Source organism: Candidatus Omnitrophota bacterium, from assembly GCA_028715415.1.
Classification (GTDB): domain Bacteria; phylum Omnitrophota; class Gorgyraeia; order Gygaellales; family Profunditerraquicolaceae; genus JAQURX01.
The window spans coordinates 1-57,671 of sequence record JAQURX010000007.1; the positions used below are offsets into that span (position 1 = coordinate 1).

At 38.2% G+C, this 57,671-nt stretch carries 59 protein-coding genes, 1 tRNA gene and 1 riboswitch (1 of these 61 running past the window's edge); of the genes, 58 read left to right on the forward strand and 2 right to left on the reverse strand.

Annotated elements, in window-relative coordinates; genetic code table 11:
* From rho to PHO70_04145, 31 genes are all read left to right on the forward strand, one after another.
* Window positions 1-285: transcription termination factor Rho (gene rho / locus PHO70_03995; GenBank protein MDD5432132.1), on the forward strand; the 285-nt coding region annotated here is incomplete at its 5' end.
* A 21-nt stretch (window positions 286-306) separates the two neighbouring features.
* Window positions 307-507: a 50S ribosomal protein L31 gene (gene rpmE, locus PHO70_04000; GenBank protein MDD5432133.1), complete on the forward strand. Its 201-nt coding sequence runs from the start codon at window positions 307-309 to the stop codon at window positions 505-507.
* A gap of 78 nt (window positions 508-585) precedes the next feature.
* Complete coding sequence (gene prfA / locus PHO70_04005) at window positions 586-1,644, forward strand: peptide chain release factor 1 (GenBank protein ID MDD5432134.1); 1,059 nt, start codon at window positions 586-588, stop codon at window positions 1,642-1,644.
* A complete protein-coding gene (gene prmC, locus PHO70_04010) occupies window positions 1,637-2,431 on the forward strand; it encodes a peptide chain release factor N(5)-glutamine methyltransferase (GenBank protein MDD5432135.1) in 795 nt (264 codons plus the stop codon). The genes prfA and prmC overlap by 8 nt, the downstream gene beginning before the upstream one ends.
* Window positions 2,432-2,470: 39 nt before the next feature.
* Complete coding sequence (gene murA, locus PHO70_04015) at window positions 2,471-3,733, forward strand: UDP-N-acetylglucosamine 1-carboxyvinyltransferase (GenBank protein ID MDD5432136.1); 1,263 nt, start codon at window positions 2,471-2,473, stop codon at window positions 3,731-3,733.
* 1 nt (window position 3,734) lies between these two features.
* The gene (locus tag PHO70_04020; GenBank protein ID MDD5432137.1) at window positions 3,735-4,298 is read left to right on the forward strand and encodes an aminodeoxychorismate/anthranilate synthase component II; all 564 of its coding nucleotides are present in this window, start codon (window positions 3,735-3,737) and stop codon (window positions 4,296-4,298) included.
* A complete protein-coding gene (gene trpD / locus PHO70_04025; protein MDD5432138.1) occupies window positions 4,295-5,308 on the forward strand; it encodes an anthranilate phosphoribosyltransferase in 1,014 nt (337 codons plus the stop codon). The genes PHO70_04020 and trpD overlap by 4 nt, the downstream gene beginning before the upstream one ends.
* A gap of 9 nt (window positions 5,309-5,317) precedes the next feature.
* Complete coding sequence (trpC, locus tag PHO70_04030; GenBank protein ID MDD5432139.1) at window positions 5,318-6,106, forward strand: indole-3-glycerol phosphate synthase TrpC; 789 nt, start codon at window positions 5,318-5,320, stop codon at window positions 6,104-6,106.
* Window positions 6,107-6,132: 26 nt separating this feature from the next.
* The gene (locus PHO70_04035; protein MDD5432140.1) at window positions 6,133-6,384 is read left to right on the forward strand and encodes a GIY-YIG nuclease family protein; all 252 of its coding nucleotides are present in this window, start codon (window positions 6,133-6,135) and stop codon (window positions 6,382-6,384) included.
* A gap of 9 nt (window positions 6,385-6,393) precedes the next feature.
* Window positions 6,394-7,011: a phosphoribosylanthranilate isomerase gene (locus tag PHO70_04040; protein ID MDD5432141.1), complete on the forward strand. Its 618-nt coding sequence runs from the start codon at window positions 6,394-6,396 to the stop codon at window positions 7,009-7,011.
* A gap of 17 nt (window positions 7,012-7,028) precedes the next feature.
* Window positions 7,029-7,361, forward strand: a complete 333-nt coding sequence (locus PHO70_04045; protein ID MDD5432142.1) for a zinc ribbon domain-containing protein — start codon at window positions 7,029-7,031, stop codon at window positions 7,359-7,361.
* Window positions 7,361-8,545 (forward strand): tryptophan synthase subunit beta, encoded by a 1,185-nt coding sequence (gene trpB / locus PHO70_04050; GenBank protein ID MDD5432143.1) that lies wholly within the window; start codon window positions 7,361-7,363, stop codon window positions 8,543-8,545. The genes PHO70_04045 and trpB overlap by 1 nt, the downstream gene beginning before the upstream one ends.
* Window positions 8,542-9,327, forward strand: a complete 786-nt coding sequence (trpA, locus tag PHO70_04055) for a tryptophan synthase subunit alpha (GenBank protein MDD5432144.1) — start codon at window positions 8,542-8,544, stop codon at window positions 9,325-9,327. Before trpB ends, trpA begins: the two co-directional genes overlap by 4 nt.
* Window positions 9,328-9,333: 6 nt before the next feature.
* Window positions 9,334-10,599, forward strand: a complete 1,266-nt coding sequence (locus tag PHO70_04060; GenBank protein MDD5432145.1) for a pitrilysin family protein — start codon at window positions 9,334-9,336, stop codon at window positions 10,597-10,599.
* A gap of 9 nt (window positions 10,600-10,608) precedes the next feature.
* Window positions 10,609-11,622, forward strand: a complete 1,014-nt coding sequence (locus PHO70_04065) for a hemolysin family protein (protein MDD5432146.1) — start codon at window positions 10,609-10,611, stop codon at window positions 11,620-11,622.
* Window positions 11,623-11,708: 86 nt separating this feature from the next.
* Complete coding sequence (locus PHO70_04070) at window positions 11,709-11,861, forward strand: DUF5679 domain-containing protein (protein MDD5432147.1); 153 nt, start codon at window positions 11,709-11,711, stop codon at window positions 11,859-11,861.
* A 40-nt stretch (window positions 11,862-11,901) separates the two neighbouring features.
* Complete coding sequence (gene rsfS / locus PHO70_04075; GenBank protein ID MDD5432148.1) at window positions 11,902-12,234, forward strand: ribosome silencing factor; 333 nt, start codon at window positions 11,902-11,904, stop codon at window positions 12,232-12,234.
* 112 nt (window positions 12,235-12,346) lie between these two features.
* Window positions 12,347-13,987, forward strand: coding sequence for an arginine--tRNA ligase (gene argS, locus PHO70_04080; protein ID MDD5432149.1), 1,641 nt, complete (start codon window positions 12,347-12,349; stop codon window positions 13,985-13,987).
* A complete protein-coding gene (gene recJ, locus PHO70_04085) occupies window positions 13,988-15,676 on the forward strand; it encodes a single-stranded-DNA-specific exonuclease RecJ (GenBank protein MDD5432150.1) in 1,689 nt (562 codons plus the stop codon).
* Between the two features lie 314 nt (window positions 15,677-15,990).
* Window positions 15,991-19,116: a UvrD-helicase domain-containing protein gene (locus PHO70_04090; GenBank protein ID MDD5432151.1), complete on the forward strand. Its 3,126-nt coding sequence runs from the start codon at window positions 15,991-15,993 to the stop codon at window positions 19,114-19,116.
* A complete protein-coding gene (locus PHO70_04095) occupies window positions 19,116-21,959 on the forward strand; it encodes a PD-(D/E)XK nuclease family protein (protein ID MDD5432152.1) in 2,844 nt (947 codons plus the stop codon). The genes PHO70_04090 and PHO70_04095 overlap by 1 nt, the downstream gene beginning before the upstream one ends.
* Before the next feature lie 601 nt (window positions 21,960-22,560).
* Window positions 22,561-23,553 (forward strand): hypothetical protein, encoded by a 993-nt coding sequence (locus tag PHO70_04100; GenBank protein ID MDD5432153.1) that lies wholly within the window; start codon window positions 22,561-22,563, stop codon window positions 23,551-23,553.
* A 132-nt stretch (window positions 23,554-23,685) separates the two neighbouring features.
* Window positions 23,686-23,847, forward strand: a complete 162-nt coding sequence (locus tag PHO70_04105) for a hypothetical protein (protein MDD5432154.1) — start codon at window positions 23,686-23,688, stop codon at window positions 23,845-23,847.
* A gap of 39 nt (window positions 23,848-23,886) precedes the next feature.
* On the forward strand, window positions 23,887-24,468 hold the full coding sequence (locus tag PHO70_04110; protein ID MDD5432155.1) for a hypothetical protein: 582 nt from the start codon (window positions 23,887-23,889) through the stop codon (window positions 24,466-24,468).
* 77 nt (window positions 24,469-24,545) lie between these two features.
* On the forward strand, window positions 24,546-24,815 hold the full coding sequence (gene rpsO / locus PHO70_04115; GenBank protein MDD5432156.1) for a 30S ribosomal protein S15: 270 nt from the start codon (window positions 24,546-24,548) through the stop codon (window positions 24,813-24,815).
* Between the two features lie 23 nt (window positions 24,816-24,838).
* A complete protein-coding gene (gene pnp / locus PHO70_04120) occupies window positions 24,839-26,932 on the forward strand; it encodes a polyribonucleotide nucleotidyltransferase (GenBank protein MDD5432157.1) in 2,094 nt (697 codons plus the stop codon).
* 39 nt (window positions 26,933-26,971) lie between these two features.
* Window positions 26,972-29,173, forward strand: a complete 2,202-nt coding sequence (locus PHO70_04125) for a DNA translocase FtsK (protein MDD5432158.1) — start codon at window positions 26,972-26,974, stop codon at window positions 29,171-29,173.
* 4 nt (window positions 29,174-29,177) lie between these two features.
* Window positions 29,178-30,095 carry a DUF4115 domain-containing protein gene (locus PHO70_04130; GenBank protein MDD5432159.1) on the forward strand — a complete coding sequence of 306 codons (918 nt, stop codon included), beginning with the start codon at window positions 29,178-29,180 and terminating at the stop codon, window positions 30,093-30,095.
* Window positions 30,092-31,339 carry a MiaB/RimO family radical SAM methylthiotransferase gene (locus tag PHO70_04135; protein MDD5432160.1) on the forward strand — a complete coding sequence of 416 codons (1,248 nt, stop codon included), beginning with the start codon at window positions 30,092-30,094 and terminating at the stop codon, window positions 31,337-31,339. The genes PHO70_04130 and PHO70_04135 overlap by 4 nt, the downstream gene beginning before the upstream one ends.
* The gene (gene pgsA / locus PHO70_04140; GenBank protein ID MDD5432161.1) at window positions 31,336-31,914 is read left to right on the forward strand and encodes a CDP-diacylglycerol--glycerol-3-phosphate 3-phosphatidyltransferase; all 579 of its coding nucleotides are present in this window, start codon (window positions 31,336-31,338) and stop codon (window positions 31,912-31,914) included. Before PHO70_04135 ends, pgsA begins: the two co-directional genes overlap by 4 nt.
* 10 nt (window positions 31,915-31,924) lie before the next feature.
* Window positions 31,925-32,395 (forward strand): phosphatidylglycerophosphatase A, encoded by a 471-nt coding sequence (locus PHO70_04145; GenBank protein MDD5432162.1) that lies wholly within the window; start codon window positions 31,925-31,927, stop codon window positions 32,393-32,395.
* On the opposite strand, the gene thpR is transcribed toward PHO70_04145, so the two are convergent.
* Together thpR and PHO70_04155 are read right to left on the reverse strand one after the other, a co-directional pair.
* Window positions 32,356-32,922, reverse strand: coding sequence for an RNA 2',3'-cyclic phosphodiesterase (gene thpR, locus PHO70_04150; GenBank protein ID MDD5432163.1), 567 nt, complete (start codon window positions 32,920-32,922; stop codon window positions 32,356-32,358). The genes PHO70_04145 and thpR overlap by 40 nt on opposite strands.
* Window positions 32,901-33,380: a CinA family protein gene (locus tag PHO70_04155; protein MDD5432164.1), complete on the reverse strand. Its 480-nt coding sequence runs from the start codon at window positions 33,378-33,380 to the stop codon at window positions 32,901-32,903. Before PHO70_04155 ends, thpR begins: the two co-directional genes overlap by 22 nt.
* Before the next feature lie 81 nt (window positions 33,381-33,461).
* Window positions 33,462-33,579: riboswitch (FMN riboswitch) on the forward strand.
* A gap of 52 nt (window positions 33,580-33,631) precedes the next feature.
* Here PHO70_04155 and PHO70_04160 point away from each other — a divergent pair.
* From PHO70_04160 to ftsW, 27 genes are all read left to right on the forward strand, one after another.
* On the forward strand, window positions 33,632-34,840 hold the full coding sequence (locus PHO70_04160; GenBank protein MDD5432165.1) for a bifunctional 3,4-dihydroxy-2-butanone-4-phosphate synthase/GTP cyclohydrolase II: 1,209 nt from the start codon (window positions 33,632-33,634) through the stop codon (window positions 34,838-34,840).
* Between the two features lie 26 nt (window positions 34,841-34,866).
* Window positions 34,867-35,334, forward strand: a complete 468-nt coding sequence (gene ribE / locus PHO70_04165) for a 6,7-dimethyl-8-ribityllumazine synthase (protein ID MDD5432166.1) — start codon at window positions 34,867-34,869, stop codon at window positions 35,332-35,334.
* Window position 35,335: 1 nt separating this feature from the next.
* Window positions 35,336-35,752 (forward strand): transcription antitermination factor NusB, encoded by a 417-nt coding sequence (nusB, locus tag PHO70_04170; protein MDD5432167.1) that lies wholly within the window; start codon window positions 35,336-35,338, stop codon window positions 35,750-35,752.
* Window positions 35,749-36,573: a PHP domain-containing protein gene (locus PHO70_04175; protein MDD5432168.1), complete on the forward strand. Its 825-nt coding sequence runs from the start codon at window positions 35,749-35,751 to the stop codon at window positions 36,571-36,573. Before nusB ends, PHO70_04175 begins: the two co-directional genes overlap by 4 nt.
* Complete coding sequence (ribD, locus tag PHO70_04180; protein MDD5432169.1) at window positions 36,570-37,661, forward strand: bifunctional diaminohydroxyphosphoribosylaminopyrimidine deaminase/5-amino-6-(5-phosphoribosylamino)uracil reductase RibD; 1,092 nt, start codon at window positions 36,570-36,572, stop codon at window positions 37,659-37,661. The genes PHO70_04175 and ribD overlap by 4 nt, the downstream gene beginning before the upstream one ends.
* Before the next feature lies 1 nt (window position 37,662).
* The gene (locus PHO70_04185; GenBank protein MDD5432170.1) at window positions 37,663-38,229 is read left to right on the forward strand and encodes a riboflavin synthase; all 567 of its coding nucleotides are present in this window, start codon (window positions 37,663-37,665) and stop codon (window positions 38,227-38,229) included.
* Window positions 38,230-38,338: 109 nt separating this feature from the next.
* Window positions 38,339-38,412: transfer RNA gene (locus PHO70_04190), tRNA-Pro, on the forward strand.
* A 17-nt stretch (window positions 38,413-38,429) separates the two neighbouring features.
* A complete protein-coding gene (locus tag PHO70_04195; GenBank protein MDD5432171.1) occupies window positions 38,430-38,702 on the forward strand; it encodes an acylphosphatase in 273 nt (90 codons plus the stop codon).
* A 16-nt stretch (window positions 38,703-38,718) separates the two neighbouring features.
* The gene (locus PHO70_04200; protein ID MDD5432172.1) at window positions 38,719-39,447 is read left to right on the forward strand and encodes a metallophosphoesterase family protein; all 729 of its coding nucleotides are present in this window, start codon (window positions 38,719-38,721) and stop codon (window positions 39,445-39,447) included.
* A gap of 7 nt (window positions 39,448-39,454) precedes the next feature.
* A complete protein-coding gene (ligA, locus tag PHO70_04205) occupies window positions 39,455-41,449 on the forward strand; it encodes an NAD-dependent DNA ligase LigA (GenBank protein MDD5432173.1) in 1,995 nt (664 codons plus the stop codon).
* A gap of 4 nt (window positions 41,450-41,453) precedes the next feature.
* The gene (locus tag PHO70_04210; GenBank protein MDD5432174.1) at window positions 41,454-41,969 is read left to right on the forward strand and encodes a hypothetical protein; all 516 of its coding nucleotides are present in this window, start codon (window positions 41,454-41,456) and stop codon (window positions 41,967-41,969) included.
* A 4-nt stretch (window positions 41,970-41,973) separates the two neighbouring features.
* Window positions 41,974-42,600, forward strand: coding sequence for an MBL fold metallo-hydrolase (locus tag PHO70_04215; protein MDD5432175.1), 627 nt, complete (start codon window positions 41,974-41,976; stop codon window positions 42,598-42,600).
* Window positions 42,597-43,484 (forward strand): site-specific tyrosine recombinase XerD, encoded by an 888-nt coding sequence (xerD, locus tag PHO70_04220; GenBank protein ID MDD5432176.1) that lies wholly within the window; start codon window positions 42,597-42,599, stop codon window positions 43,482-43,484. The genes PHO70_04215 and xerD overlap by 4 nt, the downstream gene beginning before the upstream one ends.
* A gap of 53 nt (window positions 43,485-43,537) precedes the next feature.
* Window positions 43,538-44,806 carry a CCA tRNA nucleotidyltransferase gene (locus PHO70_04225; GenBank protein MDD5432177.1) on the forward strand — a complete coding sequence of 423 codons (1,269 nt, stop codon included), beginning with the start codon at window positions 43,538-43,540 and terminating at the stop codon, window positions 44,804-44,806.
* Window positions 44,807-44,826: 20 nt separating this feature from the next.
* Entirely contained in the window at window positions 44,827-45,216 is a 390-nt protein-coding gene (gene rbfA, locus PHO70_04230; protein ID MDD5432178.1) for a 30S ribosome-binding factor RbfA, read from the forward strand.
* Window positions 45,173-46,150: a bifunctional oligoribonuclease/PAP phosphatase NrnA gene (locus PHO70_04235; protein MDD5432179.1), complete on the forward strand. Its 978-nt coding sequence runs from the start codon at window positions 45,173-45,175 to the stop codon at window positions 46,148-46,150. Before rbfA ends, PHO70_04235 begins: the two co-directional genes overlap by 44 nt.
* A 33-nt stretch (window positions 46,151-46,183) precedes the next feature.
* Window positions 46,184-46,378: a DUF2934 domain-containing protein gene (locus PHO70_04240; GenBank protein MDD5432180.1), complete on the forward strand. Its 195-nt coding sequence runs from the start codon at window positions 46,184-46,186 to the stop codon at window positions 46,376-46,378.
* Between the two features lie 459 nt (window positions 46,379-46,837).
* Window positions 46,838-47,776, forward strand: coding sequence for a riboflavin biosynthesis protein RibF (gene ribF, locus PHO70_04245; GenBank protein ID MDD5432181.1), 939 nt, complete (start codon window positions 46,838-46,840; stop codon window positions 47,774-47,776).
* 137 nt (window positions 47,777-47,913) lie between these two features.
* On the forward strand, window positions 47,914-48,360 hold the full coding sequence (mraZ, locus tag PHO70_04250) for a division/cell wall cluster transcriptional repressor MraZ (protein ID MDD5432182.1): 447 nt from the start codon (window positions 47,914-47,916) through the stop codon (window positions 48,358-48,360).
* A gap of 12 nt (window positions 48,361-48,372) precedes the next feature.
* Window positions 48,373-49,275, forward strand: coding sequence for a 16S rRNA (cytosine(1402)-N(4))-methyltransferase RsmH (gene rsmH, locus PHO70_04255; GenBank protein MDD5432183.1), 903 nt, complete (start codon window positions 48,373-48,375; stop codon window positions 49,273-49,275).
* A gap of 1 nt (window position 49,276) precedes the next feature.
* Window positions 49,277-49,642: a hypothetical protein gene (locus PHO70_04260; GenBank protein MDD5432184.1), complete on the forward strand. Its 366-nt coding sequence runs from the start codon at window positions 49,277-49,279 to the stop codon at window positions 49,640-49,642.
* A gap of 23 nt (window positions 49,643-49,665) precedes the next feature.
* Window positions 49,666-51,390, forward strand: coding sequence for a penicillin-binding transpeptidase domain-containing protein (locus tag PHO70_04265; GenBank protein MDD5432185.1), 1,725 nt, complete (start codon window positions 49,666-49,668; stop codon window positions 51,388-51,390).
* Window positions 51,368-52,822 carry a UDP-N-acetylmuramoyl-L-alanyl-D-glutamate--2,6-diaminopimelate ligase gene (locus tag PHO70_04270; protein ID MDD5432186.1) on the forward strand — a complete coding sequence of 485 codons (1,455 nt, stop codon included), beginning with the start codon at window positions 51,368-51,370 and terminating at the stop codon, window positions 52,820-52,822. The genes PHO70_04265 and PHO70_04270 overlap by 23 nt, the downstream gene beginning before the upstream one ends.
* A gap of 3 nt (window positions 52,823-52,825) precedes the next feature.
* The gene (locus PHO70_04275; protein ID MDD5432187.1) at window positions 52,826-54,193 is read left to right on the forward strand and encodes a UDP-N-acetylmuramoyl-tripeptide--D-alanyl-D-alanine ligase; all 1,368 of its coding nucleotides are present in this window, start codon (window positions 52,826-52,828) and stop codon (window positions 54,191-54,193) included.
* A gap of 24 nt (window positions 54,194-54,217) precedes the next feature.
* Window positions 54,218-55,306 (forward strand): phospho-N-acetylmuramoyl-pentapeptide-transferase, encoded by a 1,089-nt coding sequence (gene mraY / locus PHO70_04280; GenBank protein ID MDD5432188.1) that lies wholly within the window; start codon window positions 54,218-54,220, stop codon window positions 55,304-55,306.
* Window positions 55,307-55,313: 7 nt separating this feature from the next.
* A complete protein-coding gene (gene murD / locus PHO70_04285) occupies window positions 55,314-56,579 on the forward strand; it encodes a UDP-N-acetylmuramoyl-L-alanine--D-glutamate ligase (GenBank protein ID MDD5432189.1) in 1,266 nt (421 codons plus the stop codon).
* Between the two features lies 1 nt (window position 56,580).
* A protein-coding gene (gene ftsW, locus PHO70_04290; GenBank protein MDD5432190.1) for a putative lipid II flippase FtsW crosses the window boundary here: on the forward strand, window positions 56,581-57,671 show its 5' portion. Its footprint extends 4 nt past the window's final position; 1,091 of the gene's 1,095 nt are visible here — the first part of the coding sequence; the start codon lies at window positions 56,581-56,583; its stop codon lies off the right edge, out of view.

The following is a 57,671-nucleotide window of genomic DNA, read 5'->3' on the forward strand; positions in this document are numbered from 1 at the left end:
AGCCGTATGGATGAAGTAATCTTTGAAGAGTTCAAGGGGACTGGTAATATGGAATTGCAACTTGATAGAAACCTCTTCCAGAGAAGGATTTATCCTGCAATTGAAATTAAGCGTTCCAATACCAGGCACGAGGAATTGCTTCTTAAGCCAGATCAGCTGCAGAAGGTTTGGATATTAAGAAAAGTTTTAAATGAGTTAAGTAACGTTGAAGCAATGGAATTGCTTATCGAGAAGTTAGGTAAGACAAAAAACAATGATGATTTTTTAAACAGTATGAACCAATAACGAAAGGAAAGGGAAGTAAAAATGAAAGAGAAAATTCATCCGAATTACAAAGAAAGCACGATTATTTGTGCTTGCGGGGAGACAATCCATACGCGTTCAACCAAGCCAAGTATCCGTGTAGAGATCTGCTCAAAATGTCATCCGTTTTTTACCGGAAAACAGAAGTTTGTGGATTCTGCCGGCCGCGTTGACAAGTTTATGAAGAAATACGCAAAGAAGTAATCTTTGTTTATTGGCTGCAGGCTTAAATGAGGTTACTGTTAAGCTTGCAGCCACTGTATTCATTTAAAGGGTATTACTATGTTTGAACAATTAAAAAAATTTGAATCCCGTTATGAAGAATTAGAGAAGATTTTGGCTGATTACGAGGTTATTTCTGATAAAGAACAGTATAATAGATATGCTAAAGAGCTCTCAGACCTTAAAGAACCGGTATTTTTATACCGTGAACATCTCAAGTTGTCTAAAGAAGCCTTGGATTTAGAAAATGTCCTTAAAGAAAAACATGATAAAGAGTTTGTTGAATTGGCAGAAAAAGAACTGCAGGACATTAAGGCGAAAAAAAATGATTTAGAGGCAAAGCTGACAGCGCTTCTTAAGGGAGAAGATAAGGATGTTAACAGGGATTTTATGATGGAGATTAGGCAGGGAACCGGAGGCGATGAGGCGGGTTTATTCGCAGCTGACCTTTACAGAATGTATACGCTTTACGCTGCAAGCAAGGGTTGGTTAGTTGAATCTATGGCGCTTAGCCCTACAGAAGCCGGCGGCTTCAAAGAAGTTGTTTTTAGTGTTAAAGGAAAAGGTGCATATAAAAGATTAAAATTTGAAAGCGGGGTGCATCGTGTCCAGCGCGTCCCTGAAACAGAGTCCCAAGGCAGGATTCATACTTCTACTGCAACAGTTGCGGTTTTAGTTGAGCCCGAAGAAGTAGATTTAGTTATTGAACCCAAAGATCTAAGAATAGATACTTATAGGTCAAGCGGCCCCGGCGGGCAGCATATGCAAAAGACAGATTCGGCAGTGCGTATTACGCATATTCCATCCGGCGTTGTAGTCGCCTGTCAGGATGAGAGATCACAGCTAAAGAATAAAAATAAGGCAATGAGAATCTTACGTGCAAAACTGCTTGATAAAAAAGCAGAAGACGAGGTTAAAAGATTAACGCAAGCGCGTAAAACACAAATAGGGACCGGGGATAGAAGTGAAAAGATTCGCACATATAATTTTCCTGACCGCAGGGTTACGGATCACCGGATAAATTTTACCTCGCATCAACTAGAGTCAATACTTGAAGGCGATTTGGATGAATTGTCGGATGCTTTAATAAAGGCTGAAGAAGAGAAAAAGAATGAATGAGGCTGAATTATTATTTAGCGAAGTGCTTAATTGTAATCGTACGAATTTATATTTAAACCATAGCCAACTTCTTACCAAGAAGCAGTCTGAGTCAATCGCGCAAGCCTTAAAAAGAAGAATTATTGGTGAGCCGATTCAATATATCCTGGGCTGGAGCGAATTTATGGGGTTTAGATTTAAAGTAAATAAAGATTGTCTAATCCCAAGGCCTGAGACAGAGATTTTAGTTGAAGCCGCTTTAAAATATTTAAACTCTTGCCGTAAACAAGAAACTCAAAACATACTTGATTTGTGCTCCGGATCAGGATGTATCGGGATATCGTTGGCAAAATTACTTCCGGATTGTTTTGTCACCGTTTCTGACATTTCTGAAAAAGCTTTAAAGATTGCGCAGCAGAATGCTTGTTTAAACGGCGTTTCTGATAAAATAAGATTTATTAAAAGCGATCTTTTGAAAGATAAGAAGTTAAGAGACAGGGAATATGATTGCATAGTAAGTAACCCTCCTTATTGCAGCCCCGAAGAAATCAAATCTTTTTCTAAAGAGCTTTATTTTGAACCGCGCATTGCATTAGATGGTGGCAAAGACGGGCTTGAATTTTACCAAAGAATTATTCCGGCTGGGGAAATGATTTTAAAGAAAGACGGTTTGTTGATTATGGAATGCGGTTTTAATCAGGGCTTAAGTTTGCAGAGAATTTTTGGAAATAGCGGTTTTTTTGAAGTAATAGAGGCACTCAAAGATTATAATAGCTTAGACAGGGTGTTAGTTTTAAGAAGAAAATAGGATAGCATAAGTTTAGGAAACAAATCTTAGGAGTTTATTATGGATAAATTAGTTATTGAAGGTGGAGTGCAATTGCATGGGGAAGTAAGTGTTTCGGGTGCTAAGAATGCAGTCTTGCCGATACTGGCAGCTACGCTTTTAACCGACGACGCTTGCATTATTAAGGGAGTGCCGAATTTACGCGATACAAACACAATGTTAAAGATCTTACGTTCCCTTGGTAAGTCAGCGGAATTTGAAAAGGGAGTTGTGACAGTCAGCTCGCTTAAAGCTGCAAATTATATTGCGGATTACAAACTTGTTTCTACAATGCGCGCGTCATTTTGTGTGTTGGGGCCGCTTTTAGGGAAGCTTAAAAAAGCTAAAGTTTCTTTGCCCGGAGGATGTGTTATCGGATTAAGGCCAGTTGATTTGCATATTAAAGGCCTTAAAGCATTGGGAGCTGATATTTCAATTGAATCCGGTTACGTGATTGCAACGGCTAAGAGATTGCATGGAAGCCATATGTATTTAGGAGGGATGTATGGCTCATCTGTTTTGGCAACTGATAATATTTTAATGGCTGCAGTGCTTGCACAAGGCAAAACTGTGATTGAATCAGCCGCGTGTGAGCCGGAAGTAGTTGATTTGGCGGAATTCTTGATTAAGATGGGCGCCAAAATTAAAGGGCATGGAACACCGATTATAGAAGTTGAAGGAGTAAAGCATTTGCATGGGGCGATCCATACAATAATCCCCGATAGGATAGAAGCAGGGACTTTGATGTTAGCCGCTTTAATCACTAAGGGAGATGTTACAATTAAAAATGTTTTATATCAGCATTTGGGTGCGCTTATCGATAAGCTTGAAGAAAGTGGAGCAAGTATAAGTAAATTAGATAGAGCGCTTCGAGTCCGCCATAAGAAATGTCTTAATTCGGTAAATATTACAACACTTCCATACCCCGGTTTTGCAACAGACATGCAAGCGCAGATTATGGCGTTAATGAGTGTAACTCCGGGGATAAGCGTAATAACCGAGAAGATTTATCCTGACAGGTTTATGCATGTTGCAGAGCTTAACCGTATGGGGGCACAAATTCAAAGAGAAGGCCCTCATGCAATCACGGAAGGTATAAAGGTTTTATCCGGAGCTCCTGTTATGGCTTCTGACTTACGCGCTTCCGCAGGCCTTGTCTTAGCCGGGCTTGCAGCAAAAGGAAAGACTACCGTTTCAAGAATCTACCATCTTGAGCGTGGGTATGAGAATATTGAAGAAAAATTATGTTCTCTTGGTGCAAAGGTTTGGAGAGAGAGGGAATAAAATGATATTAATGATTGATAATTACGATTCGTTTACTTACAACCTTGTCCAATATTTAGGAGTGTTGGGTGAAGAGATTAAGGTATTCCGGAATGACGCTATTACCATTGAAGAAATCAAGAAGCTTAAGCCTAAGAAAATAGTTATCTCTCCTGGTCCGGGCCGTCCGGAAGATGCGGGTATTTCATGTAGTGTTATAAAAGAATTTGCAGGAAAGATCCCTATTCTGGGAGTTTGCCTGGGGCATCAGGCTATCGGATATTGTTTTGGAGGTAAAATTATCCCTTCGGGAAAACTTATGCATGGGAAAACTTCGCGTATATACCATAATAATAAAGGGATCTTTAAAGGAATCCCAAATCCTTTTGAGGCTACCCGGTATCATTCTCTGCTTGTTGAAAGAAAAAGCCTGCCGGCATGCCTTGAGATAGCCGCATGGACAAAAGAAAAAGAGATTATGGGGTTAAAGCATAAAGCTTATCCTTTGTGGGGTGTTCAGTTTCATCCTGAATCCATATTAACTAAATCAGGAATGAAGATACTTAAAAACTTCATAAATCTATGATTAGAGAAGCCATAAAGATTATTGCAGAGAATAATGATTTAGATTCCCTGCAGATGGCTTGCGTTATGGAAGAAATAATGTCCGGGAAAGCAGAGACTCCCGAGATTGTTTCTTTCCTTAAGGCGTTAAGCCAAAAAGGAGAGACAGTTAAGGAATTAATCGCGGCAGTTAAGGTGATGCGTAAACACGCGATTAAAATTAATTCCAGCAGAGAAGTTTTATTAGATACCTGTGGGACTGGCGGAGACGCCAGGGGGACTTTTAATGTTTCTACGATAGTTGCTTTTGTTGCAAGTGGCAGCGGAATTGCAGTTGCAAAACACGGTAATAGAAGCGTCTCTAGCCGTTGCGGTTCAGCTGATATACTGGAAGCTCTTTCAATAGATATTAATATGCCTTACAAGAAAATAGAGAAATGCCTTGATGATATCGGCATAGCTTTTTTATTCGCGCAAAACCTGCATCCTGCGATGAAATATGCAATGCCAGCCCGTAGAGAAATCGGCAAAAGAACAATCTTTAACCTAATCGGGCCGCTAAGCAATCCTGCGCAGGCAACGCATCAATTAATCGGAGTTTTTGATAAGAAATGGGTTGGGATTTTTGCCGAAGTTTTGCTTAATTTAGGCTCAACTCATGCATTAGTCGTGCATGGAAAAGATGGTTTAGATGAAATTACAACTTCGGATAATACCGACGTAGCGGAAAGTAACCTTAAAAGCATCAAAACATATGAAATAAATCCGCAGGATTTTGGTTTTAATAAATCAACTTTAGATGATTTAGCAGGAGGTGGAGTTGCGGATAATGTAAAGATATTGCTAGAAATCTTAAAAGGGGTTCATAATCCTAAACGCGATATCGTAGTCTTAAATAGTGCAGCGGCAATATATGTTGCAGGATCGGCCTCTTCAATTAAAGAGGGCATAAAAAAAGCGGAAGATTCCATTGATTCCGGGAAAGCATTAAAGAAATTGGAACTATTACAGGAGTTTTCAAAGAAAGGCTGAAAAACAAAGATGAAAAAAATAGATGCATTAAAAGAAATTATTTTAAAGAAAAAAGAAAAAATTAATTTAGCAAAACAAGTGCTCCCGGAGGAAGAGCTGAAACTAAAAATTCAGAATCTTGAGCCGTGTCGGCCTTTTATTAACGCGATTACGAAACCGAGGATGATTTCTTTGATTGCTGAGATAAAGAAAGCTTCACCTTCCAAAGGGGTTATCAGGCAGGATTTCAATCTTAGTGAGATTGCAATTGCATATAAAGAAGCAGATGTCCAGGCGGTCTCCGTGCTAACAGAAGAGGATTATTTCCAAGGAAATTTGAATTATATAAATGAAGTTAAAGCTTTGATAGAAGTCCCAATATTAAGAAAAGATTTTATTCTAGAGCCGTATCAGGTTTATGAATCACGATACTTTGGAGCTGACGCGATTCTTCTTATCACAGACTTACTTACAAAAGATGAATTATCTAATTTAATGGAATTGTCTTCGAGTTTAGGGTTGGATTATCTGGTTGAGGTACATACTGAGAAAGAGCTTAAAAAAGTCTTAAGTTTAAAGCCAAAGCTTATTGGTATAAACAACCGTGATTTGCATACTCTTGAGGTTGATTTTAAAACTACCGAGAAATTATATACATTAGTTCCTAAGGGCCAGCCGGTAGTAGTTGAGAGCGGCATTAAAAATTACCAAGATGTTTTATTCTTAAAAATATTGGGGGTAAATGCTGTTCTTATCGGTGAGGCATTTATGTCAGCTCCCGACATAAAAATGAAAGTTGAAGAGGTTATGGGGTGGTAAACCCCCACACCAACTCTGCGGAAGGTATGTTTTATGTTCTAAAGAGCAAGAAAGATTTGTGTTGCTATATTGGATCAACAAATAACCTAGATAAAAGATTGAGGGAGCACAATTCTGGCGTGGTGTTTTCTACTAAACATAGAATACCGTTTGAGATAATTTATTTTGAAGCATATAAATCGGAATTTGATGCAAGGAAGCGAGAACACAATTTAAAATTAAGATCTCGAGCCTTCGTTCAGCTAAGAAAAAGAATTACCAGAAGCATTTTAACTTGAGGAGTTGGTGTGGGGGTAAAAGTTAAGATTTGCGGGATAACTAATCTTAAAGACGCGCTTTTTGCTGTTAAAGCAGGAAGTAATGCCTTAGGATTTATTTTTTACAAAAAGAGCCCGAGGTATTTATCTCCTGTTAAAGCCAAAGCCATTATTAGGCAATTGCCTTCGTCTGTGAAGAAAGTTGGTGTTTTTGTCAATGCGAAAGAGGCAACTATCCGAAAAATCGCAAAGGAATGCAATCTTGATTTATTGCAATTTCATGGTGAAGAAAGCAGTGCTTTTTGTGATAAATTTAAGGGCTATAGAATTATCAAAGTTTTCCGAATCAAGGATAAACTTGACTTAAAAGAAATCCAAGGATATAAAACATTTGCTTATCTTTTTGATACATTTTCTCCTTTAGGGCAGGGAGGAACCGGTAAGAGGTTTAATTGGGATTTGATAAAACATTTTAAAGATTTAAAGCGGCCCATATTCTTATCAGGGGGGCTTACTAAACAAAATATAAAGAAAGCAATTAGAACCGTTCATCCGGATTGGGTGGATGTTTCCAGTTCCGTAGAATTAGAACCCGGGAAGAAAGATAGTATCAAAATAAGAGAATTTATTTCTGTAGTTAAGAAATGATGCTATAATTATTACAAATGAAAAAATGCCCTTATTGCGCAGAAGAAATACAAGATGATGCTATAAAATGCAGGTTCTGCGGAGAGAATTTAAAAAAGCGCAAGTTTTGGGTGAATTGTTTGTTGGGTTGCCTTATTACGATTGTAGTTTCAATTTTGCTGGTTACTTTTTTTGTTTATTTGAGTTTTATGCTGTTAAAGTTTATCGCTTATAATTTCTTTTTCCCAGGGAATTCAGCGTTGCCTCATTATTGGATGCAAAATTTTAATGATGTGTTTTTGGCCCTCTGGGAGAGATTAATGAATTTTTTAAATATGAACCATCAAAACTATCAAGGGATTACATTTTAATGGGTACTTTACCAAATAAGTCAGGGTATTTCGGAGAGTTTGGAGGAAGATTCGTCCCCGAAACGCTCATCTATGCGTTGGAAGAGTTAACCCGGGAATATGCTAAAGTAAGGACTGATAAGAAATTTCATCAGGAGCTTGATTATTACCTTAAAGAGTATGCAGGACGCCCCACTCCGCTTTATCTTGCCGCAAATTTAAGCAAACACTTAGGCATTAAAAAAGTATATTTAAAAAGAGAAGACCTTTTGCATACAGGGGCCCATAAAATTAACAATACTTTAGGCCAGGTTTTGCTTGGGCTCAGGATGAAGAAGCCGCGTATTATTGCAGAAACTGGAGCTGGCCAGCATGGTGTGGCAACTGCAACAGTCGCTGCTTTGTTTGGTTTAAAATGCGATATCTATATGGGTAGCGAAGATATAGAGCGCCAAAAGCCCAATGTATTCCGGATGAAGCTTTTGGGAGCAAGAGTAATTCCGGTTACTAGTGGTTCAAAAACTTTAAAAGATGCTATGACAGAGGCTTTAAGGGATTGGGTAACCAATGTGCGGGAGACGCACTATATTATCGGTACTGTTGCCGGGCCCCATCCGTATCCTATGATAGTTAGGGATTTCCAGTCTGTTATCGGTAAAGAAGCAAGAAAACAGATTAAAGAAAAGGAAGGCAAGCTTGCAGATTATTTAGTTGCTTGTGTAGGCGGCGGAAGTAATGCTATGGGCTTATTCTATCCTTTTTTTAATGACAAAAAGGTTAAGTTTATAGGTGTAGAGGCAGGCGGCAGAGGAATTGCTTCCGGTAAACATGCTGCAACCTTGGTAAAGGGCGATGTGGGAGTTTTGCATGGGCAGAAATCCGGTTTATTAGAAGATCGATTCGGACAAATTTTGTCAACACATTCAATTTCTGCAGGGCTTGATTATCCGGGAGTTGGGCCGGAACACGCGTATTATAAAAAGATTAAAAGAGCAGTTTACGTTTCAGTTAACGATAAAGAAGCTTTGCAGGGATTTGAACTATTAGCTAAATTAGAAGGCATAATCCCGGCATTGGAATCTTCGCATGCAGTTGCTTATTTGATAAAGAATAAAGTTAAGTTCAAGAATTCAATTGTAATAGTCTGCCTTTCCGGCAGGGGAGATAAAGATCTGGGGATAGTAACACAAGAGATAAAAGTATGAATAGGATTGAAGCAAAATTTGTAAATTTAAAGAAGAACAAGAAAAAAGCGTTCATCGCTTTTATTACCGCAGGGTATCCTAGCCTTGATGTAACCTATAAATTAATTCTGGAATTCTCTCGTATCGGTGTAGATGCAATTGAACTCGGAGTTCCTTTCTCCGATCCGATTGCCGACGGGCCAATTATCCAGGAGGCATCGGGTTTCGCTTTAAAAAGAAATGTTCATTTAGCCGAAATCTTTAATCTTGTCAAAAAAGCCCGCCTTAAAACCCAAGTCCCTATTTGCCTGATGACTTATTACAACCCGGTGTTTTGTTTTAATGAAGCTAAATTCGTAGAAAGATGTGTTTCTTCCGGAGTAGACGGAGTTATTATACCTGATTTACCTCCTGAGGAAGGAAAGGCTTTGATAAAATTAGCAAATAATGCAAACTTGGATATTATTTGTTTTGTTTCCCCGACTACAAGCAGTTCTCGTATGAAATTAGTTTCCCGTATTTCAAGAGGCTTTATCTATTATGTTTCGTTGACGGGAGTAACGGGCGCGCGTAAATCTTTGCCAGATGATTTAGTGGATAATCTTAAGGCGATAAAACGAATTACGAAAAAGCCGGTTTGTGTAGGATTTGGCGTTTCAACAGCTGCCCAAGTAAAAGAAGTATCAAAATATGCAGATGGCGTTATCGTGGGTAGTGCGATTGTCAGGGGGATAAAGGAAAGAATAGGAAAATCTGACCTCGTCAAAAAAGTAAGTGCCCTTGTCGTAAGTCTGAAAGGATAATTAAAAGTGTATAAAAAGCATGTTTTAAGTAATGGTTTAAGAATAATTTCAAACCATATGCCCGATAAACAGTCGGTTGCTCTTGGCATATGGATAAATGTCGGCGGAAGGTATGAAATGCAGAAGAATAAAGGGATGTCGCATTTCTTGGAACATCTTCTTTTTAAAGGCTCTAAGAAATACTCCTGCCGTGCGATTAAAGAGTCAATTGAGGGGATTGGCGGTTCATTAAATGGTTTTACTTCCGAAGAAATGACTTGTTACCTTGTCAAAATCCCGGCTAAGTATCAGAATTTGGCATTTGAAGTTTTATCGGACATGGTTTTAAACCCAGTATTGCCAAAATTAGAAATTGAGAAGGAAAAAACCGTAATTTTGGAAGAAATAAAATTGTATAGGGACCTTCCTCAAAGCTATGTGCATGAATTGCTTGATGAGCTTCTCTGGCCGGATCAACCGTTAGGTAAGCCGGTTATTGGGACAGCTGAATCCGTCGGAGCTGTTGATAAAGAAGAGTTATCTTTATTCAAGAATAATTTTTATACTCCTGTTAATATGGTAGTAAGCGCTGTTGGTTGTTTAGACCAGGCGAGATTGGTAAAATTGGCTACAAAGGCCTTTTCTTCTAAAGAAGAAAGCGACAAGAATGTTTTTACTTCTGCAATTGAAGCCCAAAGCAAGCCTCAGCTAAAAGTATTTCATAAAGAGACAGAGCAGACCCATCTGGCATTAGGATTCCATAGTTTTAAACGCGGGCATGCCTTAAGGCACGCACAGGGGCTTTTGCATGTAATATTAGGGGCAAATATGTCCAGCCGGCTTTTTAACGAGGTAAGGGAGAAGAGAGGGCTTGCTTATGAAATCGGCACGCAGGTTAAGCGCTTCATGGATACGGGAGCATTTATTGTACACGCTGGTATTGATAACAGAAAAGTTGACGAAGCCCTTAAATTAATCTTAAAGGAATTGTCCAAGATACGAAGGAATCCGGTTACCAAAGATGAATTTAACCGGGCGAAAGAATTTTACCTTGGCCAGCTTTTACTTGGGTTGGAGGATACTTTAGAGCATATGCTTTGGATTGGAGAAACGACAGTTACTTTGGATAAAGTCTATTCTTTAGAAGAGATAATTAAGGAAGTTAAGGAAGTTAAGATTGAAGATTTACAAGAAGTGGCAAATTGTATTTTTGAAAGGAATAAGCTAAATCTTGCTTTAATCGGCCCATTAAAAGATAAAGAGCAGCATATATACAAGCAATTGGAGTTATAGGTTAATAATATGGATAAAGTACTTTCTTTGCCTTTTGTTGGCATCCTTTTTGTAATCTTAACGTTACTTTCTTTTTTGTTTTCAGCTTCAGAGACTTCAATTATCAGCTTAAGCAGGATACGCCTGCGCCATATGGTTAGCCGTGGATTAAAGCGAGCCCAGAGTATCCAGCGGCTTATCTCTAATATGGATAAGTTTATCTCTGCAATCTTGGTTTTAAATAATTTTGTGAATATCGCCATGTCGGCGATTATAACGGCAATATGCTTAACATTGTTTAGCTATAAATGGGCTGTGGTTATTGCGACTTTTGCAACGTCTTTTTTCATTGTTATTGCACTTGAGATCACTCCGAAAATTATTGCAATTAAACATACGGAACGGGTAGCTTTGTTTATTGCTCCGATAATGGAGGTTTTGATCAAGATCTTTAATCCGATAATCTTATTCTTTAATGGCGCTAGCAGCTTTTTAATCAAGCTTATAGGGATAAAACCGGTTAAGAAGTCTCCTCTGGTTACAGAGGAAGAGCTTCGTTTGATGATTGAAATAGGAAAAGAAGAGGGTTTCCTGAGTGAACAGAAAGGCAAAATGCTGCATAGAATCCTTGAGTTTGGTAATATAACAGTAGGCGATGTTATGGTACCGAAGGAAAAAATGATTGCAGTTGACATGGATCTTAAGCAGGAAGATATATTAAATATATTCGTTGAAGAAGGGCATGCCCGGCTTCCGGTGTATAAAGATAAGATTGAGAATGTTGTCGGCGTTATTTATGCCAGGGACCTTTTGTATATATTAAAAGAGAAGGGGTTGTTTGTTTTGCAGGATTTGGTTCATGATGCCTATAAGGTTAGCGCTACTTGCAAAGTTAATGAGCTTTTGCATAGATTTCAGACAGATAAGATTCAGATGGCGGTAGTTGTGGATAAAGACAAAAAAACAGTTGGTTTAGTCACTCTAGAGGATTTGATTGAAGAAATTGTCGGGGAAATTGAAGAAAAGCATCATAGGAAACATTAGGTAAAACAAGAATCAATTGACAGTTAAAATAACCTGTGATAGTATAAATGAAACTTGAATCGTAATTATTCTAAAAGGAGGAACAAATGGCAGAAACAGGATATTGCGTAAAGTGCAAAGCAAAAAAAGTCATGAAAGATGAACAAAAAGTCACAATGAAGAATGATCGTATGGCCATGAAGGGTAAATGCCCTGAATGTGGCACTGGAATGTATAAGATTTTAGGCAAGAAGAAATAAGGGAGGAATCATCATAGTTTCAAAAAACCTGGCGCAACGAATAGCGGCAGTTGCTAAGTCCAAGAAAGCTCAAAAAGTAGTTATCCTGCAGATGTCCGAAGAGGCTGGCTTCTGTGATTATTTTGTTATCGCAAGCGCCACATCTTTAAGGCAGGTAAATGCGGTTGCCCGGGCAATAGAAGATGATTTAGCCAAAGACGGGATAAAATCTCTTTCGAAGGTCTTGCCTAGCGACGAATCTGGTTGGGTTGTTTTAGATTTTGTTTCCATAGTAGTGCATATTTTCTACAAGCCACTAAGAGAATTTTATTCACTAGAACGTTTATGGGCAGACGCTAAGAAAATCAGAGTTGCCCGTAGCAAGAAAATTTAGTCAATGGTCACTGTCTGTATACAGGCAGTGACCATTCCTTTCAAAAGCGGCTTCCTTTCTTTAGATTGACCTGTGCTTATGCACAAAATCAAATTTCTTAAAGGATTTGTTAATGTTAAAAGAAAATATCAATGATTTGTTGGTCGGGGTAATTAAAAACTCATTAAAGAACCTTGGCATGGATTCTTTTTCTAAGGAAGACCCATACCTTGATTTTTCTACCGATATCCGTTTCGGGGACCTTTCTACGAATATCGCCATGCGCTTAAGTAAGCCTCTCCAGAAGCCCCCCAGAGAAGTAGCTTCTTTGATAATAGATGGCATTAAACAAGAGCTCCAAAAATCTAAATTTGGCGATTATGTTAAGGAGATTAAAGTAGAAGGTGCCGGATTTATTAATTTTTATATAGCAGATAAATATTTTTATGAAAGATTAAGCGAACTTTTGGTTAAAGGCCCGGATTTCTTGAAATTAGATAAAGGCAAAGGCGCAAAAGCGTTGATTGAATTTGTAAGCGCCAATCCGACGGGTTCTCTTTCAGTTGCGCACGCAAGGCAGGCTGCGGTAGGGGATTGCCTGGCAAATATTTTGCAGTTTCTTGGGTTTAACGTCCAGAGAGAATATTACCTTAATGATGAAGGTAACCAGATAAATATATTGGGTAGGTCAGTTGAATTAAGGATGAAAGAGCTTTCAGGAGAGAAGATTGAATTTCCTGAAGACCATTATCAGGGCGACTATATCTATGATATTGCAAAGAAAGCTCAAGAGGAAAAAATTACAGCAGAGAATCTCGGCGATTATGCCGGAAATTATATCTTGGATATCATTAGAAAGGAACTTGATGATTTTGGGGTTAAATTTGACTGCTGGTATTCTCAGAAAGAATTAAGGAAGCAGGGTAAAATTGAAGAAGCACTTAATTTTTTAAAGAAGAAAGGTTATCTTTATGATCAGGATGGCGCTTTATGGTTTAAGTCAACTGAATTTGGAGATGATAAAGACAGGGTAATCATAAAAAGCGACGGATCATATACGTATTTGGCCCCCGATATCGCTTATCATCAGGAAAAGTATAAGCGTGGTTTTGAATGGCTTATTAATCTTTGGGGCCCAGATCACCATGGCTATATTAATAGGATAAAGGCTTCGGTCCAGGCTTTTGGAAAAGATGCATCAAGCCTTTCAATAGTTATTGTTCAACTGGCAACTATATTTAGGGGAGGGAAACCCGTGCAGATGTCCACAAGGCGGGGGCAATACATAACTCTGCGCGAGGTGCTTGATGAAGTCGGGGTTGACGCTTCAAGGTTCTTTTTTATTATGCGCAGGACTTCAAGCCACCTTGATTTTGACCTTGATGTTGCCAAGAAGCAGACCGCGGAGAATCCTGTTTATTATGTGCAGTATGCCCACGCGAGGATCTGCAGTATCTTACGCTCAAGCGGTGTTGATACGGCCAAGGACGCTGATTTCTCATTGTTAAAGGAAAAAGAAGAGTTGGCTTTAATAAAGAAGATACTTCAATTTTCATATATAACAAATATTTGCCTTATAACTCAGGATCCTTATATGCTGACAGTTTATCTGCAGGAGGTTTCCGAGAGTTTTCATAAATTTTATGATTTGCACCGTGTTTTGGGCCAGTCTGATGCATTAACTAAAGCGCGTCTGGCCTTAATTGATGCAACCAGAATTGTAATTGCTAAAGGTTTGGAACTAGCAGGCGTAACACGTCCAGAGAAAATGTAGATGCATAGCCACAAAATAGTAAAGGTCTCCCCGCAAAACCCTATCCTTCAGGAAAAATTATCTTCTGAACTAAAAATCTCTAAAGTAATAGCCCAGTTATTAATAAACCGGTCAATACAAAATGTTGAGGAAGCGCGAAAGTTCCTTCAACCGAACCCCAAAAACCTGCACGATCCTTTTTCTTTCCATGGTATGGAAAAAGCAGTAAGTATTATTCGTAAGGCTATTAAGAATAAAGAGAAAATCATGGTTTTTGGAGATTATGATGTAGACGGCATAACAGCTGCTGCCTTGGTTAAGGAAACTATTATGAAATTAGGAGGGGATTGCCTGCATTATTTGCCGCACAGGATAAAAGAAGGGTACGGCTTAAGTAAAGATATCGCAAATATAGTTAAGGAAAAAAAGGTAAAACTTCTTATTACCGTTGATTGCGGGACAAGTAATCATGGCCAGATAGAAGAGTTAAGGCATTTGGGTATTGAGGTAGTTATCACAGACCATCATGAGCAATCAAGTATGCATCTTCCTTGCGCCTCTAGCATTATTAACCCTAAAACTAAAGCCTCCAGTTATAAATTCAGGGATTTAGCAGGAGTGGGTGTTGCCTATAAACTCTGCCAAGCGCTTACTGAGAAGATGCTGCTTGATGATTTGGATTTGGTTTCTTTGGGAACCATTGCTGATTCGGTTTCTTTGACCGGGGAGAACCGTATCTTTGCTAAGGAAGGCCTGAAAAGATTCCCACAAACTAAAAGAGAGGGCCTGCGTTCATTAATCAGAAATGCGGGGATAGAAAACAAAAAGTTTACTTCTACGTATATTAGCTTTATCCTTGCCCCGCGGATTAATGCAAGCGGCAGGATGGATAGCGCTGAATTATCTTTAAAATTATTGATGGCTAAAGATAGAGAGGAAGCGGATGAATTAGCCAAGGCGCTTGAATCATTTAATCGTAAACGTCAGCAGGTTGAGTCAAAAATACTTGAAGAAGCGCAGGATTTGATTGAAAAGGAAGTTAATTTTAAGGAACACAAGATTATTGTCATTGCTAAAGAGGACTGGCATCAGGGAGTTTTAGGAATAGTTGCCTCAAAATTGGCAGATAGGTTTTATCGTCCGGCAATTGTAATCTCCCTAAGTGAGAATTTATGCAAAGGTTCGGCGCGATCCATAAAGAATTTCCATTTATTTGAAGCGCTCGTAGATTGCAAGGATTTATTGGATACGTTCGGTGGGCACAGCCATGCAGCAGGGCTTTTGATTTCAAAAGCAAATATTGATGATTTTAGAAAAAGTATTAATAAATTGGCAAATCAAAAGCTTGTCTTGGAAGATCTATTGCCCAGTATTGATATTGATGTGGATTTGCCGCTTTCTGATTTAAATGAAAAGCTTGTATTGCAGTTAGAGGCTTTGGAGCCATTTGGCATGGCAAACCCTGAGCCACTTTTCTTTACTAGAAACCTTAAAGTTAAGGGGCAGATGCAAATCTTAAATAGGGCTACAATTAAGTTCTGGGTAAGCGATGGACAAATAACTTTTCCTGCCATCGGCTTTGGGATGAGTAGCCTTAAAGACAGCTTGTTAAGTTCAAATAGTTTTGACTTAGTTTATAGCCCTAGGATTGATTCGTGGCGCGGAGATTCATCAATTATCTTGGAAATCAGGGATATTTTTATCAGGTAGGTTTTAAGCTTTCTGAAAGTTACCCTTTTTGATGCATTTTGCGCAGATATAGACTTTTCTCGGGTGGCCGTTAACCAAAATACGCATTTTTTGAAGGTTCGGAAGGAACCTGCGCATAGTCCAGCGGCTGATTTTGCTTCCAGTTCCGCCTTTACTTTTGGCTAAACCTTTTCTAGTGACAGTTTTCCCTTTGAGTTCGCCTTTTTTGCATATAGCACATTTTTTTAACATGTTTATTCACTCCTATTATGTAGATTCTTTAGAGCTTAAAGTATACTTGAAAATACGCGATTGTCAAGATAAAATGAGTACCTATGAGTGAAAAAGACTTAAGATTGCTTAAATTCCCCCAGGTCCTTGTTGTTGAGGCGTCAGCCGGGAGTGGGAAAACCTATTGTTTGGCCAAAAGGTATATCCAGCTCTTAATTCAGCCAGGGCTTAACCCTAACAATGTCCCTCTTAATACTATCTTAGCTATTACTTTTACGAATAAAGCCGCTCTTGAGATGAAAGAGAGGATACTTGAATTCTTAAAAAGAATAGCTTTGGATAAGTTTTCCAGCCAGAAAGAAAAAGACGAATTTCTTTCTTTTTTAAGCCAGGATAAAGCAGAAGCTCAGGAAAAAGCACGTGTTATTATGGATTACCTGGTTAGAAACTACAATTTTTTTCAGGTTCAAACTATAGATAGTTTTATCAACGCAATTCTTTCCGGATGCGCTTTCAGGCTTAACCTATCCGCAAATTTCAAAACCGAAGAAAACTCCCGTGATTATCTTAGTTTTAGTTTGGATAAACTTATTGATAAAGCTTCAACTCAAAAAGATACCCTTAAGCTTTTCCATTCTTTCTTAAGGCAGTATATCTACATTGAAGCTTTTACAGGCTGGTTCCCTAAACAAAATATACTCTCTACGATGAATTCTTTATTCTTTGAATTCAATAAGTATGCCGGGGATTTTGTTGGTAATAATGTAGGGGTAGAAGATTTAATTTCAGTAAGGAAAGACATTTTAAGGCTGATGGCAGAATTAAACAATCATCTTCCTAAAGGCACTGATGCACGTTTTCAAAAGAGCCTCGCTGTTTTCTTAGAGCAAAATAAAGATAACTTTGAGATTGATAATCTTTCAAATTTCTTTAAAAGAGAGGGTTTCCCTATCAACAAGGGCAATAGCGTGCCTGATGAGGTCAGGGATTTTTGGTCTGAAGTTAAGAAAAAGATTAAGGGGCTTTGTGAGTTGGAGGCTTCTTCAGCGTTTAATTGCTATATAGATATATTTGAAAAACTTGAAAAAGATTTAATTGAGCTTGCCAGCAAAGACGACTGTTTATTTTTGGAATCTTTAAATAAAGAAGCGCGCTTTCTTTTTGATAAAAGATCCATGGGGTTGCCGGAACTTTATTACCGCCTTGCTACCCGTTTCAGGCATTTTTTGATTGATGAATTCCAGGATACAAGCCTCCTGCAGTGGGAAAATCTGTTTCTAATGATTGAAGAGGCTCTTTCCACAAGCGGTTCATTATTCTTTGTTGGGGATAAGAAACAGGCGATTTACAGATTTAGAGGAGGAGAGGCTTGCCTTATTGATGAGGTAAAAGAAACCTTCAAAGATTTTAACCTGATTGAAGAAAGCTTAAACAAAAATTACCGCAGCCGCAAGGAAATCGTTGATTTCAACAATGCGATTTTTTCTTTGGATAACTTGAAACGATTTGTAAGCCAAAACGAAGAGTTATCCGCTCAAGGTTTGGAATTTGGGGTTGATGATTTAGATAGGCTTACTAATATTTTTGAATCTTCAAAGCAGGAGAGCCGAGATGATTTATTGGGTGGATATGTAGAGGGGCAAATTATAGACGTTAAGACAAAAGAAGAAAGAGATGATTTGATAAAGGAAAGAGTCATCGCATTGATTGAAGATTTGAGAAAAAGATTTTCTCTAAAGGATATCGCATTTTTAACGAGGAAAAATGATGAGGTTGAGTTGTTAACTTCTTGGTTTATGGAAGAAAGGATTCCTGTTGAATCCGAAAAAACGCTTGATATAAGGCAGAATTCATACATTAAAGAAATTGTTTCTTTCTTGAAGTTCCTGAATTCTCCAATCGATAACCTTTCTTTTGTTTCTTTTATAACCGGAGAAATTTTCTGCAGGGCTTCTGGATTAAAGTTAGACAAGATTCAGGATTTCCTCTTTGAGCTTAATGAGAATAGAAAAAATGACGCAGTGTATATTTACAGGGAGTTCCGTTTAAGATTCCCCAAGGTATGGGATGATTTAATTGAAGAGTTTTTTAAGAGCGTCGGTTTCGTCCCCCTTTATGAGCTGGTAATTAGTATCTTCAGTAGATTTAATGTCTTAAATGATTTTTCGGAATACCAGGGTTTCTTTATGAAATTTCTTGAGTTAGTCAAGGAGGAAGAAGATAAAACCTTAGATATTGATTCGTTCCTGGAATCGTTTGAAAATACAAATAGCGAAGATTTATATGTTAACGCAACGCAGACCAATGCAGTTAAGATTATTACCATACACAAGTCTAAGGGGCTGCAATTCCCTGTAGTTATTGTGCCTTTCTTGGAAATGGATGTTAAGGTGAATTCTCACATAGTTAATGCTTCCGATGATTGCTTGCAGCTGTTGCGTATTAAAAAAGAATACGCAGAATTCTCTCCGATGCTAATGGGCATTTATAGGCGTAATTATTTAAAGTCATTTATTGATGAACTAAACAGTATTTATGTAGCATTCACCCGTCCGGAAGAAGAACTTTATTTTTTTGTTTCTCCAAGAACCGGGAAAAGGGTTAATCCTGTAAGTTTGCTTGTCGCTAATAATGAATTGATAAGGAGTGGAAAGCTTGAAGTTAAGAATAGGCCGCAAGAAAACCATCCGCCTATGAAAGAAATATCCCCTTCAAAATACCGTGATTGGATTTGCCAACTGAAAGAAGAATTTATTGAGGAAAAAGTATTGGCTAATAGAGATAAAATCTTAAGAGGAGAAGTATTGCATAATATTCTTTGTAACATCGGGAATTTGTATAAGCAGGACAAAGAATTAGCTATAAGCGCGGCATTTAAGAAAGCAGTTTCCATATTCCCTGATTACAATTATTTTCAGGAATTGCTTCCTGTAATTAAGAAATTGTTAAGCGATAAAAGATTTACGCAATATTTTGAAGTTGCTTCAGGGAGTGTTTATCTGGAGCAGGAGATTGTGGATAAATATGGGAATGCCAGGCGGATTGATAGGTTAATAATTAATTCAGAAGAAGCCATAGTGGTAGACTATAAGAGTAGCGCAGAAGGCACTCTTGATTATAAAGAGCAGGTTAAACAATATATGGATATAGTGCGGGGCATATACCCTAAGTTGAAAGTCAAGGGTATCTTGTTGTATTTGGATAATTTAGGTATAGAAGAGGTTAATTAATGCAAAGAGTCGTCACTTATAATTTGGCCGATAATTTTATTGAAGAATTCTCCAGTTACTTAGAAAACAACTTTATTAAGAAAGGCCGTAATTTGAGCAAGGTTGCTATTGTGTTTGGAGGTAAAAGGCCGGCTCTATTTTTAAAGAAAGAACTTGCCGCAGGAATTAAAAAAAGTTTTTTCCCCCCGCGTTTTTTCTCTATTGATGAATTCGTTGAGTATTCTTTTTCTAAAAAGTATCCTTTCCGGAAAATTTCAGACCTTGAGGCGGCTTTTGTTATTTATAAGCTTGCGCAAGAATTATCTCCCGACTTATTAAGGGAAAGGGAGAGCTTTTCAAAATTCCTTCCTTGGGCAAGAGAGATAGTTTCTTTTATCGAACAGCTTGATTTGGAAGATACGAAATTTGATTCTTTAAAGGGTATCCAGGAAAAAGCTAATATAGGATACGATGTCCCTGAGAGTATCAATCTTCTCTTGGAAAGAATTATTTCTTTGCGGGAAGCATATCATGAAGAACAAAAGAAGAAAGGTGTTTATTCAAAGGGATTAATTTATCTTCTTACTTCACAGTGTATGGGCGATATTGATTTTAGCGAATTTGAAGAAATTATTTTTTGCGGGTTTTTCTATATTCACAAAACAGAGTTAGCCGTAATAAAAAGCCTTTATGATGCTAACAAGGCTTTACTTTTCTTTCAAGGTTCCCAGGATGAATGGAGCGTGCTGGAAAGAAATTCCCGGAGTTTATCTATAGTAATAAAGCCGGAGAATATAAAGAAACCAGAATATAAATTATCGGTATCAGCCGGTTTTGATTTGCATTCACAGGTTTGTTTGGCAAGAGACGTATTAAGAGGAATGCAGGAATTTGATAAGACTGTAGTTGTGTTGCCTGAGCCTGATCATGTAATATCGCTTCTTTCCGAGATTTCAGGTTATGTGAAAGATTTTAATGTTTCTATAGGCTACCCTTTGAAAAGAAGTTCGCTGTATTCACTTTTTGAGAATATTTTTAAAGCGCAGAATAACAAAAAGAATAGTGAGTATTATGCTAAAGATTACCTTAAGGTGTTGAGCCATCCTTTGGTAAAAAACTTGAGAGTTTTAACTAAGCCTTCGGCAACGAGGGTGCTTATCCATAAGATTGAAGAAGTATTGTTGGGTATTGAAAAAACTTCTCTCGGAGGAAGGTTATTTTTTAATCTATCGGATATTGAAGAATCTAGAGAGTTATTTGATTCTGCCCTTAAGACGATGAATAATATGGATTTGGAAGTCAGCAGAGATGAGATAAAAACTGCTTTAAAAGAATTACACGGGTTTTTGTTTGTTTCATGGGAGAAATTAAGAAATTTCTATGATTTCTCTGTAAGCCTTGAGCAGTTTCTTGATCTTTTAGTAAAAAAAGGATTTTTAGCAGGGTATCCGCTAAATCTTAAGATGATTGAGAAGATATTTTTAATAAGGCAGGAGCTTTCCAGCGCTTCGTTTAGTAAGGAAGATTTTCCGGGAGAAGAAATCTTTAAAATATTTGAAAATAAGTTGGAGAATGAGATGGTTTCATTTTCCGGCTCGCCCTTAAAGGGGCTGCAGATTTTGGGGTTATTTGAAACCCGTTCTTTAAATTTCAAGAATGTCGTTATTTTGGATGTGAATGAATCAGTCCTGCCTAAGTTAAAGATTTACGAGCCTTTGATCCCAAGAGAGGTAATGATTAGTTTGGGGTTAAACAGACTGGAGAAAGAAGAAGAGATCCAGCGTTATCAGTTCATGCGCCTTGTTGCCTCGGCAAAAAATGTCCATTTATTATTTCAGAAGCGCCCTGATAAAGAAAAGAGCAGGTTTATTGAAGAAATCATCTGGGAAAAACAAAAAAATGAGAAAACTTTGAATGTATTGGAAATCCCACAGGCAAGTTTTAAGGTTAAGGTTCTGCCGAAAAGCGCAGAAGTTAAAAAGAATTCAAAAGTAATCAGATTTTTAAAGGAGCGCGAATATTCAGCTTCCAGTATTAATACTTATCTTAACTGCCCGTTACGTTTTTATTACCAATATGTATTGGGCCTAAAAGAGAAAGAGGATTTGCTTGAGGAGCCTCTAGGCAAAGATATCGGAACTTTTGTTCACGAGTTGCTTAAAGAATCATTCTCCTTGTTTATCGGAAAAAGGCCGATAATTGATTCGGAATTTAAGAATAAGTTCAAAGCCGATTTAGATAATAGATTTAAAGATGAGTTTGAGAAGAAGATGAGGTCGGATGCTTTTCTTATTAAAGAGATACTTGACTTTAGGATGGAGAAATTTCTTCTTAATGAGGAATACAGGCCGGTAAAAGAAATACTTAGTTTAGAGAAAACATTTAAAGGGGTGCTTAACTTAAAATCAGGAAATTTTAAATATAAGTCAATAATTGATAGGGTTGATTTGTTAACAGATAACAGTATTTTAATTATTGATTATAAGACTGGGAGTTCTGATATCATGCCGTCTTCTTATGAAAAGATTGCTTCGTCGGAATTTACAAGGGCTTCGCTTAAAAATACATTAAAGTCAGTCCAGCTGCCGCTGTATCTGTATTCTGTGGAAAGCCGGGGAGAATTTGAGAATCAAAAAATCAATGCCTGCCTTTATTCATTAAGAGATATGCAGAAGAACTACGGATTGAATATGCTTTTTAAGAATGATGCTCAGGTTGCTGACAGAAAAAATATAATGCAGGTATATATTAAAGCTATGGATGCAATTTTGGCTGATGTTATTAATCCGGATGTGCCTTTTGTGGCGGATGAGGAAGATAACCGTCAATGTGAAACCTGCCCGTTTTTTTATATGTGTAGATAGTTTTATACTTTTAGCTTCGCGCTGAATATTATTACTACACATTCTTTTAATGAATCTGCCACCTTTTCTCGCTCAGGTAGATTTTGCCCCGCCTTTGGCGGGGGGCCGCCAAAGGTCTTTCGCATTTCGGTGGCTGCTGAACTCGCGCCTCGTGTTCTCACTCGGCGCTCGAACAGCATCGCCATCCCGATATTGTCCCGCATTCGCGGGACATCGGGATTCCCTCAATGCTCAAGCTGCTTTGGCTAAAATCTACATTCGCTCGAAAAGCCGACAGATTCATTTAATAACATGATTAGAATTTTAGTATTTTGATTCGAGGCGCATTAGAAAACTTTCGGCAATGGCTATAACCGGTAGTGCGCAAAGATTTACGAGGAGCGAAGGACGGCTCCCAAGAGAACGCTAAGCCGAAGCGACGTGGTAAATCGCAGCGCACGGCGAAAGTTTTCAGCGCCGAGAACAAAATACTAAAATTAAACGAGTGATAAACAAGACAAGGCAGACGCGTGAGCGTTACTTAACAATTCAATTGAAAAATAGTTCTTTTGATGATATAAATCTAAGAGGTAGACTTAGAAAAGGAGTGCTTTAGGCAGATATGCTAAGAATTATTTTTTTACTAATATTTTTATCGTTTAGCGGCCTGGCAAACGCGGATATTATCAATTTTAAAGACGGCACTTCTATTGAGGGAGAGGTTATTTCGGAAGATAATCAGTCTATCAAAGTTAAGCAGTATATTAATTCTGCGGTGAATGCGATTACTTATTGCTCTAAAGCGGATGTAGCAAAAATTGAAAAAAAACCCTTGCCGCAGATAAAATTAGTTTCTCCAGCAAAGGAAAAAGAAGAATTTGAGATTATAAAAATCAGTAAGCCTACAAAACCAAAATTGGCGAAGGTAATCAAGAAAGATGAGCCTGTTAATAGTAAGAAAAGTAATGATAAGGATGTGAAAAAAGAAGTTGTTAAGAATAAAGAGGCAGAACAATTGCCTCAAGAAAAAGAAAAAACAATTCCTGTCAAACCCTCAAATGCCGCAAAAGAAAACAGCCCGGAAAAAACAAAAGCCTTAAATAAAATCGTTAAAGAAGTTGTAAAAGAAAAATCAAAACCGGTTGTTGTGCCTGTAGTTGTGCCTGTAAGAGAGCCTGTTAAAGAAAAATCTGCGGGAAAGAAGAGGGTTGAACCAGTTAAAAAACCCACTCAAACTCCTAAGGAGAAGGCTTCAAAGCAAGGGTTGACTTTTTTTAAGCCCATACCGAAGGCTTTGTCTGGTTATAAAGTAATTTCGCGGAATGAAAAGGATTTTATCGGCTCTAAAAAGATGGATAGGGTTGAATATCTGATTTCTGTTCCCGTTCCGGCCAGTAAATCACAATTAAAACAAGTTTTTTCAGACGTTTTAAACCGTGAACTTAGGAATAATAAAAGCCTGGATGCGCTTTGGGTCACGGTTTATGCTGATGGGTCCACAGTTAAAGATATGCCTCGCGCCTACGGTATTTGGTCTCCTCAGGGGGGTTGGGATGATTTTGAGGATACCGTTGATAAGTCAAAATACACCTGGAGCTACAGATTTTTGTATTAAAGTAAGTTTTGAATTTTCCAAGCCACCGTATTTTTAATACAATCCTATTAAAAGAAAATATTGTATAAGTTTTAAGATGTGTTAGAATTATTACACTATAATTAATTGGATATTAATAGGGAGGAATGAAAAATGGTTGAATTTGGAGATTATAAGGGTAAGCCGGTAATGATTATAAGAAGAGATGAAAATGACAGGTTCCCTTTTTCCTTTGGCCTAAGTAAGGCTAAGTTAATTCTGGAGAATATTGAAGAAATAAGGAAATTTGTTAAAGATAACGATAAACAACCGTAAAAAGCCCGCCTTCCAGTATATAAAACAAGAGGTGAATATATGAGAAAACAGTTGATAGTATTTTTCTTTGTTTTTTTCGTTTTTTTTCTTGTAGGGTCCTCAATCGCCCAAGAATTTTCCGCAGACTTGGTAAGTACTACCGGTGGAGTGGTTTCTACGGGCAAGATCTTTGCTTCCAAAGATAAGGTAAGAATGGAATTGCCTCAGATGATTACGATTAGCAGGCAGGATAAGGGAGTAGTTTGGATGCTCATGCCTCAAGAGAAGACTTACCTTGAGCAGCCGTTTAAGGCGGATAATTTAATGGCTACTTCAGAAAAGATTGCTAATGAGTTAGAACGTAATTTGGTAGGCAAAGAAGAGATAGATGGCAAGATGGCTTCAAAATACAAAATTGCTTTTTTGCAATCAGGCAAGAAACTTGAGATATACCAATGGATTGCGTCGGGTTCAAACATACCATTAAAGACTCAAGCGGTGGATGGAAGCTGGACAATGGAATATAAGAACCTTATAACTCAGGCTCCAAGTGTTTCAATGTTTGAGATACCAGCAGGTTATACCAAGCTTGATTACAATATTCCTGCTATGGATAATATTCTAAAGGGTTTGGGGAATTAAATATTATTATAGAATGTGTTGACTTTTGGGCAAAAATAGCGTATAATTACCCATTATGTTAAAGGGGGTGAATTAGATTGACTTTAGTAAAGGATAAAAAAGTGAAGATTATTGACGAATTCAAGGTTCATGCAAGAGATACTGGTTCCGCAGAAGTTCAGATAGCAATTTTAACCGAGAGAATTAATCTTTTAGGTGATCATTTTAAATCACACAAAAAAGATTTCCATTCTCGCCGCGGGCTGCTTTCGCTTGTTGGCAGGCGCCGCAGACTCCTCAATTATCTCAAGAAAAAAGATGTTAAGAAGTACGAAGATGTCTTAACTAAATTAAGCTTGAGAAAATAACCGTGGCATAATCAAGGAAAACAATGGCAGAACAAAATAACCTAAGGGCAAAATTTGGGAAAAACGATCTAATCATAGAAACCGGCAAGATAGCCAAGCAGGCAAATGCTTCGGTAACCGTTACTTATGGCGGTACCGTTGTGCTTGTGACTGCTTGTATGTCTAAAAAACTCAGGGAAGGGCAAGACTTTTTTCCTCTAACCGTTGAATATCAGGAAAAGACCTATGCCGCAGGAAGAATCCCCGGAGGGTTTTTTAAACGTGAGGGAAGGCCTTCTGAAAGCGAAATTCTAACCTCTCGGCTTATTGACAGGCCGATACGCCCATTATTTCCCGAAGGTTTTTTAAATGAAGTGCAGATTATGGCGATTGTTTTATCCAGCGATGGAGAAAATGATCCCGATATCCTAGCTGTAATAGGCGCTTCCACAGCTTTATCAATTTCCGACATTCCTTTTTTGGGTCCCATTGCAGCTTGCCGTGTTGCGCGAGTTAATAATGAACTCATATTAAATCCTACATATGCTGAGTTAGAGAAAGCCGATCTGGATGTTATTGTTACGGTGGGTAAGAAGGGTGTAGTAATGCTTGAATCAAAGGCTAAGGAGATTTCTGAAGAAGAATATATGGAGGCGGTCAAATTTGGCTATGATAATCTCCAGTGTATACTTAGCTTACAGGAAGAATTCGTCCGTTCAAGCGGTAAAGAAAAAGCTGCTATAGAATGTAAGAAGCTTGATCCCACATTAAGAGAGAAGATAGAAAGTTTATCTAAAGATAGATTAAGAGAAGTTTATAAATTAAGCAAAAAAGAAGAGCGTGAAGAGGCGGTTGATTTATTAGCAAAAGAGCTTGAAGAAAAACTTACGCTTGAAGGGCACCTTGCTTCCGACGTAAAAACAGGGCTTCATGATGTAGAGAGAGAGCAGGTAAGAAGAAAAATTCTTGAAGAAAATGTCCGGGTTGACGGGAGAGGTTTTAAAGAAATCCGCCCAATCAGTGCTGAGGTTTCAATTTTACCAAGGACTCATGGTTCAAGCCTTTTTACGCGTGGGCAAACTCAAAGTTTAGCAGTTACTACTCTTGGTACCGGTGAAGATGAGCAGATGATTGAAGCTCTTGAAGGCGAAAAATACAAAAACTTTATGCTGCATTATAGTTTTCCTCCTTTTAGCGTAGGAGAAACTGGTCCTGTTCGCGGCCCTGGTCGCAGGGAGATTGGCCACGGCGCTTTAGCAGAAAAATCGCTTTTGGCTGTTATGCCTGGTAAAGATAAATTTCCATATACGGTAAGAGTTGTTTCAGAGATTCTCGAATCAAACGGATCTTCCAGCATGGCCTCTGTTTGTGCTGCCGCACTTTCACTTATGGACGCAGGTGTTCCAATAAAATCTGCTGTAGGTGGAGTAGCTCTTGGTTTGGTAAAGTCCAAAGACAAAGCGGTAATCTTAACTGATATTACCGGCTTAGAGGACCATTTTGGCGATATGGATTTTAAAGTCGCTGGAACCAAAGAAGGAATTACTGCAGTTCAGCTTGATTTAAAGATTGATGGTATTGATTTAGACTTATTAAAGGCTTGTTTGTATCAATCAAGAGAAGGAAGATTCTTTATCTTGGATAAAATGCATCAAGCGCTTAATGAGCCAAGGACTGAATTGTCAACTTATGCCCCTCGTATTGAAGTTTTGAAGATTAATACTGAAAAAATCGGTGAGCTTATCGGGCCGGGCGGTAAAACTATTAAGGGCATTATTGCTTCAACCGGCGCTAGCATAGATATTCAGGATGATGGCACTGTTTTGGTTGGTTCTAGTGAAGCTGCAAAGTCACAGGATGCTATCAGGATGATTAAGGCGATAACCGATGATGTTGAAGTTGGCAGGATCTATTCAGCTAAAGTAAAACGTATCATGGCCTTTGGCGCTTTTTGTGAGATTGCCCCTCGTAAGGAAGGCTTGGTACATGTTTCTGAATTATCCGATAAATTTGTAAAGAATGTAGAAGAAGTAGTAAAGATAGGCGATGAGATTAAAGTTAAAGTTATCGGCATAGATGAATTAGGCAGGATAAATTTAAGCAGGAAACAGGCGCTTACAGAAAATAGCGGGCAATAAAGTTATTTCTAACCAGAAGAACTAAATAACGTAGTTAAGGTGAAAGAAAGAAGACTAAATGAGGTTCGAGGCGTTATTTTAGTTGCAATTGGGCTTATGATTTTAGCAAGCCTGGTTAGATTTGAACGCCTTGACTTGCCGTTTTATACATCTTCTCCTAATTTCCCCCCTAAGAATCTTCTTGGAGTTTTCGGAGCATACTTCGGCGGAATTATTGTTGCTTTATTCGGTTTCCCAACTAGTTTTGTTATCCCCGTTTTGATTTTTTTATTAGGTATTAAGTTTTTCCGGCAGCACGAGCCTTATTTGAGCGCCCCACGCCTTATAGGGATGTTTACTTTGCTTTTATCTGTCTGCTCTTTTATCGGAATGTTCAATTCCGGGAATGATTACGCGAGGTTTTACGCAGCAGGATTCTTAGGAACCTTGTTTTCAAATTTTATCACTTCTTTTTTTAGCAGGCTTGGCGGATTTATAATTTTTATTACCATAGCTATTATCTCGCTTGCTGTGGTTACGGGTAACTTGATTTCAGTTTTATTCATTGGCGGCACTAATAGTGTTAAATCAATTTTTGGACGTTTGCTCGGTAAAGAAAAACAGGGGAAAGAAACAGAGGTTAGGATTAAAGCGCCGGGTGCAATAAAGCCGTTAGACCGCGAAAAGAAAAGTGAAGTTTCGCTTTTGGATTCTTTAAAGAATAAAATTGCCGCAAGCAAAGAGGATTTTTCTAAACCTAAAATTCAAATTAAACCAAGGCCTTTAGCCTCGGTAGAAGTAAAAGTTAAGCCTCAAGAATTAAAGATAGGCGATTATCATCTGCCTTCCATTGAGCTTTTGGACCCTCCTCCGCCGTTTGAGGCGCGTCAGATTAAAGAAGATCTGGAAGGTTCCGCAAGGATCCTTGAAGAGACTCTGGAGGATTTTGGGATTTCAGCTAAAGTGACGGATGTTGAGCAAGGTCCTGTTATAACCCGGTATGAATTAGTCCCTGCTCCGGGCGTAAAACTTAATCGCATAGTAGCTTTAAGCGATGATGTAGCTCTTGCAATGAAGGCTCAGTCTGTGAGGATTATTGCCCCAATCCCGGGCAAGGGAAGCGTTGGTGTTGAAGTCCCGAATATGCAAAGCAGCTTCGTTATGTTAACAGAGGTGCTTGCTTCAAAAGAGTTCCAGTCAGCTCGTTCCAAGTTAACGCTTGTTTTGGGAAAAGATATTACTGGCCAACCTATCGTAGCTGACCTTGATGATATGCCGCATCTTTTGATAGCCGGAACTACCGGATCAGGAAAAACGGTTTGCGTGAATTCCATGATTTTGTCGCTTCTTTATAAATCAACTCCGACTGAATTAAAGCTTTTAATGGTTGATCCGAAGATGGTTGAGCTCATGCCTTTTAATGGGCTGCCGCATCTTTTATGCCCGGTTGTAACCGATGCTAAAAAAGCAGCTATTGCTTTAAATTGGGTAGTAACTGAAATGGAAGAGCGATATCAGCTTTTGGCGAAGATAGCAGCGCGTAATATAGAAAGTTATAATGAAAAAATAAAAGACGGAGAAAAACTTCCGTATATAGTTGTTATTATCGATGAGTTTGCGGACCTTATGAGCGTTGCGCGCGATCAGATTGAAAATGCGATTACTCGTTTAGCCCAGCTTTCCCGCGCAGTAGGTATACATTTAATATTAGCAACACAAAGGCCGTCCGTTGATGTTATTACGGGGGTCATTAAGGCTAATCTTCCGGCAAGAGTTTCTTTTAAGGTGGCCTCAAAGGTGGATTCCCGCACGGTGCTTGATATGAATGGGGCGGATAAGCTTTTGGGAAAAGGAGATATGCTATTCTTACGTCCCGGAGAATCAAAATTAATCCGCATTCAAGGGACTCTTGTTAGCGATAAAGAGATTGAAAGAATAGTTGAATTTATCAAGGCCCAAGGCGAACCGATTTATGATGAGGAGATTCTTAAGGAGCAGCATAAATCAGGAGTTTCTGGAGGCCAAAAAGACGAGCTTTATGATGAGGCAGTCAGGATAATTATTGAAAGCAATCAAGCCTCTGTTTCAATATTGCAAAGGCGTATGCGGCTTGGATACACTCGGGCTGCCCGTATTATTGACTCAATGGAGGAAGAAGGCCTCGTCGGTCCTTTTGAAGGAAGTAAGCCCAGGAAGATCCTTGTAGATAGGCAGGCCTGGCTTGAAAAAAGTTTAGTCCCCGAGAATAAGGAGCAAGGTTAATTTTATGGAAAGCATAGGAGCAAGGCTTAAAAAAATACGTTTGGAAAAAGGTGTCAGCCTTGAAGAAATCCAAAAGAGGACTAAGATCCATCCTAATATATTAAAATCAATAGAAGGAGATTCTCTTAGCGATATTAATCCCGTATATCTTAAAGGTTTTCTAAAGATTTATTGTAATTCTCTGGGGATTGATCCTAAAGATTATATTGTTGATCATAAAGAGGCTCGAACTTATTCAAAAATTGCAAAAGTTGTCAATTCAGAAGATCAAGAACCAAGCCTTAAGAAAAAAGAAACAACTTCTTTTAAGGCGAATCCAATTAACTTGAGTTCTTTCAGGCCTTCTAAAACAGTTAAGAAAGCTATAGTCTTAGGTTTGGTAGTTATTGTTATAGGTTTTGGGTTGATAAAGATAGTAAAGTTTATTTCTTTCAAACATAAAGAGAATTTGGCTAAAAAAGCAATTATTTCTCAATCTTTGAGTAAAGCTCCAGGAAAAGAGCAGAAGCCGACGAAGCCTTCAAAGAAATCAGCTAAACAACAAACTTCAAAATCAAAAGCTTCGACAGTTAATGAACAGAAAGTCCAAGCTAAGGAAACGCCTCGTATTGTTGAAGCCACAACTAAGAAGGAAGTCATCCCTTTAAATAAGGAATCTATGCAAGGCATAAGATTGGGGATAAGGGCATTGGAGAATTGTTGGATTTCTTTAAGGGTTGATGGAAGGGTTGTTTTTCAGCGCGTCCTGGAAAAAGGAAGATTTGAAAGTTGGCAGGCAAAAGATAAGATGGAGCTTTCTTTAGGCAATGCAGGTGTGGTTGAAGTAGAGGTTAACGGCCAGCGGTTCGAAAGTTTGGGCAGAAAAGGCCAGTCGCTAAAGAATATTTTAGTTAATAAAGAAGGATTAAATATAAATAGATGAAAGCTAAAATTGGAATCCTAAGCTTAGGTTGCCCGCGTAATCTTGTTGATTCCGAGGCTATCCTTGGCCGCCTTAATTTTAAAGGGCATTCTATTGTAGATATCAATAAGGCTGATGTAGCATTGATTAATACTTGTGCTTTTGTTGAGGATGCCAAGCGTGAATCTATAGAGGCAATACTTGATTTGGTCCAGCTTAAGAAAGAAGGTAAATTAAAAAAAATAATTGTTTTCGGCTGTCTTGCCCAACGCTATAAGGATGAATTGCGCAGGAAACTTCCGGAAGTGGATGCTTTTATAGGTAAGGTTTCTTTGAATCATGAACAAAACAGATACCCTATTACCCCGGAGCATTTTGTTTATTTGAAGATTTGTGAAGGCTGCGTTAATAATTGCAGTTTTTGTATTATCCCAAAGATAAAAGGAAGATTTACCAGCCTTGATGAGAAATCGATTCTTAGAAAAATAGAGTTATTTGACAATAAAAAGACTTCTGAGATTAATATCGTAGGGCAGGACATCTCAGGATACGGGATAGACATTTTTGGAAGGCCCAGCTTAGCCGGGCTTTTAAAGAAAATTGATAAAAAATTAAAGAATACGCATTGGCTAAGGCTTCTTTATTTAAATCCCGCGCGTATTGATGATGATTTGCTAAAAATTATTAGGGATAACCCTAGGATTTGTAAATATATAGATTTGCCTATTCAGCATATAAATGATAGAATCTTAAAGCTTATGAACAGGCAAGTTACAAAGAAGCAAATTTCTGCTCTTATTGAGAAGATAAGAAAAACAATTCCTGGAGTTTGCTTAAGGACATCGGTTATTACCGGTTTTCCTTCTGAATCCGATAAAGAATTTAAAGAGTTGTCAGATTTTATTTCTGAAACAAGGTTTGAAAGGTTAGGAGCTTTTGTTTATTCCAGAGAGGAAGGGACCAAGGCTTATGATTTTAAGGCTCAGGTTCCTAAGAAAGTTAAGGTAGGGCGTTTTGATAAAATTATGCTTATCCAGCAGGAAGTTTCCAGGGAATTTAACAAAAAGCAATTAGGTAAAGTTATTGAAGTTTTAATTGATGAGAAAGATAAAGATATCTATCTTGGACGAAGTTCTTTTGATGCGCCAGAGGTAGATGGCGTTGTGTATGTTAAATCAAAGAATAAATTAAAGCCAGGTGATTTTGTCAAAGTTAAAATTACCGATACTTTTGAATATGACCTATCAGGAGAGGTGCTAGAATGAATATAGCTAACAAAATAACAATTTCAAGGATTGTCCTTACTTTTGTATTTATGTTCTTTTTGTTCTGCCATGGGCTATGGGCAAAGGTTGCTTCTTTGATTATTTTTCTTTCCGCAGCACTTTCAGATTTCCTGGATGGAATGATTGCCAAGAAAAGAAATATGATAACCGATTTTGGACGTCTTATGGATCCTATTGCGGATAAAATTCTTGTGATAGCAGCATTTGCTGCTTTTGTCCAGATGCAGTTGATTGAAGCTTGGATGTTTGTGATTATAGTTTCCCGCGAAATCCTTATTACATCCTTAAGGCTTTTTGCTTTAAATAAAGGTAAGGTTCTGTCTGCAACGCGTGCGGGAAAACATAAAACTGTTTCTCAGATGCTGGTTATATTTTCTATTTTAGGTTTTATTGTCACCAAAGAAGTGATGTTGACTTATTTTACCTGGAATCCCGACTGGGAGAAAGCATTCCGTGAGGGAATATATCTTCTAATGTTGCTTACAGTAGGACTTACGCTTTATTCAGGCATTTCTTATCTTTGGGATAACCGCAAGATAATCGCAAAGTTATAGAGGCATTCCTTTGAATTTCTACAATATCCTTGTAAAGATATTAAGTTCATTCTTTTTTGTCGGCTACCTGCCTTTAATCCCGGGGACTTTCGGAAGTTTAGCCGGGATTTTGTTGATTTATTGTATCGGCGGGAATACCAGCAATGTTTACTTGCCATTTTTACTATTCCTTATATGTATCGGGTATCTGGTTTGTACTCCGGCAGAAAAATTGATGCAGAAGAAGGACCCAAAGTTTATCGTCATTGATGAAGTTTGCGGTATGCTTATCAGCTTGTTATTTATCCCTTTCCAAACGCAATGGGTAATCGCCGCATTTTTGTTGTTCCGCATCCTTGATACTATAAAGCCTTATCCGGCAGGACAGCTTGAAAGATTAAAGGGAAGCTTAGGTATTATGGGAGATGATATTGTTGCGGGTATTTATACAAATATTATTCTTCAGGTAGTCTTAAGGTTTACTTTAGTTAAAGCTTCATAGACCGGGCCTTGCGAGGTAAGGCTGCTCTTAAAGAGTGTAATCCTGTCTACAAGAAATTCCGCATTAATAGGTTTATTTTCCAAAGCTTTCAAAGCGTTTACTAATTTATCTTTATTTAATGTTGATTTTACCCTGCCGATTGTAATATGGGAGGAGAATTCTCTTTCTTCTTTTGCAATCCCGATTTTTTCAACCCCATCTTCAATAGACCTAACAAGGTCTTTAATCTCTTTATCGCCTTTATTAACACCTACCCAGATTATCCTTGGGAAGTTCGGTTTCGGAAATACTCCAATTGATTTAATATCCATTTTAAAGCAGGTGGTATTTTCTGAGATATTCTTAAGCAGGCGGGAAATTTCTTGAGCTATTCCTTCGTTAATTTCCCCTAAGAATTTTAACGTTAGATGGATGTTGGGCGCTTCAGTCCATTTTACCTGAGCACCGGATGCTTTTAATTCATTTTGCAATCCAACAAGCTCTGATTTTACCCTATCCGGTAAGTCTATGGCGATAAAGCAACGCATAGTAATAATTCCAAGCTTTTTAGTGCAGCTTTTTTCCTGATTTCAGTGCGAGTCCCCTTAAATAAATATTCATTGCAAACAATCTTATTTTTCTTTGCGACTGCAATAAACACTGTACCTTTGGGTTTATCTTGGGTGCCTCCCGAAGGGCCAGCTATACCGGTAATGGCAATTGAAAAATCGGTTTTGGCTAGTTTCATTACTGATTTAGCCATTTTTCTGGCAACTTCTTTTGAAACAGCGCCTTTTTTGAGAATAATAGAGTGATTGATTTCTAAAATTTTTTCTTTTGACTGGTTGCTGTATGTTACAACGCCTAATTTAAAGTATTTTGAGCTTTGTGGCAGTTGGGTAAGAAGGTTTGAGAGAAAGCCGCCTGTACAGGATTCAGCAATAGAAATGGTTTTGCTGCGTTTTAAAAGGGCAATATGTACTTGTCTTACAATGTTTTGCACCATAAAATTATTATATAACTTTCTTATTGTATTGACAAGTCAAGATTTTATGGTATACTAACAATAATTAATCTTCGGGGTCCTGCCAATATTAGGCAGGAGGTGAAATTCCTGACCGGCGGTTAAGCCCGCAAGCCTTAAAAAGGCATGATCTGGTAAAATTCCAGAGCCGATTGTATAGTCTAGATGAGAGAAGGTTAAAAGTAAATTATACCCGGAGAACTATCTTCGGGTTTCTTATTTTTGGAGAGCTTATGTTTAATTCCATATCAGAGATATTAGAAGATCTTAAGCAAGGCAAGATGGTTATTGTGGTAGATGACGAAGACCGCGAGAACGAAGGCGATCTTTTAATGTCCGCAAGTTTTGCCAAGCCTCAGGATATAAATTTCATGGCTAAGTTTGGCAGGGGGCTTATTTGTGTCCCTATGAAAGAAGATCGTTTAAGCCAACTGGAATTTGAGCCTATGTTAAAGAAAGCAGGGGTTGCTAAGGAAGATCCTTTTGCAACTGCCTGGATGATTTCAGCTGATGCGGCTTCCGGTATAACTACCGGCATTTCTGCGTATGATCGTGCGCATACAATTGAAACATTGATTAACCCGCAATCAAAGCCCGAAGATTTAATTCGTCCGGGGCACATCTTTCCTTTAAGAGCTCGTCGTGGCGGAGTATTAGTCAGAGCAGGGCATACTGAAGCTGCGGTTGACCTAATGAGGCTTTGTGGCTTATATGAGGCGGGAGTAATCTGTGAAATTATGAATGATGATGGCTCTATGTCCCGCCTTCCGCAATTAATTGAATTTTCAAAAAAGCATTCGTTAAAGATTTGCACAATTGCTAACTTGATTGAATACCGAAGGCGCTCTGAAAAACTAATTGAACGTTTGACTGAGACAATCCTTCCTACTGAGTTTGGAAAATATAAATTAATTTTATACCGTGATTTGACAAATAATAAAGTTCATAGTGCTTTAGTTATGGGGGAATTAAAAGAGCCTCAAGTCTTAGTGCGGGTGCATTCCGAATGTATGACAGGGGATGTTTTCGGCTCTTTGCGCTGTGATTGCGGAAGGCAATTGAAACAGGCAATGCAATCAATCGATAAAATTAAAAGCGGAGTTGTGCTTTATATGAGCCAGGAAGGCCGTGGAATCGGGCTTGTCGAAAAGATTAAGGCTTACAATTTGCAGGATAAAGGTATGGATACGGTTGAGGCCAATGAAGCATTAGGGCATGCTGCGGATCTTAGGGATTATGGGATAGGCGCGCAGATCCTGGTAGATTTAGGGATCAAAGAAATCCGCCTTCTTACAAATAATCCTCGTAAGATTGTAGGGCTTGAGGGATACGGGTTAAAGGTGGTTGAGCGCGTTCCTCTGGAGGTTGAGCCTAATGCGGCAAATTATAATTATCTTAAAACAAAAAAAGAGAAGTTAGGGCACAATTTGAATATAGAATAATTTTTATTAATGGGAGGGTTGAAGAAATGATAAAGAAGGCTGAAGGTAATTTGATTGCAAAAGGAAAGAAGTTTGCTATTGTCGCATCACGCTTTAATGATTTCATCACTAAGGAGTTGATTTCAGGGTGCACGGATACGTTGCTTAGGCATGGAGCTCAAGATAATGATTTGACTGTAAGTATGGTCCCGGGTGCATTTGAAATTCCTTTGGTCGCCCAGAAATTGGCAAAGTCAAAATCATTTGATGCTATTGTTTGCCTTGGAACAGTTATCCGTGGGGCAACTCCGCATTTTGATTATGTGGCAGCAGAAGTCTCAAAAGGTATCGCTAAAGTTTCTCTTGATACTGGAATTCCTGTGGTATTCGGAGTTATCACCGCAGACACAATTGAACAAGCAATTGAGCGCGCTGGGACAAAAGACGGGAATAAAGGCAAAGACGCTGCTTTATCTGCAATAGAGATGGTAAATTTACTGGAACAGATTAAATAATATGAGAAAACGCACACAAGCCAGAGAATTCGCTTTACAGGTCCTGTATCAAGTGGATATTACAAAAGATAATTATGAAGTTTCTTTAGAAAACTTTTGGGCCTCACATCTTGAGGAGAACATTGAAGAAGAACTAAAACAGTTTGCCGGGGAGCTTGTTAAGGGAGTTGTGGAGAATCTTGTTGAAATTGATAAAAAGATTTTGCAATTCGCGACCAATTGGCGCCTGGAGCGCATGGCAGTTGTTGATAGAAATATCTTAAGAATGAGCTCTTTTGAGCTTTTGTTCCGTGATGATATCCCACCGAAAGTTTCAATAAATGAAGCAGTGGAACTTGCCAAAAAATATTCCGGCCTTGAGGCAGGAAAATTTGTTAACGCTATACTTGATAAAATAAAATTAGAAAAGAATAAGTGAAATTCGCGGACCTGCATTTACATACAGTATATTCAGATGGGACATCTACTCCTGAAGAGCTGGTTTTAGAAAGCGCCAAACGCTCTTTATCTTGTATCGCTGTAGTAGACCACGATACAGTCAAGGGGATAGATGGGACTATCCTTGCAGCAAGCAAAGAGAATATTGAAGTTATCCCGGGGATAGAGTTAAGCGCAGAATACAACGGATTAGAAATCCATATCTTAGGGTATTTTATAGACTATAAAAATGAAGTGCTTATAAATAAACTGGAGGCTCTTCGGCAAAATCGTATTGAGCGTGTTTATAAGATAACCGATAAATTGAAAGAATCAGGTATTAATTTAAATCCAGATTCTGTTTTTGGTATTTCTGGAATGGGTACGGTAGGCAGGATGCATATTGCCCGTGCCATGGTAAAGGAAGGCTTTGTTAATTCTACTTACGAAGCTTTTAAAAAATATATAGGCGATAATTGCCCTGCTTATGTTTTAGGTTTTAAATTCAGCCCATTTGAGGCAATTAATTTAATTAAAGATTTCCAAGGCATACCGGTATTAGCCCATCCTTACATAATAAAGAATGATGATTTAATCTTGGAATTAATAATGAACGGGATTATGGGGCTGGAGATTTATTACCCTGAACATTCCCAATCCATGATAAATTACTATCTTGAATTAGCAAAAAAATATAATTTAGTAGTAACCGGTGGGTCGGATTTTCATGGTGAAGCCAAGCCTGACGTTAAGATTGGCTGCATGAAACTTCCTTATGAATTTGTAGAAAAGATGAAAGAAGCAAGGCAGAAGAATACATGAAAAAAGATCATCAGTATTACATGAATTTGGCTTTAAAATTAGCTCTTAAAGGTAAAGGCAGGACTTCGCCAAATCCCATGGTGGGGGCGGTGGTAGTAAAAGATGGAAAGATTATCGGCAGGGGGTTCCATGCAAGGGCGGGGTTGGCGCATGCGGAGATAGTTGCTTTAGATGAAGCTGGAGAAAAAGCAAAAGGAGCAACTCTTTATGTTACGCTTGAGCCATGTGCGCATTTCGGCAGGACGCCTCCTTGCGTTGACAGGATAATCGCAAGCCAAGTTAAAGAAGTCATCATCGGGATGGTTGATCCAAATCCGGTAAACAATTCAAAGGGCTTAAATATTCTTAAACAGCATCATATTAAAGTAGAGGTAGGTTTTCTTGAGGACAAAATAAAGAAACTAAACGAATCATTCATAAAATATATTACAAAAAGAATGCCGTTGGTTACGGTAAAAATTGCCCAGTCATTGGATGGCAGGATTGCGACTAAAACCGGGGAATCAAAATGGATAACTTCGGACAAGTCGCGTGCATTTGCCCATCGCAGGCGCAAGGATTTTGATGCGATTATGGTTGGTGTAAATACTGTGCTTCGGGATAACCCAAGCCTGGACGCCTGGTTTTCCGATAAGCATCCAATAAAGATTATTATTGATAGCCAATTGAGCACTCCGGAGAACTCTATTATATTTTCAAATAATCGCCAGGTTATCATTGTTACTTTGCCTGCAAAGCCCGGGCAGGAAACAGAAAACAGGAAGATTCTTTCACAGAAAGCAATGATTCTGGAAGTAAAAGAAAAAGACGGGCAGATTAATCTAAAAAGCATGCTTAAAAGATTAGCGCAGTTGGGAATAACAAACATCCTTGTTGAGGGCGGTGGTACGTTAATCGGCTCTTTATTTGATGAACATCTGGTAGATAAGATCATGTTTTTTGTAAGCCCAAAGATTATCGGCGGAAAAGAGGCGATTAGTTCGGTTATGGGAAGCGGTATTTCGCGCATAGATAAGGCGATTAAGCTTAAAGAATTAACCCTTAAGCGTTTAAGTGATGATTTATTGATAGAAGGATATATAAAATAGAATGTTCTCAGGGATTGTTGAAGAATTAGGAGTTGTTAGGAGTATTTCAAAGCGTGGGGCAGTTAATATTATAGAAATAGAGGCGAAAAAAGTTTTGATTGATGTAAAAATTGGAGATAGTATTGCGGTAAATGGCGTGTGCTTGACAGCCGTAAAGCAAAAAGATAATTTGTTGTCATTTGAGGCAATGTCGGAGACTCTAAAGGTTACTAATCTCGGGGTTTTAAGGATAGGAGAAAAGGTAAATCTTGAGCGCAGCCTAAAGATAGGGGATCGTTTATCCGGGCATTTTGTTTATGGCCATGTTGATTGCTCGGGGGTAGTGCGTAAGAAAAATAATCTTAATGGTAATCTATGTTTTGAAATAGCTATCCCTCCTAAATTCTTAGGGTGGGTTATTCCAAAGGGTTCGGTAGCAATTGATGGTATAAGTTTAACGATAGTTGATAGAAAGCCGGGAACTTTAAGGGTTTATATTATTCCTCATACATTAGCGAATACAACGTTAGGTTTTAAAGGAGTTGGTAGCAAGGTTAATATTGAATTTGACATCCTCGCCAAAAACTAGGGGACGGTTCTATTTTTTCTAGAACTCAATTCTTCAAAAAATAGAACCGTCCCCTGTTTTTATTGCCAATAGTTACATTTTTTGTTATACTAAAAAGATAAATTTAAGACGGGGCGTGGCTCAGTTTGGTAGAGCGCAGCGTTCGGGACGCTGAGGCCGACAGTTCAAGTCTGTCCGCCCCGACATAACAAGTTTTTAAAATGAAAAAACAAGTTCATTTGTTTTTTAGTGGGCGGGTGCAAGGGATAGGTTTCCGGTATACCGCAGAGAACTTGGCTAATAAATTGGATGTTACCGGTTGGGTAAAAAACCTTCGTGACGGAAGGGTTGAAGTTTTAGCTCAAGCGGAGGAAGAGGTTTTAAAGGATTTTTTAAATAAGCTAAGCGATTACTTTTCTCGCTACATAAAAGATGTTGAAGTAAGTTGGCAGGATGCTTCCGGAGATTTTAGCGGTTTTGAGGTAGAGTTTTAAAGGAGTTTCGCTTAAAATGCGCTACGGAATCTTTTCCGATGTTCATTCTAATATTGAAGCACTTAATGCTGTAGTTAGTGCTTATGAGAAAGAAGGTATTGATAAATACCTTTGCCTTGGAGATGTAGTTGGTTATGCCTCTTCTCCGAAAGAATGCATTGGTTTGGTAAGCTCTGTTTCAGATGTGGTTATTGCCGGCAATCACGATTGGGCTTGTGTTGATTTATTCTCAGCTAAATATTTTAATTCACTTGCTGCAACTGCCATTAAATGGACAAAAGAACAGCTTGTTGAAGAGAACAAACTGTTTCTTAGGTCTTTGAAATTAAGCTACAAGAATCAGGATTTAGCATTAGTCCACGGTTCGCTTGACAACCCGGGTAATTTTAATTATTTGATTGATAGCAGCACAGCAAAGGAAACATTTGCTCTTATGCAGAATAATATTTGTTTTTTAGGGCATACCCATATTGCAGGAATCTTTATTCAAAACCCATCCGGTAAGATTACTTATCAGCAGGATCAGCGCGTTAAAATTCAAGATAATAATAAGTATATTATAAATGCAGGTAGTGTTGGACAACCAAGAGACGGAAATCCGATGGCAGCATATTGTATTTATGATACACAGGAAAAACAAGTTCAGATTAATAGAATAGAATATGATTGGAGTTTAACAAGAGAGAAAATAATTGCTTCGGGGCTTCCAAGGTTTCTTGGAGACAGGCTTTTAACGGGGAATTAATAAATTTATGTCTGATATTAAGAAGAAAATAGAAGATTTGAGATCGCAGATCCGCCAGCACGATTACAAATATTATGTTTTAAGCCAGCCGGTTATTTCAGATAAAGAATATGATAATCTTATTGTTGAGTTAAAAAAGCTTGAAGATGAATACCCGCAATTTCTAAGCAGTGATTCTCCTACGGTGCGCCTTAGCGCAGGGGTTCTAGAAGGTTTTCAAACTGTAGGCCATAAACAAAAGATGTTTTCCTTGGATAACACTTATTCTTTTGATGAGTTAAAAGAATGGTTTGAAAGGGTGCATAAAGGGCTTAAAGCTCAAGAAAAAGTTGAATATGTGGCTGAGTTGAAGATTGACGGAGTAAGCGCCAATATTACTTACGAGAAAGGCAGGCTTGTAATTGGTGCAACCCGGGGAGATGGCCAAACCGGTGAAGATGTAACTCAGAATATTAAAACTATACGCGCAATACCTTTAATTCTGTTAGGTAAAAATATCCCGGAATTAATTGAAATCCGCGGTGAAGTGTATATGGAAAGAAAGGATTTTGATTCTTTAAACAAAGAAAGAGAAAATGAAGGCGAAGTTTTATTCGCTAATCCCAGGAATGCGGCAAGCGGATCTTTGAAGCTTCTTGATACAAGCATAGTCGCTAAAAGGCGGTTGAGTTTTTTCGCTCATTCTTTGGGAGAATTAAAAGGTGATAAGATTCTTAATCATTGGGATTTTCTTGAGTCTTTGAAAAACTGGGGTGTACGCATAAATCCCGACTCCAAACTTTGTAATAGCCCCGAAGAAGTATTGGATTATTGCAAAAAATGGCAGGAGAAAAGAGATAAGGTTACTTATGAAATAGATGGAGTGGTGATCAAGGTAAATAGCCTTAGGCAGCAGGAGGCATTAGGCTCTACTTTAAAAAGCCCGCGTTGGGCAGTTGCTTATAAATTCCCGGCGCGTCAGGCAACTACAGAAATTCTAAAAATAAATATTAATGTGGGCAGGACCGGGGTTATTACTCCTACTGCAGAATTAAAACCGGTTGAGTGTAGCGGAGTAATTATTAAGCATGCAACACTGCATAATTTTGATGAAATTAAACGTTTAGGCATAAGAGAAGGGGATAGGGTATTAATTGAGCGGGCAGGGGATGTTATCCCAAAAGTTGTTAAGGTTGTGGAATCAAAAGGGAGAAAAGCTTTTTCTATCCCGCATGCGTGCCCGGTTTGTTCCGGTAAAGTAATAAAAGAAAAAGAGGAAGATGTTGCATACCGCTGTATTAATCCATCTTGCCCTGCTCAGCTTGAGCGTGGCCTTTTGCATTTTTCAAGCAGGGATGCTATGGATATAGAGGGGATGGGTGAAGCAGTAGTAGCCCAACTGGTTAATTTAAAACTAATACATAGCTTTGCAGATATCTATAAATTAAGCTATAATGATTTATCAAAGATAGAGTTATTTAAGGAAAAGAAGATTAATAATTTGCTCTCGGCGATTCAAAAAAGTAAACAAAAATCCTTATCGCGTTTAATTTTTGCTTTGGGGATTCGTCACATCGGAGAAAAGGCAGCGCTCGTTTTAGCAGGGCAATTTAGAACAATAGATAATCTGATAGCTGCAAAAAAGGAAGATTTAGAAAAGATATATGAAGTTGGCCCCATTGTGTCAGAATCTATCAAAGAATATTTCTCTCTTGCCTCAACAAAGAAATTGATTGAGGATTTAAGAAAGGAAGGATTAAATTTTAAAGAGGATGCTGGAAGGATAAAAGAGACTGTTTTTACGGGTAAAACTGTAGTTTTTACAGGAGAGCTAAAAGGATTAAGCAGGTCGGCAGCTGAAAATCTGGTACGTTCATGCGGTGGAAATGCCGTTAGCAGCGTTAGTAAAAATACCGATTATGTCGTTGTTGGAGAAAACCCGGGTTCTAAATTTGAAAAAGCAAAAAAACTTAAGGTTAAAGTTATCAATGAAAAAGAATTTCTTGCTTCAACAAGGAGTTAGCCTGATGATAAACAGAATTAACCGAGTTCTCTCGCTGGTTACTGTTTTTTGTTTAGTGTTTACTTTAGTTGGATGCGAAGCCTTTGTGCGGAAATTCACCCGTAAAAAGAAAAGAGATGTTTCGCAAGACCAGATGGTCCTTGCTCCTGAGGAATACAAGGGGCCGGGATTAAGCAAGGAGGCTTTATACCGTCAGTACTTTATGTTCTGGAAGACTTGGCATGAAGAATTAGTTGAGGCGTTATTGCAAAGAAAAAGCCAGAAGAAAGAGCTGGATTGCATTAAGCAGGTCCTAAGGAATCTTGATAATGTCAGGACGGTATTAAATGCAGAAAAACAAAAGAGCCTGGATGTTTATATTAATCGCCTAAAACGGCTAAACCAAGAAATTAAGGATGATTTATATAATAATAATAGCGTAAATAACAGGTATAGCGCTGAGAGGATAAAGCGCGATATCTTAAGAGACTTTTCTTATCCGAAAGTAAAAGATTCATTAGTGGAATACAAATATAATTAATTCAATGATATTAGAATCTGTACATGTGGGAGCGATGGATGTAAATTGTTATATCCTTGCTTCTTCTGAAGGCTCAAAAGCGATAATTATTGATCCGGGTGCTCAAGAACGCAGGATCCAGAAGGTTCTGGATAAACATAAATTAACACCGGCTTTCATTGTGAACACCCACGGCCACTATGATCATATTGGCTGCGATGATAAATTCGGAGTTAAGGTCTATGTGCACAAACTCGACTCAGAGATGTTAAAGAACCCGCAGCTTAATTTCTCCGCTTTCTTCTCGATTCCTTATAGCGTTAATTCTGAAATAGAAGAATTAGAAGAAGGCAGCCTTCTTGAGCTCGATGATTTACAGTTAAAAGTATTGCATATCCCGGGGCACTCAAAAGGAGGTATTGCTTTATTAATGCTAAAGCCCGAAGGAAGTAATATCGTCTTTACAGGGGATAGCCTGTTTCGCCATAGCATAGGAAGGTCGGATTTAAATGGCGGGAATGAAGATTTACTTAAAAAGAATATAAAAGAAAAGTTATTAGCTTTGCCTCCAGAAACCATAGTTTATCCGGGCCACGGAGATTCTACTACAATCAGCGAAGAAATAAATAATAACCCATTTTTTCTCTTATGAAAGAATTAATTGATACATTTCTTGATTATCTGTCTGTTGAGCGGGGGCTTTCTTCCAATACCATCTCTTCTTATCGGCAGGACCTTAACTTTTATTTAGATTACATTGCTCAATTGCGAATCGACGCGCTTTCAAAAATTACAAAGAATGATATTACAAATTTCATGATTAACCAGAAAGATAAAGGTATATCGCCAAATTCTATTGCCAGAAGACTTGCTGCAATTAGGATGTTTCATAGGTTTTTGTCCCGAGAGAGGATTTTAAAGGCAGACCCGACGGATCTTGTTGATACTCCGAAATTGTGGAAAAAAATTCCCGAAACTTTAAGCTTAAACGAAGTTGAGTCTTTGATAAATCAGCCTGATATAAGGCAAACTCAGGGTATAAGGGATAAAGCTATTTTGGAAACTTTGTATGCTACAGGGATGCGGGTATCGGAGGCAGTTAATTTAAGATTGGATAATGTGAATTTGGATGTTGGTTTCTTGCGTTGTATCGGCAAGGGCAATAAGGAAAGAGTTATCCCTTTGGGCAAGAAAGCAGTTTCCTATATCAAAAAATATCTGGATGAATCGCGACCGAAATTATTAAAAAAGAGCCAGTCTGATTATTTATTTATAAGCCGTTTAGGAAAAAATATTTCAAGGCAGTCATTTTGGAAGATGATTAAAAGATATGCGCGTCAGGCTGGGATTAAGAAGACAATGAAGCCTCATATAATGAGGCATTCTTTTGCTACTCATTTGTTGGAACACGGCGCAGATTTACGTTCTGTGCAAGAGATGTTGGGTCACGCGAATATTTCTACAACACAAATTTACACGCATATAAATAAAGAAAGACTAAAGTCGGTGCATAAAATGTTTCATCCCAGGCCTTAGATTTGAGTAAATATAAGTAAGTTTAGTTAATTAAGAGTAAACTTAGGTAAATCATGAAAGAGTATTTAAAAAAACTTCCGCAAGAGATTCAGGGGTTAATTAAATTGGCAGGAGAAGTTGCCTCCAGCAGAAATATGCCGGCTTATTTAGTAGGAGGGTTTGTACGGGATTTAATTTTAGGAGTCCCTAACCTTGATTTGGATATAGTAGTAGAAGGCGATGGAATTTCTTTTGCGCAGGATTTTGGCTGTGCTTTAAGAAAAAAGATTATACGCCATCTGCGTTTTGGTACAGCTACGATTATGTATAGCGATGAACTTAAGATTGATATTGCTACTGCGCGCAAGGAATATTACCCTAAGCCTGCGCATCTTCCGGTAATTGAAGGCAGCAGCCTTAAAGACGATCATTTCAGAAGGGATTTTACAATTAACGCTATGGCAATAGCCATAAATACTGCTTCTTTTGGTAAGCTTATTGATACTTTTGGTGGCGTGGAAGATTTAAGGAATAAAAAGATACGCATATTGCACGATTTAAGCTTTATTGATGATCCGACGCGGATTTTAAGAGCAGTGCGTTTTGAGCAAAGGTATAATTTCAAGATTGAGCCTAAGACATTAAAGCTTTTAAAACAAGCTGTAAACGCTAAAATGCTAGAAAAGGTTGAGCCTCAGAGGACCCGCGATGAACTTGTTCTGGCATTAAAAGAAGAGCGGCCTTTAAAAGAGATTAAGCGGCTTAAGGAAATAGCAGGTTTTGGATTCTTAAGCCCACTTCTTATTTTAAAGAAAAACAATTATGATTTGTTGGTGCAGATTGAGAAAGAAGTAAACTGGTTTAAAAAGAATTATTCTGAGCGCAGGAATCTTGATACTTGGTTAATTTATCTTATCGGTTTAACAGACGCTCTTAATAAAAAAAGCGTTGAAGATATCTGCCGCAGGTTTTCTTTCCGGCGCGGTGAAACAAAAAGATTGCTAAACTATAAAGAAATCAGTCCGAAATCAATTATTAAACTTGCTAAATTAAAGGTTAAGCCATCGTGGATTTTCTCTTTCTTTGAGCCTTTAAGTTATGAGGTTATTATTGCGCTTAAGGCTAAATATAAGAATAAATACATCCAGAAGCACATAAAAGATTTCTTTGAAATTTATAATGGTATGAGTATACTTTGCTGTGGGGAAGATCTAAGGAAAATAGGTATTTTGCCCGGGCCGCATTATCAGAATATTTTCTCAAAGGTTTTAAACGCGAAGCTTAATGGAGAAGTAAAGACAAAGGAAGATGAGCTGTTATTAATTAGAAAATTGTTTAATTAATTGCATAAGGAGTAATACAAATGGGCAGGATTGACAAAGTAGCAGAAGCGATTAAAAAGGAAGTGAGCCTTATTATCCATGATGAGTTAAAAGACCCTCGTCTAGGATTTGTTACAATTACGAATGTTGAGGTAACTAAAGATTTGCGGGTTGCTAAAATCTTCTTTAGTGTTTTGGGTAAAGAAGAGGATCGTAAGAAAACTAAGGCTGCCCTTGATTCCGCATCGGGGTTCATTCGTAAACACGTTACTGAAACGATAAACCTGAAGTTCTCCCCGGAGATTATTTTTAGGGAGGACAGGTCAAGCGAATATAGCTGTAGGATAGAAGAAGTGTTAAATGAAATAAAAGAGATGGAGAAAACAGATGAGCCTAAAAAAAGCCGCAGAAGCAATAAAAAAGTACAGTAAGTTTTTAATTACGGCGCATACAAGTTTGGAGGGAGATGCCTTAGGCTCGGAATTGGCTTTTTATATGTTGCTTAGGAAGTTAGGAAAAGAAGCCTATATTGTCAATGAGGACGGGATTCCTTATGAATATGGATTCCTGCCTCGCAAAGAAATTGTAAGAAAATTTGATAAAGGGGTTTTAAGGTTGGATTTTGATTGTTTTGTAGCTTTGGATTGTTCTGACTTGCGCCGCACCGGAGAGGTCTATAAATTAAATTCAAAGTATGCCCCCGTTATAAATATTGACCACCACATCAGCAATGAAATGTTTGGAGATGTGAACTGGGTTGATCCGCATTCTTCTTCAGCTTCGGAGATGATTTATCGTCTTTACAAATATATGCATATCGCTTTTACTGACGAGTCAGCGCTATTTTTATATGTAGGTATTTTTACCGATACCGGGTCATTCAGATATTCCAACACAACTTCTTTCACCCATAAGGCAGCTTCTGAGCTTTTAAAATTTAAAATTAGCGTTCCTCAGGTGTATAATAATGTTTACGGTAATATCCCTTATCAGGATATTAAAGCGTTAACCAGAATCTTCCCGAATTTAAAACTTGAATCCGCAGGTAAGATTGCTTGGGTCCAGATTGAACGCGCAATGCTTAAAGAAAGCGAGCAGTCTTTTGATATAGCAGACCACGTTTTAAGTTTTGCGCGTGCAATAAGAGGAGTAGAGGTTGTCGTTCTCTTCAGGCATAACTTGGGCGTTAAGGATGAAATTAGAATAAATTTCCGTTCACAAGGCAAGGTTGATGTAAATAAAATTGCCAAGGAATTTGGCGGCGGGGGCCATAAGACAGCTAGCGGAGCAACTGTCCGAGGCGATATTAATCAAGTCAGGAGAAAAGTCTTAAGTAGGATTAAGGAAGAAGTGTCAAAATTATAAAAGGGTCAGGATATTAATAAGGAGGGCAAGGCTATGGATCGGAGAGAAGAGATTAAGAGGCTGGCGGAGTCTTTGTATATTAGAGACGGGCGGAAGAATGATAAGACTTTAGATTATTGGCTTAAGGCAGAAAGAATAGTCCTTCGCCGCCAGAAGATTCTGAAGTATATGATAGTGGCTATACTTTTGATTGGTATCATGTCTTGGTTATTTCAGCAGAAGATATAAGATTTTTCTATTGTTACTTCTAAATATTCTTTTAATGAATCCGCCGTTTTTAAGTTTGAATTTTAGTGTTTCGCTTTCGGCGCTGAAAATTTTTGCCGTGCGCTGCGATTTACCGCGTCGCTTCGGCTTAGCATTCTCTTGGGAGCCGTCCTTCGCTCCTCGTAAATCTTTGCGCACTAATCTTAATAGCTGTGCCAAAAATTTTCTAATGCGCCTCCAGCAAAACACTAAAATTCATATTCGCTCGAATAAACAACAGATTCATTAAAAATAGTAAAGATATTAGCGGCTGACTTGGCTTGATTCTCGCAGCATGTAGTTTGTGCGAGCGGCCATGGTTCACCCGCTATAAACTCCAGTGAGAGCGAGCGCAAACTCCAAGCGAGTCCCGCCACGGTGGGGCGGGACGAGCGGTGCTGCGAGAACAAGACAAGGCAGACGCGACAAGTATAATTTATTATGAAAGTAATCTGTGGGTTAAATAAGATTAAGAAATTCCCCAAGCCGGTAGTTTGCCTTGGGGTTTTTGATGGGATGCATCTTGGCCACATTAGGATTTTAAAAGATGCTGTTAAGACTGCCCGGAGAATAAATGGGACAAGCATCGTTGTAACCTTCTGTCCGCATCCGCAGAAAAAAGAAAGTTTGTATTCATTAGAGCATAGGCTTAGGTTGATTGCAGAGCAGGGAGTTCAAGTCTGCATTGTTATAAATTTCACAGAAAGTTTTGCTAAAACCCTTGCTTATGATTTTGTTAAAGAAATCGTACATGATAAAATTGGCGCAAATTTTGTTTATGTCGGAAAGAATTTTCGTTTCGGTAAGCATGCCGCAGGCAGTGTTAATTTCTTAAGAAAATTATCCTCCGAATTCAATTTTAAATTGAAATCTTTTGGAGTGCTTAATAGCGACGGAAAGCCAATCAGTAGTACTTTGATACGTAATTTAAATAAGTCTGGAAAATTAAGTTACGCGGAAAGAGTCTTAGGCCGTCCTGTAAGCGTCCTTGGAACTGTTGTCCATGGAAATTCTATTGCAAGAAAATTGGGATACTCAACCGCAAACATTAATCCGCATCATGAAGTAATCCCCCCGACGGGTGTTTATGCAGTTGAGGCGATTTTAGAGAAAGAGAGATTAAGAGGAATCTGCAATATTGGCGTTCGCCCTACCTTTAGGAAGCCAGGGCCTATAGATGATAGCGCAAAGCATATTGAAGTGCATGTTTTTAATTTTCACAGGAATATTTATGGAAAATATATTGAGATTCAGTTTTTTAAGAAGATAAGAGAAGAGGTAAAATTCAAAAACTCCTCTTTATTAATTAAACAAATTAAAAAAGACATTAATAAAGTCAAAAGCCTGTTTCATCTCCCCAAGAAACACCACAATATATAGCCATCCTTCATAGTAAAAGCCACTAGTAGTTGTATTTATTAAATTTAGGAAAATATTTTTCTTGACAATATATGCCTTTTTGTCTATACTTTTGTTACAAAGTGGCACAGAGTGGAGCAAAGTGGAAAGGATAGAAAATGTTCTATGGTGAGTATTCACATAGCATAGACCGTAAAGGCCGCATTATATTGCCTGCTAAATTCCGCGACGTGGCAAAAAGCCATTTCATTGAAAAGTTTTTTGTTACTCGCGGTTTAGATACTTGTCTTTTTGTTTTCTCTGAAGAAGAGTGGCGTTCGCAAGAAAATAAATTTAAGGCTATTTCTTTTACCAAACAGCAAGCCCGTACATTTAACCGTCTGTATTTCTCCGGAGCTCAGGAAGTTACTTTTGATTCGCAAGGGAGAATGCTTATACCGCAATATTTAAAAGATTATGCTGCGATAAAAAAGGATGTGGTTATTGTAGGTGTTTCAAACAGGATTGAAATTTGGTCTAAAGACAAATGGCAGGAATTCTACGGGAATTCTCGGCAGTCCTTTGAAGAGATCGCTGAAAAATTAATGGATGAAAAAACAGCATAAGGTTTTTAGAAAGTGGATCAAAAATTTCATATTCCAGTTATGTTAAACGAAGTCTTAAATTATCTTAATTTAAGTCCGGGGAAGGTTGTCGTGGATGCGACTATCGGAACTGGCGGGCATTCCAAGGCAATCTTAGAAAAGATTCTTCCCGGAGGCAGGCTGATTGGTATTGACCGCGATGAAGAGTCTTTAGCTATTTCTAAGGAAAGGCTTAAGGACTATGCGGATGCTTGCACTTTCTTGCACGGAAATTTTGCCGATCTTGATACACTCTTAGAAGGAGTGAATATTAAGCAGGTTGATGCCATATTATTTGATTTAGGGATTTCTTCGTATCAATTGGATTCTCCAGAGAGAGGTTTTAGTTTTCAGAAAGAGGGGCCATTAGATATGCGGCTTGACCGCTCAAGTTATATTTCAGCTTATGATTTAGTAAATAATCTTAATGAAGATGAAATCTCGGATATGCTTTGGACTTTTGGCCAAGAGAGGTGGCATAATCGTATCGCACATTTATTGGTTGAGGAAAGGCAAAAGCATCCGATTGCCACGACTCAAGAATTGGCTAGTTTGGTAGTTAAAGCAATACCATATAGGTATAAGCATAAGCATTATAGAATTCATCCGGCAACAAGGACTTTTCAGGCAGTGCGTATCGCGGTTAACAGGGAATTGGAGATCTTAGAAGCCTCGGTAAATAAGGGGGTTGCAATTCTCGGGAAACAAGGTAGAATATGTGTTATTTCTTTCCATTCTTTGGAGGACCGCGCGATTAAGCATGCTTTTCGTAAGATTGCAGGCGAAGGAACCATTAATATTATAACTCCAAAACCCCTGACTCCTTTGGTGTCAGAAATAATGGAAAACCCAAAAAGCCGCAGTAGTAAGCTGAGGGTTGCAGAAAGAATAGAATAATATGAGACTATCCAAATTCCTATCTTTAGTAGCATTCATTACAGGATTTTCCCTTCTTTACGTCTATCAGCAAACCGAAATTTTCCAACTTGCCTATTCCGGCCAGAAACGAGAGACCCAGATGCAGGAATTACTTGATAAGAACAGTATCTTAAGATACAATATCAATAAGAATGCGTCTTTAGTCTATATCGGTAATAAAATATCGGGTAGCAGTGATTTTCAGATGCCTGATAATTACCGGCTTGTTAGGCTTGAGTCTACAAAAGGCAGGTTAAGGTTGCAAAATGATTCAGGCAACCAGACAGTATTATCCCGTCTTTTTGGTATTAAGAGGCAGGCCGAAGCAAATACGATCAACCCTTAAAATTTTCTAACCACATAAATTAGGTGTATATAAATAATTCTCGCCGTAGATCTCAGGCGGTGTTTTTATTCTTTTTTATTTTTTTTATACTTTGCATAGCCCGCTTGTTTTATGTCCAGTTCTTCCGTTCAGAATTCCTCGCCGATATCGCTAATAAGCAACATAACCTTTTTGTAGAGCTTGAGCCTGTTAGAGGCACAATCTTTGACAGCAATTTTAAACCTCAGGCGCAAAATCTTTCCGTTGATTCTCTTTATGCCTCTCCTAATGAATGTAAGGAAAAAGATAAAGAAATAATTGTACGCCAACTCTCTAATATACTGAATCTTAATCCCGGTTTTTTAAAAGAACGCTTGAGCCGGAAGAAGTCTTTTGTTTGGTTAGCCCGTAAAATCACTCCTGAACAGTCAAGCGCGATAAAGAAATTAAATTTAAAGGGTTTGGGTTTCTTAAGGGAAAGCAAACGCTCTTATCCAAATGGTTATCTTGCCAGCCAGATAATTGGCTTTGCGGGAATTGATAATAATGGCCTCGAGGGTGTTGAGCTTTGCTACGATAAATATCTAAAGGGAGAGGCTGGATGGGCGATATTCTTAAGGGATGCCCGTCAGAAAAGGCTTGATATCTGGCAGAAGATGGTTTTGCCGAAAGATGGGGATCATTTGGTTTTGACTATTGATGAGGTTATCCAGTATATCGCGGAAAGAGAGCTCGATAAGGCTTATAAAACTTATCATGCCAAGGGCGCAAGTATAATTGTTATGGACCCGTATACCGGAGCGATACTTGCTTTGGCAAGCCGTCCGACATTTGATCTTAATAATCATTCTAATGTAAGTAAAGATCAGATACGAAACCGGGCTATCTGTGATATGTTTGAACCGGGTTCTGTTTTTAAAATTGTTACTGCATCCGCTGCTATTGAAGAAAAAAAAGTAAATGAGCAGGACAGGTTCTTTTGTGAAAACGGTGTTTATCGTGTAGGGCCTCATCTCTTACATGATCACAAAGCTCACGGTTGGCTTACATTTCGTGAAGTAGTTGAGCAATCTAGTAATATTGGCACAACGAAAGTTGCACAAATATTAGGCCCTGAGATTGTAAGCAGGTATGTAAAACGTTTTGGTTTTGGCTCCAAGCTTGGAATTGACCTGCCGGGAGAAATTTCCGGCGTGGCTAAGGAACCGCGCCAATGGTCCAAGATTTCTATTGCTTCAATTCCTATCGGGCAAGAGGTAGGTGTCACGGCTTTGCAATTGACAAGCGCTATTTCTGTAATTGCAAACGGGGGCAAACTTATGAAGCCGTATATTATTCGTGAAGTCCGCTCCAAAGATGGAGAAGTGCTTGGAAAGAATTCTCCGGTTTTAATCCGTCAGGTAATTTCTGCTGACACTGCGGCAAGAGTAAAAAAAATGCTTACTGGTGTAGTTGAAGAAGGAACAGGTAAGCTGGCAAAGATGGAGGGTTTTAGTGCAGCAGGAAAGACTGGGACTGCCCAGAAATTAGAGCCAAATGGCACTTATTCTCATAGTAAATTTGTTGCTTCGTTTATCGGTTTCGCCCCGGCAGAAGACCCGATGTTGGCTATTGTGGTTTGTGTTGATGAGCCGCATCCGGTTTATTTCGGCGGTGTAGTTGCCGCCCCGGTATTTAGAAATGTGTCAAGCGATGCGATAAGGTATCTTAAAACTAATCCGGCACAAAATCAATCAGTTGTACTAAATGAAAATAACCAAGTTAATTAAAACAGTTGATGGTTTAAAATTGGAATCTAAGCTTGCGGATTTTAATATCCGTGGCATTGCTTGTAATTCTAAATTGGTTAACGATGATTTTATTTTTGTGGCAATAAAGGGCAATAGTGTTGATGGGAATAAATATATTTCCGAAGCAGTCGGAAGGGGAGCAAGGGTAGTTATTTATGATTCCTCAGATACTAAGATTGGTTTGTTAAAAGGCAGCGCTATTTTTATAAAGGTAAAAGACGCGCGTATAACTTTGGCAAAGTTAATATCAGTTTTCTACGGGAATCCTTCGAAAAAGTTAAAAGTTGTGGGGATTACCGGAACTAACGGTAAAACTACCATTTCGTATTTAATTGAGGCAATAGCAAAAGAAAAATCAGCTGTGATCGGTACGGTTAATTACCGTTTTAACAAGAAAGTGTTTACTTCTAATAATACAACTCCCGGGCCTGTTGAGTTGCAGTCTTTGTTTAGCCAAATGCTAAAGAATAAAATAAAATATGTTGCCATGGAAGTTTCTTCTCATGCTTTGGATCAAAACAGGACAGAGGGGGTAAGTTTTCATTCGGCAATTTTTACAAATCTTACTCAGGACCATCTTGATTATCATAAGACATTAGGCAGGTATTTTTTGGCTAAGGCGAAACTCTTTAAAAACTTAGCCGGTAATTCTTTTGCTGTAATTAATAATGATGATTTGTTTGGGGAAAAACTTAAAAAGCTGGTTAAAACTAAAATAATAACTTATGGTATAAAGAATAAGTCAGATGTGATGGCTAAAGATATAATTTTTAATGTTGGATATACGCAGTTTACCCTAGTGTTAGAATTAAAAGAAACAAGGTTTAATGTCAGGCTTATTGGTAAACATAATATTTATAATGTATTAGCTGCTATTGCCTGGGCAAAAAAAACCGGCTTTAGTTTGAATGTTATCAAGAAAGCAATAGAGAATTTTAGCCTTGTCCCCGGAAGATTAGAGAGGGTACCTTTTAAGGGAGATTTTTCTGTTTTTGTTGATTATGCGCATACGGAAGATGCTTTAAAGAACATCCTTGAATCTTTAAGGAATTTAGCAAAGAAAAGAATCATTGTAGTTTTCGGATGCGGGGGGGACCGCGATAAGACAAAGCGTCCGAAGATGGGCCGTGTCGTAACTGAACTTGCGGATTATGCGATTATTACGAGTGATAACCCACGTTCAGAGGATCCTTTGGTGATAATTAATGATATTAAAAGAGGGATAACAAGAGATAATTATAGTGTTATTCCCGAAAGGCTTCAGGCAATTAAAAAATCACTATCGTTGGCAAAACAGGGGGACATTGTTTTGGTTGCCGGTAAAGGCCATGAAAATTACCAGATTATTAAAGGCAATAAATTTCATTTTGATGACCGTGAAGTTGTTAGGAGATGTTTAAAAGGAAATTAGATAATGATTGAAGTAAGTGAATTATTAAAAGCAACTCAAGGAAAGTTAATCTGTGGGGATGCCAGCGGCAGGGTTAAGGGTATTTCTATTGATTCAAGGTCTATTAATCCATATGAGGCTTTTTGCGCTATAAAGGGGAATAATTTTGATGGGCATGATTTTATTAATAATGTAATCAAAAATGGATGCAAGTGCGTTATTGCAGAATCATTTCCAAAGCCGCTTAATAAAGATAAATCCTCGTTAACCCTTATCAAAGTGGAAAATACCACAAAAGCATTAGGGGATATTGCGCGTTTTAGGCGCGAGAAGTTCAATATACCGGTTATTGCGGTTACCGGATCAAACGGAAAGACTACAACTAAAGAAATGGTTGCCTGTGTGTTGTCTAAAAAATACAAAGTGCTAAAAAATGAGGGGACAAAGAATAACCATATCGGGCTGCCTTTAACTTTGATTAATCTGGATGAAACGCACAGCGCAGCTGTTTTGGAAATCGGGACTAATCATCCGGGTGAGGTAAAGTATCTTGTTGATATTGCAAAGCCAAATATCGGCATTGTGACGAACATTGGGCTTTCACATCTTGAGTATTTCTGTGATTTAGAAGGGGTTTATAAAGAAAAGTCTGTTTTAATAAACAACCTTAAAACTCCGGGTATTGGGATATTGAATGCGGATGATGTTTTGCTTAAGAAAAGAGCGTTTGGGAAAAAAACAGGAAGTGTTGTATTTGGTTTTGGTTTAGTGAATGAAAGCGATTATTTTGCCACTTGCGTGAAATCCTCTGGAGTAAAACAGCGGTTCTTGGTTCAAGGAAAATATTGGTTTACAATCAATACTTTAGGGCGTTATAATATTTACAACGCTTTAGCTGCAATTTCTTGCGGGCGTATCCTTGGGCTTAGCTATAGGCAGATAGTTTTAGCCTTGGCTAAATTCAAATTTCCATATAGCAGGCTGAATTTTCTTGAAATAAACAGCGTTAGATTTATTGATGATACTTATAATTCTAATCCTGTTTCATTGAAGCAGGCGTTAAACGCTTTGTCTGATTTTGAAGCCAGAGGAAGAAAGATTTTTGTAATGGGGGATATGCTTGAATTAGGCAGCCGAACGGAAGAATTTCACCGTCAGGCGGGCATTAACGCTGCCGGGATTTGCAACGCGTTTATTGCAGTAGGAAAATACTCAAGATTGGCAGCTTCGGCAGCTATCCAGGAAGGATTTAGTATCAAGAATGTTTTTACTTGTGATAATTCTGTCCAAGCCAAAGAAATTTTATTCAGCAGGCTTTCCCCTAGAAGTGAAGATATTGTTTTGGTAAAAGGTTCTCGTTCAATGAGAATGGAAGAAGTTTTTAATAAATAAGGTTTTGTAGTGCTATTAATATAAATGCTCTATCTGCTGCTTTATCCCCTACACGATATATTTTCTGCTTTAAACATATTCCGTTATCTTACGTTTCGTTCTGCAATGGCGGTATTAACTAGTTTTGTTGTCAGCCTTATCTTAGGGCCGTTTGTTATAAAAAAACTAAAAGAACTTAAGGTCGGAGAGAAAATTAACAAAGGCGATAGTGAGAAGCTGGATAAGATTCATTCTCATAAACAAGACACGCCTACGATGGGTGGAGTTTTAATAGTTGCCGCGATTTTATTCTCAACTTTACTCTGGGCGGATATTACCAATAAATATGTAATTGTTGCGCTCTTTAGTATGGTTTGGTTGGCCGTAACCGGCTTTATGGATGATTATCTTAAGCAGACAAAAAAGAAACCAAAAGGGCTTACCCCTGCAGCAAAATTCACAAGCCAGATTGTTTTGGGGCTTATTCTAGGGGTAATTCTTCTTCTTGATTCGCAGATGAATATTAAAATTGATGTTCCTTTTTTAAAGAACAGTTATTTGGATTTAGATGGTTTGTATATTTTATTTGTTATCCTGGTTATTTCTGGAAGTTCAAACGCCGTAAATCTTACTGACGGGCTTGATGGCTTGGCTATCGGTATAGTGGTAATGGTGGCTCTTGCTTTCGGAGCTATAAGTTATGTTTCGGGAAATATTAAATTCAGCGATTATTTATTGATTCCGTATATTAAAGGAAGCGGAGAATTGATGGTTTTTTGTGCCAGCATTTTTGGGGCGGGTTTAGGGTTCCTGTGGTTTAATTGTTATCCTGCTTCGGTTTTTATGGGAGACGTAGGTTCTCTTGCTTTAGGAGGAGCCTTGGGAACGGTAGCGTTATTGATTAAAAAAGAAATACTTCTTGTAATCGTCGGGGGGATATTTGTTATAGAAGCTTTATCCGTAATTTTGCAGGTAGCATCATTCAGGCTTTTTAAGAAGCGAATTTTTAAGATAGCCCCTTTGCATCATCATTTTCAATTTTTGAATTGGCCCGAGAATAAAATAATCGTGAGGTTTTGGATTATTGCTGGGCTTCTGGCTTTATTTACAATAGTAACATTAAAAATTAGATAGGTTCTTAATGCGAAACACTGATTGTTTTAAAGGTAAAAAAATTGCCGTAATCGGGTTAGCCCGTTCAGGGCTTTTTGCTGCAAACCTGCTTTGTGATCTAGGTGCTCAGGTTTGGGTGACTGATAAAAGCAGCTCCGATGCTACCAAAGAATTCGCTTCCAAAATAAAATCTCCGCAAATTAGGGTTGAATTAGGTAAGCACACTCCAGAGTTTATCCAAGGCAAGGATTTGGTGGTTATTTCTCCCGGGGTCACAAATGAAGCCCTTCCGGTGGTTTGGGCGAGGCAGCAAAAGATTCCGGTCATTAGCGAGATAGAGCTAGGTTGGATTCTCTGTCCTGCGGAAATTATCGCGGTCACCGGTTCAAGCGGTAAAACCACAGTAACAACTTTGATAGGAAAAATCCTGGAAGCAAGCGGGAAAAAAGTTTTTGTTTGCGGGAATATCGGAAATCCGTTTTGCTCGGAAGTTCATTTGATGGAGAAAGATGGCTATGTCGTTCTTGAAGTCAGTTCTTTTCAATTAGTGAATATAGAAAAGTTTAAACCCAAGGTTGCTCTTATTTTAAATTTTACCCGCAATCATTTAGACTGGCATAAAGATATGCAGGAATACCTTGATGCAAAAAAACGCATATTTATGAATCAGGATAATTCTGATTACCTTGTATTAAACCAGCAGGACTCTTTATTAAGGGGCTTGGCAAAAGAGGCAAAAGGGAAAATTGTTTATTTTGAAGAATCCGAGGGGCTTAATCCTAATCAGGCTGCAGTCTGTGCCGTAGGTTCATTGTTGGGGGTAGATAAAAAAATAATATTAAAAGTTCTTGGGGATTTTAAAGGCATTGAACACCGCATGGAATTCGTTGCTAATATAAACGGCGTTAATTTTATTAATGATTCAAAAGCGACAACCGCAGATAGCACGCTTTGGGCATTGAAAAATATTAATAATCCGATTGTCCTTATAGCAGGGGGGAAAGATAAGGGCGTTGATTATAGCCTTATTCTAAACGAAGCAAGGCACAAGGTAAGAGAGGCGGTTTTAATTGGCGAGGCAAGGGGCGTAATAGCTAAAGCATTAAAAGGAGCCATTAATATAGATGAGGCTTTGACTTTTGAAGAGGCAGTAAAGAAAGCATTCTTAAAAGCAAAGCCGGGGGATAGTGTATTACTTTCTCCGATGTGTTCAAGTTTTGATATGTTCAGCAACTATGAAGAAAGAGGTAGGGTTTTTAAAAAGCTAGTGTTGGAATTAGAAGGAAAACTTTAATATGCCGCGCAATGTCAGGATAAATTTATTTACAGTCTCAATAATCCTTATGTGTATTGGGATAGTAATGATTTATAGCGCATCCAGTATCTATGCTGCGGAGAGATACAAAGACAGCTTCTTTTTTATCAAGAGGCATATCAGTTTTCTTTTAATTGGGGCTTTGCTTATGTTTCTGGCAATGAGTTTTGATTACAGGTCTTTAAGAAAGTACGCGAAGCCTTTTCTGTTGGTTTCAATATTCCTCTTGCTTATAGTATTGATACCGGGGATTGGAAGAGAGGTATCAGGTGCGCGTAGGTGGTTTAGGTTTAAGTTCTTAAGTTTTCAGCCTTCAGAAGCAGCGATACTTGCGGTTATTATTTATACCGCTGATTTCATCAGCCGTAAAGGAAACGAGATAAAGGTATTTTGGAAAGGTTTTTTCCCTCCGGTCTCGGTTTTTGGCCTGGTGGCAATACTAATCTTAGCGCAACCGGATTTAGGGACTACTGTTTCATTAGCTTTAGTCGTGTTCCTTATGCTTTATATTGCAGGGACGCGCTTTAGCTACCTTTTATCTATATTTCTTGCAAGTATCCCGGTACTCTATCTTTTAATATTTAGTGTTGCGTACAGAAGGGCAAGGATTTTGGCATTTTTAAATCCTTGGCTTGATCCGAAAGGAAGTGGCTTCCAAATTATCCAGTCGCAGATTGCTTTAGGTTCAGGAGGCATCTTTGGCGTAGGCCTTGGGCATTCAAAACAAAAATTATTTTATCTTCCTGCGGCGCATACGGATTTTATTTTTTCTATTATTGGAGAAGAACTTGGGTTGATAGGCACCTTGGGAGTTATTGCCCTGTTTATTATTTTTATCCAGCAGGGATTGAAGATAATGAAGAACGCGACGGATAAATTCGGGTATTTTCTTGCGTTAGGGTTAATTTTGATGATTTCTTTTAAGGCAGTAATAAATATCGGAGTTTCATGTGGAGTATTGCCTACTAAAGGCCTTCCTCTGCCATTTATAAGTTATGGAGGATCATCTTTTATTTTTGATATGATTAGTGTTGGATTGCTTGTAAACATCGGTAGGAGTGGAGAGTACCC

Coding starts and splice junctions, on each gene's coding strand:
- PHO70_04130 (MDD5432159.1), top strand. CDS start 29,178: ATGGAAAGCATAGGAGCAAGGCTTAAAAAAATACGTTTGGAAAAAGGT.
- PHO70_04240 (MDD5432180.1), top strand. CDS start 46,184: ATGGATCGGAGAGAAGAGATTAAGAGGCTGGCGGAGTCTTTGTATATT.
- pgsA (MDD5432161.1), top strand. CDS start 31,336: ATGAATATAGCTAACAAAATAACAATTTCAAGGATTGTCCTTACTTTT.
- trpD (MDD5432138.1), top strand. CDS start 4,295: ATGATTAGAGAAGCCATAAAGATTATTGCAGAGAATAATGATTTAGAT.
- PHO70_04020 (MDD5432137.1), top strand. CDS start 3,735: ATGATATTAATGATTGATAATTACGATTCGTTTACTTACAACCTTGTC.
- murD (MDD5432189.1), top strand. CDS start 55,314: ATGCGAAACACTGATTGTTTTAAAGGTAAAAAAATTGCCGTAATCGGG.
- PHO70_04215 (MDD5432175.1), top strand. CDS start 41,974: ATGATATTAGAATCTGTACATGTGGGAGCGATGGATGTAAATTGTTAT.
- ribD (MDD5432169.1), top strand. CDS start 36,570: ATGAAAAAAGATCATCAGTATTACATGAATTTGGCTTTAAAATTAGCT.
- murA (MDD5432136.1), top strand. CDS start 2,471: ATGGATAAATTAGTTATTGAAGGTGGAGTGCAATTGCATGGGGAAGTA.
- PHO70_04035 (MDD5432140.1), top strand. CDS start 6,133: ATGTTTTATGTTCTAAAGAGCAAGAAAGATTTGTGTTGCTATATTGGA.
- PHO70_04160 (MDD5432165.1), top strand. CDS start 33,632: ATGTTTAATTCCATATCAGAGATATTAGAAGATCTTAAGCAAGGCAAG.
- PHO70_04275 (MDD5432187.1), top strand. CDS start 52,826: ATGATTGAAGTAAGTGAATTATTAAAAGCAACTCAAGGAAAGTTAATC.
- PHO70_04135 (MDD5432160.1), top strand. CDS start 30,092: ATGAAAGCTAAAATTGGAATCCTAAGCTTAGGTTGCCCGCGTAATCTT.
- mraZ (MDD5432182.1), top strand. CDS start 47,914: ATGTTCTATGGTGAGTATTCACATAGCATAGACCGTAAAGGCCGCATT.
- PHO70_04100 (MDD5432153.1), top strand. CDS start 22,561: ATGCTAAGAATTATTTTTTTACTAATATTTTTATCGTTTAGCGGCCTG.
- PHO70_04195 (MDD5432171.1), top strand. CDS start 38,430: ATGAAAAAACAAGTTCATTTGTTTTTTAGTGGGCGGGTGCAAGGGATA.
- ribE (MDD5432166.1), top strand. CDS start 34,867: ATGATAAAGAAGGCTGAAGGTAATTTGATTGCAAAAGGAAAGAAGTTT.
- prmC (MDD5432135.1), top strand. CDS start 1,637: ATGAATGAGGCTGAATTATTATTTAGCGAAGTGCTTAATTGTAATCGT.
- PHO70_04155 (MDD5432164.1), bottom strand. CDS start 33,380: ATGGTGCAAAACATTGTAAGACAAGTACATATTGCCCTTTTAAAACGC.
- rpmE (MDD5432133.1), top strand. CDS start 307: ATGAAAGAGAAAATTCATCCGAATTACAAAGAAAGCACGATTATTTGT.
- rbfA (MDD5432178.1), top strand. CDS start 44,827: ATGGGCAGGATTGACAAAGTAGCAGAAGCGATTAAAAAGGAAGTGAGC.
- PHO70_04185 (MDD5432170.1), top strand. CDS start 37,663: ATGTTCTCAGGGATTGTTGAAGAATTAGGAGTTGTTAGGAGTATTTCA.
- PHO70_04105 (MDD5432154.1), top strand. CDS start 23,686: ATGGTTGAATTTGGAGATTATAAGGGTAAGCCGGTAATGATTATAAGA.
- PHO70_04270 (MDD5432186.1), top strand. CDS start 51,368: ATGAAAATAACCAAGTTAATTAAAACAGTTGATGGTTTAAAATTGGAA.
- pnp (MDD5432157.1), top strand. CDS start 24,839: ATGGCAGAACAAAATAACCTAAGGGCAAAATTTGGGAAAAACGATCTA.
- thpR (MDD5432163.1), bottom strand. CDS start 32,922: ATGCGTTGCTTTATCGCCATAGACTTACCGGATAGGGTAAAATCAGAG.
- PHO70_04095 (MDD5432152.1), top strand. CDS start 19,116: ATGCAAAGAGTCGTCACTTATAATTTGGCCGATAATTTTATTGAAGAA.
- PHO70_04235 (MDD5432179.1), top strand. CDS start 45,173: ATGAGCCTAAAAAAAGCCGCAGAAGCAATAAAAAAGTACAGTAAGTTT.
- ribF (MDD5432181.1), top strand. CDS start 46,838: ATGAAAGTAATCTGTGGGTTAAATAAGATTAAGAAATTCCCCAAGCCG.
- xerD (MDD5432176.1), top strand. CDS start 42,597: ATGAAAGAATTAATTGATACATTTCTTGATTATCTGTCTGTTGAGCGG.
- argS (MDD5432149.1), top strand. CDS start 12,347: ATGTTAAAAGAAAATATCAATGATTTGTTGGTCGGGGTAATTAAAAAC.
- recJ (MDD5432150.1), top strand. CDS start 13,988: ATGCATAGCCACAAAATAGTAAAGGTCTCCCCGCAAAACCCTATCCTT.
- trpB (MDD5432143.1), top strand. CDS start 7,361: ATGGGTACTTTACCAAATAAGTCAGGGTATTTCGGAGAGTTTGGAGGA.
- PHO70_04065 (MDD5432146.1), top strand. CDS start 10,609: ATGGATAAAGTACTTTCTTTGCCTTTTGTTGGCATCCTTTTTGTAATC.
- trpA (MDD5432144.1), top strand. CDS start 8,542: ATGAATAGGATTGAAGCAAAATTTGTAAATTTAAAGAAGAACAAGAAA.
- mraY (MDD5432188.1), top strand. CDS start 54,218: ATGCTCTATCTGCTGCTTTATCCCCTACACGATATATTTTCTGCTTTA.
- PHO70_04225 (MDD5432177.1), top strand. CDS start 43,538: ATGAAAGAGTATTTAAAAAAACTTCCGCAAGAGATTCAGGGGTTAATT.
- PHO70_04260 (MDD5432184.1), top strand. CDS start 49,277: ATGAGACTATCCAAATTCCTATCTTTAGTAGCATTCATTACAGGATTT.
- PHO70_04200 (MDD5432172.1), top strand. CDS start 38,719: ATGCGCTACGGAATCTTTTCCGATGTTCATTCTAATATTGAAGCACTT.
- PHO70_04045 (MDD5432142.1), top strand. CDS start 7,029: ATGAAAAAATGCCCTTATTGCGCAGAAGAAATACAAGATGATGCTATA.
- PHO70_04090 (MDD5432151.1), top strand. CDS start 15,991: ATGAGTGAAAAAGACTTAAGATTGCTTAAATTCCCCCAGGTCCTTGTT.
- prfA (MDD5432134.1), top strand. CDS start 586: ATGTTTGAACAATTAAAAAAATTTGAATCCCGTTATGAAGAATTAGAG.
- PHO70_04070 (MDD5432147.1), top strand. CDS start 11,709: ATGGCAGAAACAGGATATTGCGTAAAGTGCAAAGCAAAAAAAGTCATG.
- trpC (MDD5432139.1), top strand. CDS start 5,318: ATGAAAAAAATAGATGCATTAAAAGAAATTATTTTAAAGAAAAAAGAA.
- PHO70_04110 (MDD5432155.1), top strand. CDS start 23,887: ATGAGAAAACAGTTGATAGTATTTTTCTTTGTTTTTTTCGTTTTTTTT.
- ligA (MDD5432173.1), top strand. CDS start 39,455: ATGTCTGATATTAAGAAGAAAATAGAAGATTTGAGATCGCAGATCCGC.
- nusB (MDD5432167.1), top strand. CDS start 35,336: ATGAGAAAACGCACACAAGCCAGAGAATTCGCTTTACAGGTCCTGTAT.
- PHO70_04210 (MDD5432174.1), top strand. CDS start 41,454: ATGATAAACAGAATTAACCGAGTTCTCTCGCTGGTTACTGTTTTTTGT.